42 protein-coding genes (2 of these 42 cut by a window edge) are annotated in these 57,671 nt (G+C 66.4%); 22 read left to right on the top strand and 20 right to left on the bottom strand.

Annotated elements, in window-relative coordinates:
• A protein-coding gene (locus tag ACQZF9_RS06265; RefSeq protein WP_428312396.1) for an alpha/beta fold hydrolase crosses the window boundary here: on the top strand, window positions 1-240 show its 3' portion. The gene continues 540 nt to the left of window position 1, outside the view; only the last 240 of its 780 coding nucleotides appear in the window; its start codon lies beyond the left edge, outside the window; it ends in the stop codon at window positions 238-240.
• A gap of 365 nt (window positions 241-605) precedes the next feature.
• Here ACQZF9_RS06265 and ACQZF9_RS06260 read toward each other — a convergent pair whose 3' ends face one another.
• Window positions 606-971, bottom strand: coding sequence for a DUF2784 domain-containing protein (locus tag ACQZF9_RS06260; protein WP_428312395.1), 366 nt, complete (start codon window positions 969-971; stop codon window positions 606-608).
• A 41-nt stretch (window positions 972-1,012) separates the two neighbouring features.
• Between ACQZF9_RS06260 and rluF the strand changes: the two genes are divergently transcribed.
• The 3 genes from rluF to ACQZF9_RS06245 all read left to right on the top strand — a co-directional run bounded on the left by rluF (window position 1,013) and on the right by ACQZF9_RS06245 (window position 3,175).
• Window positions 1,013-1,726, top strand: a complete 714-nt coding sequence (rluF, locus tag ACQZF9_RS06255; RefSeq protein WP_428312394.1) for a 23S rRNA pseudouridine(2604) synthase RluF — start codon at window positions 1,013-1,015, stop codon at window positions 1,724-1,726.
• 76 nt (window positions 1,727-1,802) lie between these two features.
• Window positions 1,803-2,228 carry an OsmC family protein gene (locus tag ACQZF9_RS06250; RefSeq protein ID WP_428312393.1) on the top strand — a complete coding sequence of 142 codons (426 nt, stop codon included), beginning with the start codon at window positions 1,803-1,805 and terminating at the stop codon, window positions 2,226-2,228.
• Window positions 2,225-3,175, top strand: a complete 951-nt coding sequence (locus ACQZF9_RS06245) for a pirin family protein (protein WP_428312392.1) — start codon at window positions 2,225-2,227, stop codon at window positions 3,173-3,175. Before ACQZF9_RS06250 ends, ACQZF9_RS06245 begins: the two co-directional genes overlap by 4 nt.
• A 135-nt stretch (window positions 3,176-3,310) precedes the next feature.
• Here ACQZF9_RS06245 and ACQZF9_RS06240 read toward each other — a convergent pair whose 3' ends face one another.
• On the bottom strand, window positions 3,311-4,309 hold the full coding sequence (locus ACQZF9_RS06240; RefSeq protein ID WP_428312391.1) for a 2-hydroxyacid dehydrogenase: 999 nt from the start codon (window positions 4,307-4,309) through the stop codon (window positions 3,311-3,313).
• 103 nt (window positions 4,310-4,412) lie between these two features.
• On the opposite strand from ACQZF9_RS06240, the gene ACQZF9_RS06235 reads away from it, so the two are divergent.
• From ACQZF9_RS06235 to ACQZF9_RS06225, 3 genes are all read left to right on the top strand, one after another.
• The gene (locus ACQZF9_RS06235) at window positions 4,413-4,835 is read left to right on the top strand and encodes an MAPEG family protein (RefSeq protein WP_428312390.1); all 423 of its coding nucleotides are present in this window, start codon (window positions 4,413-4,415) and stop codon (window positions 4,833-4,835) included.
• A gap of 85 nt (window positions 4,836-4,920) precedes the next feature.
• Window positions 4,921-6,342 carry an MFS transporter gene (locus ACQZF9_RS06230; RefSeq protein WP_428312389.1) on the top strand — a complete coding sequence of 474 codons (1,422 nt, stop codon included), beginning with the start codon at window positions 4,921-4,923 and terminating at the stop codon, window positions 6,340-6,342.
• A 218-nt stretch (window positions 6,343-6,560) separates the two neighbouring features.
• Entirely contained in the window at window positions 6,561-7,151 is a 591-nt protein-coding gene (locus ACQZF9_RS06225; RefSeq protein WP_428312388.1) for a DUF938 domain-containing protein, read from the top strand.
• 32 nt (window positions 7,152-7,183) lie between these two features.
• Here the strand turns inward: ACQZF9_RS06225 and ACQZF9_RS06220 are convergent, their stop codons facing one another.
• A complete protein-coding gene (locus ACQZF9_RS06220) occupies window positions 7,184-7,918 on the bottom strand; it encodes an EAL domain-containing protein (protein WP_428312387.1) in 735 nt (244 codons plus the stop codon).
• 266 nt (window positions 7,919-8,184) lie between these two features.
• Here ACQZF9_RS06220 and ACQZF9_RS06215 point away from each other — a divergent pair, with 266 nt between their 5' ends.
• A complete protein-coding gene (locus tag ACQZF9_RS06215; RefSeq protein WP_428312386.1) occupies window positions 8,185-8,592 on the top strand; it encodes a YchJ family protein in 408 nt (135 codons plus the stop codon).
• 62 nt (window positions 8,593-8,654) lie between these two features.
• Here ACQZF9_RS06215 and ACQZF9_RS06210 read toward each other — a convergent pair whose 3' ends face one another.
• Window positions 8,655-10,688 (bottom strand): DEAD/DEAH box helicase, encoded by a 2,034-nt coding sequence (locus ACQZF9_RS06210; protein WP_428312385.1) that lies wholly within the window; start codon window positions 10,686-10,688, stop codon window positions 8,655-8,657.
• Between the two features lie 176 nt (window positions 10,689-10,864).
• Here ACQZF9_RS06210 and ACQZF9_RS06205 point away from each other — a divergent pair, with 176 nt between their 5' ends.
• The 3 genes from ACQZF9_RS06205 to ACQZF9_RS06195 are packed head-to-tail and all read left to right on the top strand — an operon-like array spanning window position 10,865 to window position 15,206.
• On the top strand, window positions 10,865-12,802 hold the full coding sequence (locus tag ACQZF9_RS06205) for an ATP-binding protein (protein ID WP_428312384.1): 1,938 nt from the start codon (window positions 10,865-10,867) through the stop codon (window positions 12,800-12,802).
• Window positions 12,799-13,980, top strand: a complete 1,182-nt coding sequence (locus tag ACQZF9_RS06200) for an HDOD domain-containing protein (protein ID WP_428312383.1) — start codon at window positions 12,799-12,801, stop codon at window positions 13,978-13,980. The genes ACQZF9_RS06205 and ACQZF9_RS06200 overlap by 4 nt, the downstream gene beginning before the upstream one ends.
• Window positions 13,981-14,036: 56 nt before the next feature.
• A complete protein-coding gene (locus tag ACQZF9_RS06195; RefSeq protein WP_428312382.1) occupies window positions 14,037-15,206 on the top strand; it encodes a response regulator in 1,170 nt (389 codons plus the stop codon).
• A 66-nt stretch (window positions 15,207-15,272) separates the two neighbouring features.
• On the opposite strand, the gene ACQZF9_RS06190 is transcribed toward ACQZF9_RS06195, so the two are convergent.
• A complete protein-coding gene (locus ACQZF9_RS06190; RefSeq protein ID WP_428312381.1) occupies window positions 15,273-15,896 on the bottom strand; it encodes a TetR/AcrR family transcriptional regulator in 624 nt (207 codons plus the stop codon).
• Between the two features lie 235 nt (window positions 15,897-16,131).
• On the opposite strand from ACQZF9_RS06190, the gene ACQZF9_RS06185 reads away from it, so the two are divergent.
• The 3 genes from ACQZF9_RS06185 (at window position 16,132) to ACQZF9_RS06175 (ending at window position 22,964) form a co-directional block, all read left to right on the top strand.
• Window positions 16,132-18,393, top strand: coding sequence for an acyl-CoA dehydrogenase (locus tag ACQZF9_RS06185; protein WP_428312380.1), 2,262 nt, complete (start codon window positions 16,132-16,134; stop codon window positions 18,391-18,393).
• Window positions 18,394-18,524: 131 nt separating this feature from the next.
• Window positions 18,525-20,006 carry an FAD-dependent oxidoreductase gene (locus tag ACQZF9_RS06180; RefSeq protein ID WP_428312379.1) on the top strand — a complete coding sequence of 494 codons (1,482 nt, stop codon included), beginning with the start codon at window positions 18,525-18,527 and terminating at the stop codon, window positions 20,004-20,006.
• 114 nt (window positions 20,007-20,120) lie between these two features.
• A complete protein-coding gene (locus ACQZF9_RS06175; RefSeq protein ID WP_428312378.1) occupies window positions 20,121-22,964 on the top strand; it encodes a protein kinase domain-containing protein in 2,844 nt (947 codons plus the stop codon).
• A 3-nt stretch (window positions 22,965-22,967) separates the two neighbouring features.
• Here ACQZF9_RS06175 and ACQZF9_RS06170 read toward each other — a convergent pair whose 3' ends face one another.
• Window positions 22,968-24,644, bottom strand: coding sequence for a hypothetical protein (locus ACQZF9_RS06170; protein ID WP_428312377.1), 1,677 nt, complete (start codon window positions 24,642-24,644; stop codon window positions 22,968-22,970).
• Between the two features lie 105 nt (window positions 24,645-24,749).
• Here ACQZF9_RS06170 and ACQZF9_RS06165 point away from each other — a divergent pair, with 105 nt between their 5' ends.
• Window positions 24,750-25,292: a hypothetical protein gene (locus ACQZF9_RS06165; RefSeq protein ID WP_428312376.1), complete on the top strand. Its 543-nt coding sequence runs from the start codon at window positions 24,750-24,752 to the stop codon at window positions 25,290-25,292.
• Window positions 25,293-25,298: 6 nt separating this feature from the next.
• On the opposite strand, the gene ACQZF9_RS06160 is transcribed toward ACQZF9_RS06165, so the two are convergent.
• Together ACQZF9_RS06160 and ACQZF9_RS06155 are read right to left on the bottom strand one after the other, a co-directional pair.
• On the bottom strand, window positions 25,299-26,735 hold the full coding sequence (locus tag ACQZF9_RS06160) for an alkaline phosphatase family protein (protein WP_428312375.1): 1,437 nt from the start codon (window positions 26,733-26,735) through the stop codon (window positions 25,299-25,301).
• 173 nt (window positions 26,736-26,908) lie between these two features.
• Window positions 26,909-31,780 (bottom strand): NAD-glutamate dehydrogenase, encoded by a 4,872-nt coding sequence (locus ACQZF9_RS06155; RefSeq protein ID WP_428312374.1) that lies wholly within the window; start codon window positions 31,778-31,780, stop codon window positions 26,909-26,911.
• Window positions 31,781-31,974: 194 nt separating this feature from the next.
• Here ACQZF9_RS06155 and ACQZF9_RS06150 point away from each other — a divergent pair, with 194 nt between their 5' ends.
• The 7 genes from ACQZF9_RS06150 (at window position 31,975) to ACQZF9_RS06120 (ending at window position 42,295) form a co-directional block, all read left to right on the top strand.
• On the top strand, window positions 31,975-32,499 hold the full coding sequence (locus ACQZF9_RS06150; protein WP_428312373.1) for a hypothetical protein: 525 nt from the start codon (window positions 31,975-31,977) through the stop codon (window positions 32,497-32,499).
• Between the two features lie 303 nt (window positions 32,500-32,802).
• A complete protein-coding gene (locus tag ACQZF9_RS06145; RefSeq protein ID WP_428312372.1) occupies window positions 32,803-35,394 on the top strand; it encodes an efflux RND transporter permease subunit in 2,592 nt (863 codons plus the stop codon).
• A 13-nt stretch (window positions 35,395-35,407) separates the two neighbouring features.
• Complete coding sequence (locus ACQZF9_RS06140; RefSeq protein ID WP_428312371.1) at window positions 35,408-36,439, top strand: WD40/YVTN/BNR-like repeat-containing protein; 1,032 nt, start codon at window positions 35,408-35,410, stop codon at window positions 36,437-36,439.
• 138 nt (window positions 36,440-36,577) lie between these two features.
• Window positions 36,578-39,184, top strand: coding sequence for a DNA mismatch repair protein MutS (gene mutS / locus ACQZF9_RS06135; protein ID WP_428312370.1), 2,607 nt, complete (start codon window positions 36,578-36,580; stop codon window positions 39,182-39,184).
• Window positions 39,185-39,317: 133 nt separating this feature from the next.
• The gene (locus ACQZF9_RS06130; protein ID WP_428312369.1) at window positions 39,318-40,301 is read left to right on the top strand and encodes a sensor domain-containing diguanylate cyclase; all 984 of its coding nucleotides are present in this window, start codon (window positions 39,318-39,320) and stop codon (window positions 40,299-40,301) included.
• Between the two features lie 223 nt (window positions 40,302-40,524).
• Complete coding sequence (locus tag ACQZF9_RS06125; RefSeq protein WP_428312368.1) at window positions 40,525-41,808, top strand: EAL domain-containing protein; 1,284 nt, start codon at window positions 40,525-40,527, stop codon at window positions 41,806-41,808.
• A gap of 184 nt (window positions 41,809-41,992) precedes the next feature.
• A complete protein-coding gene (locus ACQZF9_RS06120; RefSeq protein WP_428312367.1) occupies window positions 41,993-42,295 on the top strand; it encodes a hypothetical protein in 303 nt (100 codons plus the stop codon).
• An 83-nt stretch (window positions 42,296-42,378) separates the two neighbouring features.
• Here the strand turns inward: ACQZF9_RS06120 and ACQZF9_RS06115 are convergent, their stop codons facing one another.
• From ACQZF9_RS06115 to ACQZF9_RS06060, 12 genes are all read right to left on the bottom strand, one after another.
• Window positions 42,379-45,552, bottom strand: coding sequence for a methyl-accepting chemotaxis protein (locus ACQZF9_RS06115; protein ID WP_428312366.1), 3,174 nt, complete (start codon window positions 45,550-45,552; stop codon window positions 42,379-42,381).
• A 25-nt stretch (window positions 45,553-45,577) separates the two neighbouring features.
• Entirely contained in the window at window positions 45,578-46,366 is a 789-nt protein-coding gene (locus ACQZF9_RS06110) for a transporter (protein WP_428313380.1), read from the bottom strand.
• Window positions 46,367-46,680: 314 nt separating this feature from the next.
• Window positions 46,681-47,169, bottom strand: coding sequence for a chemotaxis protein CheW (locus ACQZF9_RS06105; protein WP_428312365.1), 489 nt, complete (start codon window positions 47,167-47,169; stop codon window positions 46,681-46,683).
• A gap of 18 nt (window positions 47,170-47,187) precedes the next feature.
• Window positions 47,188-49,227: a chemotaxis protein CheA gene (locus ACQZF9_RS06100; protein ID WP_428312364.1), complete on the bottom strand. Its 2,040-nt coding sequence runs from the start codon at window positions 49,225-49,227 to the stop codon at window positions 47,188-47,190.
• A gap of 10 nt (window positions 49,228-49,237) precedes the next feature.
• Window positions 49,238-49,603, bottom strand: a complete 366-nt coding sequence (locus ACQZF9_RS06095) for a response regulator (RefSeq protein ID WP_428312363.1) — start codon at window positions 49,601-49,603, stop codon at window positions 49,238-49,240.
• Window positions 49,604-49,640: 37 nt separating this feature from the next.
• A complete protein-coding gene (locus ACQZF9_RS06090) occupies window positions 49,641-49,955 on the bottom strand; it encodes an STAS domain-containing protein (RefSeq protein ID WP_428312362.1) in 315 nt (104 codons plus the stop codon).
• 12 nt (window positions 49,956-49,967) lie between these two features.
• Complete coding sequence (locus ACQZF9_RS06085; protein ID WP_428312361.1) at window positions 49,968-51,170, bottom strand: methyl-accepting chemotaxis protein; 1,203 nt, start codon at window positions 51,168-51,170, stop codon at window positions 49,968-49,970.
• A gap of 165 nt (window positions 51,171-51,335) precedes the next feature.
• Window positions 51,336-52,388, bottom strand: coding sequence for a protein-glutamate methylesterase/protein-glutamine glutaminase (locus ACQZF9_RS06080; RefSeq protein WP_428312360.1), 1,053 nt, complete (start codon window positions 52,386-52,388; stop codon window positions 51,336-51,338).
• Between the two features lie 17 nt (window positions 52,389-52,405).
• A complete protein-coding gene (cheD, locus tag ACQZF9_RS06075; protein WP_428312359.1) occupies window positions 52,406-53,029 on the bottom strand; it encodes a chemoreceptor glutamine deamidase CheD in 624 nt (207 codons plus the stop codon).
• The gene (locus ACQZF9_RS06070; RefSeq protein WP_428312358.1) at window positions 53,026-53,913 is read right to left on the bottom strand and encodes a CheR family methyltransferase; all 888 of its coding nucleotides are present in this window, start codon (window positions 53,911-53,913) and stop codon (window positions 53,026-53,028) included. Before ACQZF9_RS06070 ends, cheD begins: the two co-directional genes overlap by 4 nt.
• Window positions 53,914-53,922: 9 nt before the next feature.
• Window positions 53,923-57,531, bottom strand: a complete 3,609-nt coding sequence (locus ACQZF9_RS06065; RefSeq protein WP_428312357.1) for a methyl-accepting chemotaxis protein — start codon at window positions 57,529-57,531, stop codon at window positions 53,923-53,925.
• A 59-nt stretch (window positions 57,532-57,590) separates the two neighbouring features.
• Window positions 57,591-57,671: the 3' end of a hypothetical protein gene (locus ACQZF9_RS06060; RefSeq protein WP_428312356.1), read on the bottom strand. It continues 120 nt past the right edge of the window; the window shows 81 of its 201 coding nt (coding positions 121-201); the start codon falls outside the window, past its right edge; it ends in the stop codon at window positions 57,591-57,593.

Genomic DNA, 57,671 nt, shown 5'->3' with positions numbered 1-57,671 from the left:
GCCGCGGCGACGCGCTTCGTCACGACACATGAAGCGCCGACAGTGCGCACGCTGGTGCTGGTCGGCGCACGGGATGGGCTGGTCAGCCCGGACTGCTCCCGCCAGCTGGCCGCGGCCTGGGGCTGCGAGATTCGCGAGCATCCCAGCGCCGGGCACGATCTGCCGTTCGATGATGCGGCATGGGTGGTGGCGCAGGTCGAGGACTGGTCGCGGATAGGATCCGCTCCTACAGCGGCATGAACCTGTAGGAGCGGATCCTATCCGCGACGGCGCCGCCAGCCGCTCGCATCCAAACCCAGATTCCACAACACCAGCAGAGGCGCCGGGCACGATCTGCCGTTCGATGATGCGGAGTGGGTGGTGGCGCAGGTCGAGGACTGGTCGCGGATAGGATCCGCTCCTACGGCGGCATGAACCTGTAGGAGCGGATCCTATCCGCGACAGCGCCGCCAGCCGCTCGCATCCAAACCCAGATTCCACAACACCAGCAGAGGCGCCGGGCACGATCTGCCGTTCGATGATGCGGCACGGGTGGTGGCGCAGGTCGAGGACTGGTCGCGGATAGGATCCGCTCCTACGGCGGCATGAACCTGTAGGAGCGGATCCTATCCGCGACGGCGCCGCCAGCCGATCGCATACAAGCCCAGATTCCATAGCACCAGCAGACAAGCCAGCAGCGTCTGCACCGACGCCGTCAGCCCCGGCGGATACAGCAGCGGCACCAGGTAATGATCAATGAAGCCGTCGTCGTAACCGGCCACACCGGCGTGCTCCAGCAGCGAGTTCTCCAACAGCGTCAGCGGGCACAGCCCGTGGCTGGCGACGATCCACACGCCCCAGACCAGCGCCGGCAGATGCAGCCAGACCCACTGGCGCGGACGCCACGCGACCAGCAGCCCGCCGAACACGACGAAGCCCAGAAAGGCCAAGTGGAGCGCGAACACGCTGCGGGCGGCGATCAGATCGGTCACGGGGCGACCATAATATGCAGACCGACCCAGCGGCTGAACCGATGCGCCTGAACAAGTACATCTCCGAAACCGGCGTCTGCTCGCGCCGCGAGGCCGACAGCTGGATCGAGGCCGGCCGCGTGATGGTCAACGGCAAGCGCGCCGAGCTGGGCACGCAGGTGAACGAGGGCGACGAGGTGATCGCCAACGGCAAGCGCGTCGGCGCGCGCGCCAAACAGCACGTGTACATCGCGCTGAACAAGCCGGTCGGAATCACCTGCACCACCGAGCGCCACATCGACGGCAACATCGTCGACTTCGTGCGTCACCCCGAGCGCATCTTCCCGATCGGCCGGCTCGACAAGGAATCCGAAGGCCTGATCCTGCTGACCAGCAACGGCGACATCGTCAACGAAATCCTGCGCTCGGAAAACAATCACGAGAAGGAGTACATCGTCACCGTCGACAAGCCGGTCAGCGATGCCTTCATCGACGGCATGATGCGCGGCGTGCGGCTTCCGGAGCTCGACGTGGTCACCAAGCGCTGCAAGGTCTGGCGCGATCCTGGGCGACCCGAGCGCAACTTCCGCATCGTGCTGACGCAGGGCCTGAATCGGCAGATCCGGCGCATGTGCGAGGTGTTCGGCTACGACGTGCGCCGTCTGCAACGCGTGCGCATCATCAACGTGCAGCTCGCCGGGCTCAAGGTCGGGCGCTGGCGCGATCTGTCGCCGGAGGAACTGCGCGGCCTGCTGCCGGAGCGCACGACTTGGTAGCCCGGGTGAAACCCGGGATTCATACTGCCGGACATCACCACCCCGGGTTGCACCCGGGATATGCAAGGAGCAATGGATGAGTCTTACCCAGGTGCAAGTCGTCAGCGGCGCCGCCGCCTTCGCCACCGACAACAGCAACGGCCGCAGCCACTGGATTGCCGACGAGCCGACCGATGTCGGTGGCGGCGACACCGGGCCGGCACCGACCGAGCTGCTGCTGTCGGCGCTCGGCAGCTGCACCTCGATCACGGTGCGCATGTACGCGCAGCGCAAGGGCTGGCCGCTGGAGGGCGTCGACGTCAGGCTGAGCCTGAATCCGCAGGGCAAGCCGGCCGACGGCAGCACCGAAATCAGCCGCGAGGTCACGCTGCGTGGCGCGCTCGACGGCGAGCAGCGCCAGCGCCTGCTGCAGATCGCCAACGCCTGCCCGGTGCACAAGATCCTGAGCGGCCCCATCCAAATATCGACCCAGATCGCCACCGACCCGGTGCCGGCGCCATGAGCGAGCGCCGCTACGACCCGCAGCTGTCCGCGGTCGGCGATGCGCCTGCGCCGTCCAGCGAGCCGGTGACGCAGCGTATCGAAGGCCACGCCGCACTGGTCGGCGACGGCATGCCGATCAATCGCGTGCTGCCTTCGCGGCTGCGCCGACTGGTCGGGCCCTGGTGTTTTCTCGATCACATCGGCCCGGCGATGATCGATAACGTCGGGCCTTTGCGCGTCGCGCCGCATCCGCATATCGGCCTGCAGACCGTGACCTGGCTGACCGCCGGCGAAATCCTGCATCGCGACAGCCTCGGCTCGTTGCAGATGATCCGCCCCGGCCAGCTCAACGTGATGACCAGCGGCCGCGCCATTTCGCATTCGGAGGAGTCGCCGGGCGCCGCTGCCGGTGAAATTCACGGCGTGCAGTTCTGGACCGTGCTGCCGGAATCGGCGCGCTTCATGGAGCCGATGTTCGATCACTACCCAGTGCTGCCGACGATCGCGCGCGACCAGCTGAGCATCACCGTGATCTCCGGCGAATACGGCGGCGAGCGCTCACCGGCACGGCATTTCTGGCCGATCGTCGGCCTGGAAATCAGCGCCGGCGTGGTCGATACGCAGCTGAGCCTGGATCCGGCTTTCGAGCACGCGCTGCTGGTGATCGATGGCACTGCGAACATCGACGGCGAAGCGCTGCTGCCGAACGTGATGCTGTATCTCGGCGCCGGCCGCAGCCGCATCCAGCTGGCCTGCGACGCGGGCTGCCGCATCATCCTGATCGGCGGCAAGCCGTTCGAGGAAGAAGTGCTGATGTGGTGGAACTTCGTCGGCCGTACGCGCGAGGAGCTGACCCGCGCCTGCGTCGAATGGAACGCCGGCCAGGGCGGTTTCGGCGACGTGAAGGGCTACGACGGCAGCCGGCTGATCGCGCCGATGCCGCCCTGGGCCAGCGCGCCGGGCTGATCCATCTGCTGCTGATCTTCGCGCTGATTTCGGCGGTGATGCATTTTGTGAAGGGCAAGTCGGCGGCGTAGTGACCTGTCGCGGATAGGATCCGCTCCTACAACGGAGCCTGTAGGAGCGGATCCTATCCGCGACTCACACTCGCAGCGGCCAGCAGTCCGAATTCACCATCGCCCGCGGCTTGCGGCCATTCAAAGCGTCGATCAGATTCGACGTCGCCAGCTGCGCCATCGCCAGCCGCGTCTGATGCGTCGCGCTGCCGATATGCGGCAGCAGCACGACGTTGCGCAGGCCGAGCAGGCCGCTGTCCGCCGGCAGCGGCTCGCGCTCGAACACGTCGAGCCCTGCACCGGCGATCTGCTCCGCTTTCAAGGCCGCGATCATCGCCTGCTCGTCGACGACCTTGCCGCGCGCGACGTTGATCAGAAATGCGCTGCGCTTCATCCGCGCGAACTGCGCGGCGCCGATCAGATGCTCGGTATCTGCCGACAACGGCACCAGCACGCAGACGAAATCCGACTGAGCCAGCAAATCGTCCAGCGCGCAATGCTGCGCGCCGAACTCGCGATCCGCATCCGGCTTGGCGTGGCGGCTGTGATACAGCACGCGCATGCCGAAGCCCAGATGGGCGCGGCGCGCGACCGACATGCCGATGCGACCCATACCGACGATACCCAGGGTTTTGCCGTATACGTCGCTGCCGAAATCGGCGCTGTCGACCGGCCGCTTCCAGTCGCCGGCGGCGACGCGTGAGCCCAGCTCGACAACGCGACGCGCGCTGGTCAGCATCAGCGCCAGGCTCAGGTCGGCGACGCTTTCGGTCAGCACGTCCGGCGTGTTGCACAGCAGGATGCCGCGCTCGCCGAGCGCGGCGATGTCGTAGTTGTCGTAGCCGACGGTGACGGTCGACACCACCTTGAGCTGCGGCGCGGACGCGATCAGCGCGCGATCAAAAGCCAGGCCGCTGCCGATCACGCCCTGCGCCTGGGCCAGCGCGGCGGCGAACGCCGGGTTCCTGCGCAGCCCCGACTGCCCGGTGAAATCCGCGACATCGAAGTGCTGCTGCAGCTGTTTCAGGCAGGAATCGGGCAGTGCCGCGTAGGCGACGACGCTGGCTTTCTTGTCGATATTCATCCGGGCACTGTAGCCTCGGCCGGCGGTTTACGACCAGCCGGCGTGCCTTCGATCGCCGCGATCGGCACAACCGATAACCAAAACCATCTTCAAGGGAGATCTCATGCTGCTCACCATCACGCCGCTGTATGCCGGCCTGCTCGGCCTGCTGTATTTCGTGCTGACCGTTCGCGTCGTCGGCGGCCGAACCGGCAAGGGCGCGCCGTCGCTGGGCGACGGCGGCAACAGCACCATGTTCCGCGTGATCCGCGGCCACGCCAACTTCAACGAATACGTGCCTTTCATCCTGCTGATGATGGCGATGCTGGAAGTCGGCGGCATCTATTCGCCCTGGGTGCTGCACACGCTCGGCCTGGCGCTGCTGATCGGTCGCATCGGCCACGGCATCGCGCTGAGCTTCACCGAGAACTGGGTGCTAGGCCGCGCCGGTGGCGCGCTGCTGACGTTCCTGGTGCTGCTGATCGTGTCGGTGCTGTGCGTGTGGCGCGGTATCGCGGTGCTGATGGTGCAGACCGCACCGCTGTAGTGTTGCTCCCGGCCTGCCGCCGGGAGGGAACGCAGCGGCGCGATCCGCTGTCCGTATCCGACATCGACGACCAAGGACGGTTGACGTGGACTCCGACACGATACGCAGCGACATCCCGTCACGGCTGGACCGCTTGCTGTGGTGCCGCTTCCACACCCTGGTCGTGGTCGCGCTCGGTATCACCTGGATCCTCGACGGCCTGGAAGTGACGCTCGCCGGCGCGGTGTCCGGCGCGCTGAAGGCCAGCCCCGCGCTGCAAATGACCGATGCGCAGGTCGGCATCAGCGCCAGCGCCTATGTACTCGGCGCGGTGCTCGGTTCGCTGGTGTTCGGCTGGATGGCCGACCGGCTCGGCCGCAAGAAACTGTTCTCGCTGACGCTGGCGGTCTATCTGGTGGCGACAGCGGCGACCGCGTTTTCACCGAATTTCGGCATGTTCCTGCTGTTCCGGTTTTTCACCGGCGCCGGCATCGGCGGCGAATATTCGGCGATCAATTCCGCGATACAGGAACTGGTGCCGGCGCGTTACCGTGGCCACACCGATCTGGTCATCAACGGCAGCTTCTGGATCGGCGCCGCGCTCGGCGCAGTCGGCTCCATCGTGCTGCTGCAGCCCGGCCTGTTGCCGGACGACATGGGCTGGCGTGTCGCCTTCGGCATCGGCGCCGTGCTGGGCTTGTCCATTCTGCTGCTGCGCCGTTTTCTGCCGGAAAGCCCGCGCTGGCTGATGACGCGCGGCCGCATTGCCGAGGCCGAGGCGATCGTCGCGCGGATCGAAGCCGTCGCCGGCGAACGCCGGGTCGACACGCCGCTCAAATCCATCGAGCTGCGCGTGCGCGCCGGCGGTCACGGCATCGCCGATCTGGCGCCCAGCCTGTTCAGGACCTATCCGCGACGCGCGACGGTGGCGATGGTGCTGATGAGTTCGCAGGCGTTCTTCTACAACGCGATCTTCTTCACCTACGCGCTGGTGCTGAGCACCTTCTTCGACATTCCGAGCGAAGACGTCGGCCTGTACATCCTGCCGTTCGCTGCCGGCAATTTTCTCGGCCCGCTGCTGCTCGGCCGGCTGTTCGACACCATCGGCCGGCGGCAGATGATCGCCTTCACCTACGCCGCGTCCGGCATCGCGCTGACGATCACCGCCTGGCTGTTCGTCGAAGGCGCGTTGACCGCGACCGGCCAGACCATCGCCTGGTCGGTGACGTTCTTCTTTGCCTCGGCCGCGGCGAGTTCGGCGTATCTGACCGTCGGCGAAAGCTTCCCGCTGGAAGTTCGCGCGCTGGCGATCGCGGTGTTCTACACGCTGGGCACCGGCGTCGGCGGCATCGCCGGGCCCTGGCTGTTCGGCACGCTGATCGGCACCGGCGAGCGCAGCGCGATCGCCGCCGGCTACGGCCTGGGCGCGGTGCTGATGATCATCGCCGCGGCGGTGATGTGGCGCTGGGGCCTGGCAGCGGAGCGGCGCTCGCTGGAGGATCTGGCACGGCCGATGTCGAGTGCGTGACGAGGTTCGCTGCAATCGCGACCCTGGTCCCTCGATACGCGGGCGAGCCCGCTACTCGGGACGAACGGAGATTGCGCCCAACCCCGTTCGTCCCGAGTAGCCGCTTGCGGCGTATCGAGGACATCGGCAGAGCCGCCGGAAACGCCATTGCGCGCCCGTTCGTCCCGAGTAGCCGCTTGCGGCGTATCGAGGGACCGGATCGTAGTATCGTCACGCGCATGATCAAACCCGACGCCCCCTCCTGCCATCGCAACCGCGACGTGATCCTGGCGCTGCTGCAGGATCATTTCGCCGATCGAAAGCGCGTGCTCGAAATCGGCAGCGGCACCGGCCAGCACGCAGTGTATTTCGGCGCGGCGATGCCGCAGCTGGTCTGGCAGACCTCGGAGCGCCGCGAGCATCACGAGGGCATCCGTGCCTGGCTGGACGAGGCGAAGCTAGGCAATGTGCTCGCGCCGATCGAGCTGGACGTGACCGGCGCCTGGCCGGCCTCGCACTACGATGCGTTCTTCACCGCCAACACCTTGCACATCATGGGTGCGCAAGCCGTCGAGCAGCTGTTCGCCGCACTGCCTGCGGTGATGGACAGCGGCGCCAAGCTCGCGGTCTACGGCCCGTTCAACTACGCCGGCGCCTACACCAGCGACAGCAACCGCGACTTCGACGCCTGGCTGAAAGCGCGCGATCCGCTCAGCGCTATTCGCGACTTCGAATGGGTGGACACACTGGCGCAGCGCGCCGGCCTGGCGCTGATCGAGGACCGCGCGATGCCGGCGAACAATCGCGGCCTGGTCTGGCAGGCGCGCTGAGCGCCGCGCCACCAGCGCGCCACCACCCCGATCTAAGGAAACGCGCGATCCGGCATGCGCACCGGCGGCATCGATTCGAAGCCGCCGGCCGCGAACAGGTGACCCTGCAGCAGGGTCACACCCTGCCCGGCCAGCCACTGGTATTCCTCTACCGTCTCGATGCCCTCGGCAATCACCGCGATGCCGAGGTCCGCGCAGACGCGGGCGATGCCGCGCACGATCGCCTGGCGCGGCGCGTGGCGATCGAGGCCGCGGCACAGCTGCATGTCGAGCTTGACGAAATCCGGCTGGAACTCGGCCAGCAGATTGAGACCGGAATGGCCGGCGCCGAAATCGTCGACCGCGAATTTCACGCCGGCTTCGCGATGCGGCTGCATCATCTGCGCGAACTGCGCCGGGTCGGCGAGCAACTCGGTTTCGGTGACTTCGAAGATCAGCCGGCTGATCGGAAAACCGGCCTGCTCGGCCGCGTGCAGGGTCGAGTGGATGCCGACGTCGGCCTGCGGCAGCGCGCCGGGCAGCGCGTTCAGGCTCAGGGCCGCCGGCATGTCCATCTGAGCGGCGAGTTGCACTGCGCGCCGGCGGAACTCGCAGTCGTAGCGATACAGGTCGTGGCGCTCGATGCGGTCGAACACCCAGGCCGCGGACTGGCGATCGCCGCCGCGCACCAGCGCCTCGTACGAGAACACGCTCGACGTCATCACATCGACGATAGGCTGGAACGCGAACGAGTAGGCAAAGTCGGCTGTCGCCTGCAAGCCCGGCATGGCATCGCGCCGCGGCGCGTCCGCTGATTCCGGGTTAGTCGAATGCGATTCGGTCCGACACTCTGCGGGCCGGGAAAAAGGTTTTTTCATCCGTCCTCCAGAGCGCTGCGATCAGAGTGACATTCGATGCATTTCGCCTGCCGGTTGCAGTGGCCGCAGACTTTTTGATCTGCCTAACGCTGATTTTACTAGTCGCCCCCGCCGCCGCGCTGCGCACACAACAGCGCGCTACCGCCAGAGCCGGGTTCCGGGTTTAAAGTGCGTCCATGCCGACCCGGATCGCGATCAAGCATTGCCCCTGCGACGAACAGCGCGCCTATGCGGACTGCTGCGCGCCGCTGCACGAAGGCGCGGCCGCGCGCAGCGCCGAGGCGCTGATGCGTTCGCGCTATTCCGCCTACGCGTTGCGGCTGGAGCCCTATCTGCTGGCGACCTGGCATGCGAGCACGCGGCCGGCGTCGCTTTCTTTCGGCGACGAGACCCTACAGGCGCCAAAGTGGCTGGGGCTGAAGATCCTGCGCCACGAGATGGCGCCGGACGGCGATGCCGCGATCGTCGAATTCGTCGCGCGTTTTCGCGTCGGCGGCGGCAGCGCGCAGCGCATGCGCGAAGTCAGCCGCTTTGCGCGGGTCGACGGGCGCTGGTTTTATCTGGACGGCGACGTCGCCGAATAAGCGGCGTCGCGGTCCCGGGTTTCACCCGGGCTACGGCGCTTGGCAGCCCGGGGCTGGCTACATCAAACCCGCGGTGGCTTGCGCTTGCCGCCGGGGCCGGGCCCGGGCGTGGCCGGCGGGATCGGGTCGCCGAGCTTGCTGATACGCAACTGGCGTCCGAGCACCCAGGCCTTCTGCAGATCGCGGAACACACCGCGCGGCATGCCGCTGGGCAGGTCAACCAGGCTGTGGTCGTCGTTGATTTCGATCTTGCCGATGTACTGGCTGTCGAGGCCGGCTTCGTTGGCGATCGCGCCGACGATGTTGGCCGGCTTGACGCCGTGCTGCTCGCCGACTTCGATGCGGAAGGTCTCGGTTTCGTCGTCGCTCTTCTTCTTCGGACGCTCCGGTCGCTCCAGACGCAACGGCCGGTCGATCGGACGCTCGGCGCGCTCCGGCGGCCGGCCCGGGCGGATTTCCGAACGCGGCGGCTCGGCCCTGGCCTCGGCGCGCGGCTCGACGCGATCCGGCTTGTCGCGCAGACGCGACGACATCGGGAACGACGAAGGCACCGGCGCGGCGGTCGGCAGCGGCTCGACCCGCGTCGGCCGCTCGCGGCGCTCGGGCCGTTCGCTGCTGCGGTCGTTGCTGCGCTCGGGGCGTTCGCTGCGCTCGAAGCGCTGCGGCGGACGCGGTGACGAGGTCCGGATTTCCGAGCGCGGCGCATCCGGCATCTGCGCTTCGTCGGTGGCCATCAGCAGCGGCCGGTCGCCCTGGGCCAGCGACGCCAGCGCGGCGGCGATGTCGACCAGCGGGGAACCGGTCTCGGTCTCGATGTCGGCGATCACGCTGCGGAAGGCCTCGAACTGGCTGGCGGCGCTGCGGTCGCCCTGCGCCTTGTTCAGCGCCTCGATCACGGTCTGCTTGAAGCGCTGCACGCGACGCTGGTTGATGGTGTCGCTGCTCGGCGCGGCGATCGCCTCGATCGGCTGGCGCGTGGCGCGCTCGATCGCTTTCAGCAGGTGGCGCTCGCGCGGGCTGACGAACAGGATCGCGTCGCCGCTGCGGCCGGCGCGGCCGGTGCGGCCGATGCGGTGCACGTAGCTTTCGGTGTCGGTCGGGATGTCGTAGTTGACGACGTGGCTGATGCGCTCCACGTCCAGGCCGCGCGCGGCGACGTCGGTGGCGACGACGATGTCGATCTGCCCGTCCTTCAGCTTGGCGATGGTGCGTTCGCGATCGTTCTGCTGCATGTCGCCATTGAGCGCGGACGCGGAGAAGCCGCGCGCCAGCAGCCGATCGGCGAGCTCGGTGGTCGCGGCCTTGGTACGCGCGAACACGATCATCGCATCGAAGGTTTCGGCTTCGAGGAAACGGGTCAGCGCCTCCAGCTTGTTCATGCCGCTGACCAGCCAGTAGCGCTGGCGGATGTTGGTCGCGGTCGAGGTCTTGGACTTGATCGAGATTTCGACCGGATCGCGCAGATAGGTCTGGGCGACGCGGCGGATCACCGACGGCATCGTCGCCGAGAACAGCGCCACCTGGCGCTCGGGCGGGGTCTGCTGCAGCACCCATTCGACGTCGTCGATGAAGCCCATGCGCAGCATCTCGTCGGCTTCGTCGAGCACCAGCTGGCGCAGGTTGTCGAGCTTCAGCGAGCCGCGCTTGATGTGGTCGACGACGCGCCCCGGCGTGCCGACGACGACGTGCGCGCCGCGCTTCAGGCCGCGCAGCTGCGGCTCGTAGCTCTGGCCGCCGTAGATCGGCAGCACGTGGAAGCCGGGGATCGCGGAAGCGTAGTTCTGGAGCGCCTCGGCGACCTGGATCGCCAGCTCGCGGGTCGGCGCCAGCACCAGCGCCTGGGTGACGCTGCGCGCGGTGTCGATCATCGACAGGATCGGCAGCGCGAACGCGGCGGTCTTGCCGGTGCCGGTCTGGGCCTGGCCGAGCACGTCGCGGCCTTCGAGCAGCGGCGGGATGGTACGGGCCTGAATCGGGCTGGGCGACTCGTAGCCGATACGGGTCAGCGCCTCTAGTACCGGTGCAGCCAACCGTAGGTCGGCGAAGCGAACGGCGGTTGCCGTGGAAGAGGCATCGTCGTTAGGCACGGAAGCCATGGGAATCCTGGTGGAACGCGGCGGGCGATTGTACACCGCCGCGCCGCCCGACCCCGGCAGGGAGTTTCACATCCACGCCCGGATTCGCTGTGGCGGCGCTTCAGAAGCCCCCGCCGCAGCCGATACCCGAAAGACGGCAGCGACGGCCCATCCGGCTGCCCGCCACAGGGAAGAAAGTGATAGGACTGGCCTTCAATCTCGTCGAGCGATACCTGCTGGAGCGCCACGAGCCCGAGGCGCTGGCCGCGGCGCTGCAGGCCGGCGGCTTCGCCGACGCCGAGCCCTGGCTGGATGCGCTGAAGTACCCCGACGCCGACTTCCTGCGCTGGGCCGGCGCCGCCGCGGTGCTCGACGGCGCGGTTTTCGACGAATTCCTGCGCCGTCTCGGCTTCTGGGCAATGCCCAACCTGGTGCGCCGCTACACCCTGCTGACCCTGGCCGGACGCAGCGCCGGGCAGCGCCGGGCCGACCTGTCGGGCGTGGTGCTGCCGCAGCTGCGGCGGGTGCTGGCCGGGCTCACCGGCAGCGACTTCACACTGAGCAGCGATGCCGGCGGCGCCGATCTGGTCTACCCGTCCAGCGGCCTGCTGTGCCCGGCGTTCGACGGCGCGCTGAACGGCCTGGCTGACTATCTGGGAACGCCGCTGCGGGTACGGCACACGCGCTGCGCGCGCGAGGTGGGCGGCGATCACTGCGAGTTCCGCCTGGATTTCGGTAGCCCCGGTGAAACCCGGGAATCCGCTGCCTCGTCCGGCGAACCGCAATCCCGGGTTTCACCCGGGCTACGGCTCGCACAGGTTTCCCCCGCCGATCGCGCGGAGCGCCGCGTCGAACTGATGTCGCGGCTGATCGAGGAGCGCAATCTCGATCTGGGCATCACCCAGGCGCAGGCCTCGGCCGCGCAGACCTACCTGATGGGCCTCAACGACGCGCTGCCCGGCGCGCTGATCGGCGCCAGCCCCGACGGCCTCATCACCAGCGGCAACGCCGGCGTGCAGGAACTGCTCGGCTACAAGGTCGGCGAACTGATCGAGGCGCCGCTGAGCCGCATCTGGCCGAGCGCGCCGGATTTCATCGCGCGTTGCCTGATCGCCGGCGCCGGCCTGTTGCGCGACGAAGCCGACTGGATCGCAAGCGATGGACGCGTGGTGCCGGTGCTGATTTCGGCCTCGGTGCACCGCGACCGCAGGAACCAGCCGGTGTCGCTGGTGTTCGTCGCGCTGGACCTGTCCGAGCGCCGCCGGCTCGAAGTCGAGCTGCGCCATGCGCAGAAAATGGAATCGCTGGGCCAGCTGTCGGCCGGCGTTGCCCATGAAATCAATACGCCGATGCAGTTCATCGGCGACAACCTGCACTTCATCCGCGAGGCGGTGACCCACCTGCAGCCGCTGCTCGACGCACTGCCGCAGCTGCGCGGCGCGCTCACCGGCGGCGAAGCAGCGCACTACGCCCGGCTGGAAGCGGCGGCCGATCTGGACTTCGTCCGCAGCCGTCTGCCGCGCGCGCTGGACCGCGCACTCGAGGGCGTACGCCGCGTCAGCCATATCGTCGAGGCGATGCGCGCATTCAGCCATCCGCAGACCGACATGGCGGCGGTGGACCTGAACAAGGGCCTGCGCGACACGCTGACCGTCGCCAACAACGAATACAAATACATCGCCGACCTGGCCTGCGATTTCGGCGCGCTGCCCGACGTGATCTGCAACGGTGGCGACATGAACCAGGTCTTCCTCAACCTGATCGTCAACGCCGCGCATGCGATCGCCGAGCGCCGGCAGCGCGACGGCGCCGCCGATGTGCGCGGCCGAATTCGCGTGGCGACGCGCTGCGAAAGCGAGCAGGCGGTGATCGAAATCGCCGACGACGGCTGCGGCATACCGCAGGCGATCCGCCACCGCGTGTTCGACCCGTTCTTCACCACCAAGCAGGTCGGCAAAGGCACTGGCCAGGGCCTGGCGATATCGCGCAACGTCGTCGTCGAGCAACATGGCGGCACGCTGGATTTCAGCACGCAGTGTGGCATCGGCACCACGTTCACGATCCGCATTCCGCTATCCGGTCGCCGCCGCGACGACAGCCGCATCCCGCCGCCGGTCGAGGAGTCCGCCGCATGATCAAGGTGCTCTTCGTCGACGACGAGGTCGACGTGCTGGAAGGCCTGGAGAACCGGCTGCGCAAGTACGTCGGCCGCTGGCAGATGCGCTTTGCGCTCGGCGCCGACGCGGCGATCAAGGAGCTGCGCCGCGACAGCGCCGATGTCGTCGTCTCCGACATGCGCATGCCCGGCATGGACGGTGGCCAGTTGCTGGACTGGGTGCGCGAGCGCCATCCGGAGACGGTTCGCATTCTGCTGTCCGGCCAGACCGGAGCCGACGGCGCGATGAAGCTGATGCCGGTCGCGCACCAGCTGCTGACCAAGCCCTGCGACATCGAACTGCTGGAGCGCGCGATCGACTGCGGCGCCGGCCTGCAAGGCAGCCGTGAACGGCCCGAAGTGTCACAGGTGCTCGGCCTGCTGCAGGGCCTTCCGGCGCTGCCGCGGCTGTACTGGGATCTGGTGCGCGAGCTGGACAAGCCCAGCGCCGATTCGACCTCGGTGTCGAAGATCATCGAGCAGGACATGGCGATGACCGCGCGCGTGCTGCAGATGGCGAACTCGGCTTTCTTCGCATCGGCTCGCAGCGTGCGCAGCGTGCGCGATGCGATCACCGCGCTCGGCCTGCAGGCGATCCGCGCCGCGGTATTGCAGCTGCATCTGTTCCGCGCGATGGGCGACATCGCCATGCCGCGCGGGTTTTCGCTGGAAAAGCTGCAGACGCGCTCGCTGCATGCGGCCTGGCTGACCAACCAGATGCTGGCCAATCCCGAGGACCGCAAGACCGCCTACTCCGCCGCGATGCTGCACGACGTCGGCTACCTGGTGCTGGCGGTCGGCCTGCCGGAAGCCTCGGCGCGAATTCGCGAACGCGCGCGCAGCAGCGGCGAGCCGCTGCACAAGCTGGAGACCGAGGAACTCGGCTGCGACCACGCGCAGATCGGCGCGCGCATGCTCGCGCTATGGGGCCTGCCGGTGGCGCTGGTCGAGGCGGTGGCGTTCCACAACGAGCCGATGCGCTCCGGCGACACGCGCTTCGGCGCCACCGCCGCGGTGCATGTCGCCAGCGTGCTGAGCTACGACAAGAACGACCCGCAAAGCCTGCCCGAAGCATTCGATCTCGAATATCTGCGCCATCTCGGCGTCGAAGAAACCGTGCTCGGCTGGCAAAGCGGCCAGCCGTTTTCGCGCATTTGAAAAACCCGTCATTGGCGCACACGCGGCAACGACAAACCAAAACCCCGGAGGCCCGAATGGGCATGGACGAATACGGTTTCGACACGCGCCTGCGCGTACTCTGCGTCGACGACGAGCCGGCAGTGCTGGAGGGCCTGGAGTTGTCGCTGCGCAGGCACTACGAGGTCGACACCGCCGCCAGCGGCGAGCAGGCCCTGCAATTGATGCGCAACGGCGACTACGCGGTGTTGCTGTCGGACATGCGCATGCCCGGCATCAACGGCGCGGCGCTGCTGGCGACCGCGCGCAAGTATTTTCCGGACACGGTGCGCGTGCTGCTGACCGGCTACGCCGACGTCAGCGCCGCGGCTTCGGCGATCAACGACGGTCACATCTTCCGCTTCCTGATCAAACCCTGTCCGCCACCGGTGGTGCAGCGCGCGATCGCCGACGCGGTCGCGCAACACCGCTTGCAGACGGTGGAACGCAGCCTGCTCGAACGCACCTTGCGCGGCGCAGTGCAGGCGCTGACCGAGGTGCTGTCGCTGACCGATCCCGACGCTTTTGCGCGCGCCACGCAGGTGCAGAAATTGTCGCTGGCGATGGCCAGCAAACTCGATCTGCAGCCGACCTGGGCGCTGGAACTGGCGGCGATGCTGGCGCCGCTGGGCCGCGTCAGCCTGCCGCCGGAACTGATGCAACGCGAAGCCAGCGGTGAAGCGCTGCGTCACGAGGCGGATCGCGAGGCCCTGAGCCGCGTGGCGGAAGTCACGCAGCGTCTGCTGGCACCGATCCCGCGGCTGGAACCGGTGCGCGACATCCTGCGCGAGGCCGAGCGCGAAAGCGGCGCGCGCGCGTTGTTCAACAATCCTTCGGCGGTGCCGGTGGCGCGGCTGGCGCGCGTGCTGAAGCTGGCCTCGCGCTTCGTCGACCAGCAGGCACGCGGCGACTCGGTGACGATCGCCATCGGCGATCTGCGCGCGAACTACGGCGACCGCGATCTGATCGAGGCGATCGAGGCGATAAAGGGCGCGCAAAGCGAAGAACTGGAAGTACGCACCGTGCCGATCCGCCTGCTGCGCGCCGGCATGACCTTGTGCGACGACCTGCTGACGCAAAGCGGTCAGCGCCTGGTGCCGCGAGGTTACGAAGTCAATGCGAGCCTGGTGGAACGCATCCGCAATCTGCGCACGGACGCCTTGCGCGGCCCGGTGCGCGTTGTAGTGCAGCGCGAGGCGACGGCGTAGCGATAAATCCCGGGTTCCACCCGGGCTACTTCGTCGTTGTAGCCCGGGTAAACCCCGGGAACGCACTCAGTGCCGCGCCGCAATCGCCTGCCACAGCATCTCGAACAGCGTATCGGCCTGCGGCGTCAGCGGCTCGTTCATGCCGCGCGAGATATAGCCCTGCACCAGACGCACGATGATGCCGATGCAGTAATCCAGCAGCACTTCCTCGCTGACCTGGCGGTTCAACACGCCTTGCGCCTGACCCTGGGCGAGCATGCGCGTGATCGCGGTGTAGAACTCGCGATTCTGGCTGCCGGCGCTGCGCCGCCAGGTATTCAGATACACCGAGCTCATGACGATCTGCATGACTTTCGGGTTGCGCTCGAAGAAATTCAGCGCGACGTCGAACAGGCTGCGCAGACGCTGCTTCATGTCCGCATTGTCCAGGCCGTTGGCCTGCAGATACGGCCCCATCTGCGTGACCAGTTGGCCGAGCCAGCTGTCCAGACCGGAGAACAGCAGGGCTTCCTTGCTGCCGTAGTACTTGTAGATGGTCTGCAGGCTGACGTTGGCGCCGCGGGCGATTTCGATCAGGCCGATACGGTGGAATTCGCGCTCCGAAAAAATATCCAGCACGGCGGCCTCGATCCGCGAGCGGGTGTCGGGGTCGAGCTTCTTCAAATCGGGCAAAGCAATGGAAGTTTGCATGGGCTCTTTGTGCTTCTAGTAGTAGGTAACTCCTCTGTCACGCACTATGAAACGGCGCTGCGCAAACGACAAGCCCTATTTCCGTGCTGTCTACGCGCATCCGACAGCCGGGGCTTGTCGCATGGCGATGATGCGGCGCAACATCGCGCCGCTCGGATCGGCCGGACCCGGCCCTGATTCAGCCAGCAGACAAGCGCCCGGGCTGAGGCTTACCAATCAATAAGGAGATTCGGCGATGTTCGGACTGATCATGAAAACGATGAAGGCGCAGAAGATCCTGCCTTCGATTTCCGACACCGAGCGCCAGGCGCTGGAAGCGGGATCGGTGTGGATCGACGGTGATTTCTTCCGCGGCAATCCCGACTTCAAGAAGATGCTGGCCGAGCCTTACTCGCTGCTGCCGCCGGAAGAACAGGCCTTTCTCGACGGGCCGGTGGAAGAGCTGCTGCGCATGACCGACCGCTTCGAGATCGGCCGCACCAAGCGCATCCCCGATGAGGTGATCGACTTCGTCAAGCGTGAAGGCTTCATGAGCTTTCTGATCCCCAAGCAGTACGGCGGCAAACAGTTCTCGACGCTTGGCGTGTCGACGATCCTGTCCAAGCTCAACACCTGGAACTCCGCGGTCGCGACGCTGGTGACGATTCCCAACTCGCTCGGCGCCGCCGAGCTGATCATCCACTACGGCACGCAACAGCAGAAGGACGAGTATCTGCCCAAGCTCGCCAGCGGCGAATACACGCCCTGCTTCGGCCTGACCGAGCCCACGGCCGGTTCGGATGCCGCCAGCATCAAGGCCGAGGGCCGCGTGTTCCGCGATACCGACGGCACACTCAAAATCAGGCTCAATTTCCGCAAGCGCTACATCACGCTGGCGCCGATCGCGAATCTCGCGACGCTGGCCTGCAAGCTCAGCGATCCGGACAACCTGCTCGGCAAGGGCGAGCAGATCGGCATCACCTGCGTGATGATCCACAAGGGCACACCGGGCTTCGTCAGCGGCGACCATCACGACCCGATCGGCGATCCGTTCTACAACGGCCCGCTGTACGGCAAGGACGTGATCGTGCCCGTGGACAACATCATCGGTGGCGCCGAATACGCCGGAAAAGGCTGGCTGCAGCTGATGCAGCAGCTCGCCGGCGGCCGCGCGATTTCGCTGCCGGCCGGCGCCGTCGGCAACGCCAAGGCCGCGGCGATCGCCACCGGCGCCTACTCGATGGTGCGCCAGCAGTTCGGCATCCCAATCGGCCGCATGGAAGGCGTCGAGGAGCGTATCGGCCGCATGGCCGGCCTCGCCTACATGATCGAAGCCGCGCGCATCTACGGCTGCAGCGCGATCGACAACGGTGAGCATCCGCCGGTGACCTCCGGCGTGCTCAAGGCCTACACCACGCGCATCAGCCAGGAAATCATCATCGACGGCATGGACGTGTTCAGCGGCGCCGGCGTGATGCAGGGCCCGAACAACATCCTCGGCATGGCCTACAAGAGCGCGCCGGTCGGCATCACCGTCGAAGGCGCGAACATCCTGACGCGCACGCTGATGATCTTCGGCCAGGGCGCGACGCGTTGCCATCCGTATGCGCTGAACGTGGTCAACGCCGTGCAGAACGACGACGTGAAGGCGTTCCGCAAGAATCTGGTCGGCTGGATCTTCCACTTCATTGCCGGGATATTTCGCGCGGGTTTGCGCGGCCTCACGCGCGGCATCACCGTCAGCGTGCCGGACGTCGAGCCGGCGACTCGCAAGTTCTATCGCCGCATCGGCTGGGCCGGTGCGCGCTTCGGCCTGATGACCGACCTGGCGATGTTCTCGATCGGCGGCAAGCTCAAGGTGCGAGGCAAGCTCACCGGGCGTTACAGCGACGCGCTCGCCTGGATGATTCTCGGCGTGTCGGCCCTGCGCCGCTTCGAGGCCGAGGGCCGGCGCAAGGAAGATCTGCCGATGGTCGACTATGCGCTGACCCATGCGCTGCACCAGGTGCAGGAGGCTTATCTCGGCATCTACGACAATTTTGGCGGCGTGGTCGGCTGGTTCCTGCGCGTATTCGGCGGTTTCTGGCTGCGCCTCAACCCGCTGGGGCGCGCGCCGAACGACGAGCAGAGCCGCCGGGCCGCGCTGTGCCTCCAGAACAGCGGCGAGCAGTTCCAGCGCCTCGGCTACGCGGTGTTCCAGCCGCTCGATGAAAGCAAGGCGCTCGGCCGCTTGCTGAAGACCTTCCGCCTGGTCAGCGCCGCGCATCCGGCTGCCGAGAAGATCATCAGGGCGCAAAAGGCACGCAAGCTGCCGCGCGGCTACCTGCCCGCCGACATCGCCGACGAGGCCGCCAAGGCGGGCATCGTCACCATCGCCGATGCGGAACTGCTGAAGCAGGCGCTGAAGGCGCGGCTCGAGGCGATCGAAGTCGACGAGTTCAAGCCGGAGCAGTACTTCGGCGTGGTCAAGGGCGACGGCGGGCTGCAGTTGGGCGGCGAGGATCGCGCAGCAGCTTGAGCATGGTCGCGGATAGGATCCGCTCCTACGGGACTCATGTTGTAGGAGCGGATCCTATCCGCGACTGAGACTTCGCCGCCCTACTCAGTTCTGAGTAAGCGCCGCGGTCATCGCACTGGCAGGCTCCCCCCATGAGCCAGCCCACCTACAGCCGCACCCGCCCCTGCCGCCTCAACGACGTGCCGCACTGGGACTTTGAAGCCGACGTCATCATCGTCGGCTTCGGCGCCGCCGGCGCTTCGGCGGCGATCGAAGCCTCTCGCGCCGGCGCCAGCGTGCTGTTGTTTGAAGTCACCGCCGCGCCCGGCGGCACCTCGGCGCTGTCCGGCGGCGAAATCTATATGGGCGGCCACGGCGGCACGCCGATACAGCGCAGCGCCGGCTTCACCGACGATACCGAAGACTTCTATCGCTACCTGGTCATGGCCAGCGGCCCCAACGCCGACGAGGCCAAGTGCCGAGCCTATGCCGACGGCTGTGCCGAGCACTATCAATGGCTGATCGCGCAGGGCGTGCAGTACAAGAACAGCTTCATCAGCGAACGCATCGTCGAGCCGGTTACCGACGACTGCCTGCTGTGGAGCGGCAGCGAAGAAGCCTGGCCTTTCAGCGAGCACGCCAAGCCCTGCCCGCGCGGCCACACGCCGCAATGGATGGGCATGGGCGGCGGAAAATACCTGATGGATGTGCTCGCCAAACAGGTACTCAAAGCCGGCGTGCAGGTGCAGTACGGGGCGCGCGCGATGTCCCTGGTCGCCGAGAGCGACAACACGGTGCGCGGCCTGGTGGTGAAGATCGATGGTGTCGATCGCTACGCGCGCGCACGCCGCGGCGTGATCCTCTGCGCCGGCGGCTTCATCATGAATCGCGACATGGTCAAGCGAAATGCGCCGATGCTGCTGCGTGCGAACTATCCGCTGGGCACCGTCGACGACGGCTCGGGCGTGCAACTCGGCCAGAGCGTCGGCGGCGCCGCGATCAACATGAGCGAAGGCTTCGTCACGCTGCCCTGGTATCCGCCGGAAAGCCTGATACGCGGCATCTTCGTCAACCAGCGCGGCCAGCGTTTCATCAACGAGGACTGCTATCACGGCCGCGTCTCGCATCACTGCCTGCAGCAAGGCGGCAATCACATCTACATCCTGCTCGACAAGAACAGCTACGCCGAGCCGGCGTTCGGCGAGTTCTTCAAGATCGGCATCGCCGCGACCGGCGACACCTGGGCCGAGGTCGAACGCGAACTCGATCTGCCCCTGAACGCGCTGACATCGACGGTCGAGCTGTACAACCAGCACGCCGCGCGCGGCGAAGACCCGCTGTATCGCAAGGCGACGAAGTGGGTGCAGCCGCTGATCGAGCCGCCGTTCGTGGCGCTGGATTGCCGCATCGATCACGCGCTATATACGACATTCACGATGGGCGGGCTCGACACCGCGGTGACCGGCGAAGTCCTCGACGAATCCCGCGCCGCCATCCCCGGCCTCTACGCCGCCGGCCGCACCACCTGCGGCCTGCCGCGCTGGGGCGAGGGCTACAGCTCCGGCCTGTCGCTGGCGGATGCAACCTACTTCGGCCGCCAGGCAGGGAAAACCGCGGCGCGAACCGTCGCCTGAAACCCGTGCCCCGCGAGTAGCGCGTCGGGAGGAACGCAGTGGCCTTGTCCGGCCACCCTACGATTGCCGCTATCATCGGATCGTCTGATTGCCGTCGCGTTCTGGGGAAGGCGCTTGGGGACGATCTCGGGGGAGAGCGAAGGCACGGCCGACAACGCGGGCGAGACCACGATCGCGGTCGATCGCGCTGCGATCGCTGCGCCCGAGCGCATCGCCGGCCTGCAGCCCGGCGACCAGCTCGGCGTCTACAGGTTGGAGCGTGCGATCGGCAACGGCGGCATGGGCGAAGTCTGGCTCGCCCGGCGCGCCGATGGCCTGTTCGACGCGCCGGTCGCGCTGAAGCTGATGCACATGCATCTGGCGCGCTCGTCCGCACGCGAGCGCTTCGTCCGCGAAGGCCGCTTTCTCGGCGAGCTGACCCATGCCAATGTCGCCCGCCTGCTCGACGCCGGCGTGCTGCCGCAGGGGCAGCTGTATCTGGCACTGGAATACGTCGACGGCCAGCGCATCGACCGCTGGTGCGACGAGCGACGCCTGGATCTTCGCGCGCGCCTGCGGCTGTTTCTGCAGGTCTGCGACGCGGTCGCGCACGCGCATGCGCACCTGGTCGTGCATCGCGATCTGAAGCCGCCCAACATTCTGGTCAACGCCGATGGCGCGGTGAAGCTGCTCGACTTCGGCATCGCCAAACTGGTGGAGGACGAAGGCCTGCAAGCCGAAGAAACCGAACTGACGCGGCTCGACGGACGCGCTCTGACGCCGGAGTTCGCCGCGCCGGAGCAGATCCTCGGCACGGCGATCACGGTCGCGACCGACGTCTATGCGCTCGGCATCATTCTGTACGCGCTGCTCAGCGGTCGCCGGCCTTACGGCGAGGCGCTCAGTCAACGCCAGACCGAGCGCGCGGTGCTGGAGACCGAGCCGCTGCGGCCGAGCCGCGCGCTCACCGTCAGCGGCCTCAAGCCGGATGCCGAAGCGCTCGCGGTGCTGCGACGCGTCAGGCCGCAGCAGTTGCGCAGCGCGCTGCGCGGCGACCTCGACATCATCATCGGCCGCGCGATCAAGAAAGCGCCGGTCGAGCGCTACGCCTCGGTGCTCGATCTGCGCGCCGACCTGCAGCGCTATCTGGATCACCAGCCGATCGCGGCGAGACCCGATCGGCTGCGTTATCGCGCCGGCAAATTCGTCCGGCGCAATCGCGTCGCCGTCGCCGCCGCGCTGCTGGTGTCGCTGGCCGGCGTCGCCGGCCTGGTCGGCACCCTGTGGCAGGCACGCGCCGCGATCAAGGCCGAACGCGCCGAGCGCGCGCAGAAAGAGCTGGTGCAGGCGCGCGAAGCCGAGTTGTCGCAGCTGGTGCAATTCCAGAGCGAAATGCTGAAAGGCATCGACGTGCAGCAGTTCGGTTATGGCTGGCTGGACGGAATGCGCCGCAACATCGAAAGCGAGCTGCAGCAGGACGCGCAGCTCAAGCCGGCCGATCGCGTTGCGATGCTGGCGAGTTTCGACCAGCTGCGCCTGCGCTCCAAACCCTCGGAGCTGGCACGCCAGACCTTGAGCCGCTACATGCTGGCGCCGGCGGATCGCGAAGTCGAAAAAATGCGCGCCGGCAGCGGCAGCCAGAGTGCATTGCGGCTGAGCCTGGCCGAGGCTTACGAAGCACTTGGCCTGTATGCCGACGCCTCACGCGAAGCCGAGCGCGCCGCTGCTTCCAGCCGTGCCGAATTCGGCGCCGTCGACGCGCGCACGCTGCGCGCCGATCTGGTTCGCGCGCGTCTGAAACTGCGTTTGGGCAACTACGCCGCGGCTAGCAGCATCGCGCAATCGGTGATCGACGGATGGCGCAGCAACAACGGTGACAGCGCGAGCACGGACAGTATCGCAGCCGATCTGATCATCGCCGAATCGCTGGCCGATCAGAGCCGCTTCGCCGAAGCGGAAACCCGGCTGCGCAGCATGTTGCGCCACAGCGGCGCACTCGGCGCCGACCAGGCGCGGCTGAGCCTGTCGATACAGTCGATGCTCGGCTCGGTGCTGAACTCTCAGGGCCGTTATGCGGAAGCCGAGCGACAACTGCACGCGGTATATCTGAAGCAGCAAGCGCAGTTCGGTAACGACGACCAGGACACCATGAGAACCGAGGTGCTGCTGTCGGACGCGCTGCGCAATCAAAGCCGCAACGAGGACTCGGCGGTCTATCTCGAGCAACTGCTGGACAGCGCCTATCGTCGCTACGGCGACGAGCATCCGGAAACGCTGACCTATCTGTCGAACATGGCCAACAACCTCGCCGACCGCGGCCAGATGGAAGCCGCCGGCAAGCTCGAGGAACGCATTCTGAGTGCGCAGCAGGCGCAGCTGGGGCAAGATCATCCCGAGACGCTGCGCACGATGAACAATCATGCGGTCACGCTGCAGTCGCTGGGCAAACTCGACGAAGCCTTGCAACTGCGCCGGCAGGTGCTGGCGGCGCGCGAGCGCGTGCTCGGCCCGGACAACCTCGCGACGCTCTACGCACGCAACAACCTCGGCGTGACGGAGCGCGAAGCCGGCGATTATCCAGCCTCGCTGCGCGAACTGCGGCGCGCCTACGCCGATCATCTGCGCGCGGTGGGCGCCGATCATCCGCGCAGCGCGGAAGTGCATCTCGAGCTGGCGATGACGCTGCTGAAGATGGGACAGCTGGCCGAAGGCCGCGAGCAGGGACTGGCCGCGCTGGCGGACTATCGCCGCGCGATCGGCGCCGATGCGCCGATGACGCTGGCCTCCAGCGACGACCTGGCCAACCAGCTCTACGACAGCGGCGACGCGCCGACCGCGCGTCGGCTCATTGCGCAGGCAGTGACACTGGCGAGGAAAAGCCTGGCCGGATCGAATGACGAAGTGCTGGCGCAGCTCGAAGCCAGCGCCACGAGACTGTCCGCGCCTCGGGAAAAGCCGATAAAACCGGCGCCGCCGTAGGCCTCAACCTTGCGGCGCCGGATCATCCTTCGCCGCCAGATAGGCAGCTGCCGCATCGCCCCGCGACACCGCGTCGGTGCGCGCACGATCGCCCATCGCATTCATCGCCGCCAGCCGCTGCGCTGATTCGATGTCGCGCGAACTGCCAGGCGCGAGCAAAGCGCTCTGGCTCTCGGCGAATTCGCGCAGGTGCTTGGCCAGGCGCTCGGCCTCGGCCTGCTCGCCGGACATCGACAGCAGAAAGCGCGGCTGATCCGGGCCGAAGGCGACCGAATAGAAATCCGCGACCCAGACTCTCAGCGTCATGTCGTCGATGTTGACGACTTGCTTGCGCGTCTTCACCGCATCTTCGAGCACGCGACCGTAGTCGACGTTGGAGGTCTGGTAGTTGCCGCTGATTTCCAGCCACCAGGCGCGCGAGCTGAACTCGAAGCGCCGCCACAGGAACGTGGTCGTGCGAAAGCCATACCAGCTGACCGCGACCAGCTGCGCGCCGAGCACCAGCGGATCGATCGCGGCGATGCTCTTGCTCGACGCGGCATACGCCAGCAACCCGCAGCCGACCAGCGCCGCGATCAGCGCGAACAGGTCGACGATCACCAGGTAGCGGTATTCGCGCATCTGCAGCGCGCTGCCGAAGTTCAGTGCCGCCGCGTCGCGCGGCACTGGCTGCGATTCTTCCAGCAACTCGCCGGTGAACGCGCCGGTGCCGGCCTCGATCTGCGGCGACACGCGCGAGTAGGCGCGGTTCGGAATTTTCTCGGTCCACATGCCCTGCAGCTGACGATCCAGCTCCAGCAGCAGCTGGCGCGGGTGCGCGTTCATCGACAGCGTTTCGAGATGATTCGCCATCGAGATGCGATCCGGCCGCAGGGTCTGGCCGAGCAGCGCGAACAGGAACAGCAGGTTCGCGGCCAGTGCCAGCAGCAGAAACACCGTCGTCAGCATGCCCAGGTGAATCTTGTCGGCATACAACAGCGGCCGCGTCGCCGTCATGCTCAGCAGCACCGGCACGATGATCGACAGCAGCAACAGCACGACGAAGGGCTTGATGCCGAGAGACAGCTTGCCGGCCCGCGCGCGCAGCGGCTTCAGGACCACCAGCGCGGTCAGCAGCAGAAAGCCCAGATGGATCCAGCTTTTCGCCGCCGCGTTGATCACGCCGAAGCTGGCGATCGCGAAGCACAGGAAAATCGCCAGCAGCACCGCGGCGTTGTAGAACTGCACCCGCGCACGCCCTTGCACCGGCGGCGGCGAGAACACCAGGTCGGGGATCATCTTGTACAACAGCTGATCGAAACCGCCGACCGGCGTCTCGAAGCTGATCGCATTCTGGCGAATGGTTTCGCGCAGACCCAGGCCGCTTTCGGTGACGCCGTCTTTCTGCGGGCTGAGCACGTCGGCCAGCGGCGCCGGCTGGTTGCGGCCGAAGTAGAACACCAGCTGGCGCATCACCATGCCGACCGTCAGCAGGCCGGAAATCAGCAGCGCCACGCCGATCGCCAGCGGCCGTATCGCGACCTGCCCGGCATGCTGCACCAGCCATTCGCGGCCGATCCACAGCGCAAATGCCGCGACCGCGAGCTGGGCGACGCCGGCGACGATCAGCAGCAGATTCTCGACCCGGTGCGGATTCGGCAGGTTGAATCGCGAGGATTCGGGATTGTATTCGTAGGCCATGCCGCGTCCTTGTGGATACCTGACGTCGCGATGCTACCGGAGCAGGGCCTTCGTCGCGCAGCGTTAAGCTTTATGCTGATGGCCCGATTGCCGGTGATCGCTTACATGAATGCCATGCTGTTGAAGAACGCCTTCGCCGCGCTGACGCTGGCGAGCCTGGCCGGCTGTGTGTCCTACGCCCAGACCGACCTGGCCTCGGCCGGCTATGCCGATAACCACTCCGGCGCCTATGTCAGCGTCGGCATCTTCGTCGACGCGCAGACGCGCGGTGAAATCAAGCCCTCGTTCCGCGACGAACCGAACCGGCTGGCGATCCGTGCCAACCATCCGTTGATGGCACAGCTCAACTGCGGCGAAAAGGACAGAGGCGTCAGCTACGCACTGGTCAGCAAGTACTACAAGCTGACCGTCGAGAAAAACGCGCACATGAGCTATGCGCCGCTGATCACCGAGGAAAGCGGCAGCAAGACCTGCCGCATCCTGATGAACATCGTCGGCGCCGACGGCCAGTACATCAAGCACGAGTTCGACACCGAGGTGCACAACACCAGCGACGGCGTGCGCGTCTACGAGTTCAAGCCGGTCGAAGCCGCGGCAGACGCCGGCTCCTCGCGCACCACCACCGAAGAGATTCCGAAACCGCGTTAGGCGGCGCTACCAGCTGAAGCCGTTGCGCTTGGCGATCATGCGCAGCGTCTCCAGATCGAGGAAATGCTCGGCGGCGCTGCGCTGCGCGGATGCCAGCGACGACAACGAGGTGCTTTGCGGCAGGATCGTCGCCAGCTGGCAAGCCGAGCCGAACGGCCCGGCGCCGACGTCGAATGCCGGCTTGTCGCTGCGCGGGCTGCTGCTGAAATCCAGCACGTAGGCCAGGTTCTTCGAGGTCTGCGACCGCACGCCCAGGCCGTCGAGACCGAAGCGCCAGCTGATCAGGTTCAGGATCGAATTCGGATCGTACTGGTTGCTGTCGATGTGGCCTTTCCTGACGCGCGGGCCGGCCAGCACGCAGGGCACGCGAAAACCGAGACGGCCGTCGTTGCCGACGACGCTGTTCTCCGCCGTCGACACCGGCGCCAGCGGCGGCGGCACATGGTCGTAGAAGCCGCCCCACTCGTCGTAGTTGATGATCAGCAGTGTCTTTTCCCAGTTCGGGCTGTTGCGCAACGCGTTGTAGACCTGGTTGAGAAACGCTTGGCCGTTGCGCACGTCGGCCAGCGGATGGTCGTCGTTGCTGGTGCCGAAAGTTTCGCCACCGAAACTCGGATCGACATACGACACGGCCGGCAAGCTGCCCAGCGCGGCCGCCGCCAGGAACGCGGCATAAGGCTGGCTGATCGTCAGAAAGCGCGTGCCGAACAGCGCCGTCAGCGGCAGATCGTTGAAGTAGTAGGTGCCGGTCAGGCCCTTGGCCGCGAGCTGGTCCCAGATCGCCGGCAGGGTCGAGGCAGTCGTGGTGTTGCTGTTGCGGTCGGTCTGGCCGGTGTGCATGTAAATGCGGTTCGGATAGGTCGACGACAGGATGCCGCTGAAATAGCGGTCGCAGACCGTCCACTGCTCGGCCACGCCCTTGAAGAACGGCAGATCATCGGCTCCGAAGTAGCCGACCGGAAAGTGATCGCCGTCGGCCGACACGGTCTGCAGGAAGCCGTCCATCCTGCCGTCGTTGTAATGCAGGCGGCCGCCGTCGTAGCTGTGGTTCGGGTCTTCCTGGCCGCAGCTCTGGTAGCCGTAGCCGTCGGTGCTGGCCAGCGGAAAGCTGGCGACATTGGCACCGGCCTTGTCCTTGAAATTCAGCCCGGCCTGCCTGCCGTTGGCGCCGGGCAACCAGCCGAAATAATGATCGAAGGAGCGGTTCTCCATCATCACGACGACGATGTGGTCGATGCCGGAATCCTCGGGCGCCGGCAGGCCCTTCATCTCCGGCAGCGGCGCCGGCGAGCCGTCGCCACCGATCAGGCTGCCGCCGTCATCGTCGCCGCCGCCCCCGGACGATCCGCCACAGGCCGCGAGCACGCTGGCCCCGGCAGTGGACGCGGCAATGCCGGCAAGCAGACGACGGCGGGCGGGATTGGACGGCGGAAGCTGGGACATGGCGGCACAGGCAGGCGAGAGAAGCCGCGCACGCTAGGTTTGGCTCGTGACAGCGCCGTGAAAAAAGCCAGGTGAGTAAGGATCTACTAGCGCGGCCACCCAGGCGACGATTCACGCCGCTGGGGTAGCCCGGGTGCAACCCGGGTTTCACCCGGGGACACGACTACACAGCGTTACAAGGCGCGCAGCTTACGCACCTCGCGCACTGCCACCGCCAGCGCCTGGAAGTCGGCGCCATTGCTGGCCTGCAGCTCGGCAACGCGATTCATCGCGAAGCGCACCTCACGCTCGTGCGCGGCGGTCCAGGCGTCGATCCGCGCTTCCGCGTTCGCACCCTCTTGCGTCAGCACGCGCGCGGTGATGCGGCGGTGAATCTTGTAGGCGTCGTCGCGCAGGTTGTTGCGTGCCAGCGCCTGCCACTGATCGCTGACTTTCAGCGCCAGGATCGCCGAATGCAGCCAGGGCATGCGCAGGCGCTCGCCGACGGCGAAATACACCGCCGCCGTTTCCGCCAGCGGCATGGCCGCCTGCTCGGCGAGATCGGCGATGTCGAGCGCGCAGCCCAGCACCAGCGTATTGGCCAGCGAATGCGCCAGCGGCTCGTCGACCTTGTCGGCGACGATGGCGTTGTAGCTGCGATCCCATTCCTCGCGATACGCCGGCGACAGGATCGACGGCAGGCTCGCTTCGAGTTGTGCAACCGGCTCGCGATAGCATGCGATCAGATCGCTGACGGCGCGCTCGGACAACCGCGAGCGCACCAGCCAGCCAGTGGCGTGCTTCAGCAGGCCGGTGGCACGCTGCATCAAACGATACTGCAGCGGCGCCGGAACCTGGTTGTCCAGCGCCTCGATGCCGCGCCAGTAATGGTCACCGCGGAAGATTTCGTGCGCGGTCGCATAGGCCTTCAGCACTTCGGCGCGCAGCACGCCGTGATCGGCGGCCATGCGATGCGCAAACGCGATGCCCATGCGATTGACGATCGCATTGCTCAGGATCGTCGCGATGATTTCGCGCTTCAGGCGATGCGCCAGCAGATCGCTGCGATAACGCTCGACCAGCAGCGGCGGGAAGTTCGCCAGCAGATCACGCTCGAAGAACGGATCATCGGGGATGTCCGACATCAGCGCCGCATCGTTCAGGGAAATCTTGGAGTAGGCCACCAGTACCGCCAGTTCCGGGCGGGTCAGGCCGCGACCTTCGCCGCGCCGCTCCTTCAAGGTCTCCTCGTCCGGCAAGACTTCGATCACGCGATTGAGCAGGCCGTCGCGCTCCAGCTGGCGCATCAGGCCGGCGTGCTCGTCGAGCCGCGTCGCCGCCTCGCGTTCCATCAGGCTGACGCAGGCGGACTGCACGTAGTTGTCGCGCAGCACCAGCCTGGCCACATCGTCGGTCATCGCCGCGAGCAGCGGATCGCGCTGCTCGCGCGTCAGCTGACCTTCGGCCATCAGCCGGTTCAACGGGATCTTGATGTTGACCTCGCGATCCGAGCAATGCACGCCGGCACTGTTGTCGATCGCGTCGGTGTTGAGTCGGCCGCCGTTCAAAGCGTATTCGATGCGGCCCGCCTGGGTGAAGCCGAGATTGCCACCCTCGCCCACGACTTTCACCCGCAGGTCACGGCCGTTGACGCGGATGTTGTCGTTGGCACGATCACGCACTTCGGCATGGCTCTGATGCTGGCTCTTCACATAGGTGCCGATGCCGCCGTTCCAGAACAGATCGACCGGTGCTTTCAGGATCGCGTTCATCAGCTCCGGCGGCGTCAGCGCGGCGCTCGCGATGCCCAGCACGCTCTGCGCCTGCGGCGACAGCTTGATCAGCTTGGCCGTACGCGGATAAATGCCGCCGCCTTCGGAAATAAGGCTCGCGTCGTAATCCATCCACGAGCTGCGCGGCAGCGCGAACAGGCGCTCGCGCTCATTGAAGCTTTTCTCCTCGTCCGGATTCGGGTCGATGAAGATGTGGCGATGATCGAAGGCGGCAACCACGCGCGTCTTGCGCGACAGCAGCATGCCGTTGCCGAACACGTCGCCGCTCATGTCGCCGATGCCGATGACGGTGAACGGCTCGCTCTGAATGTCGCGATCCAGCTCGCGGAAATGGCGCTTGACGCTCTCCCACGCGCCCTTGGCGGTGATGCCCATCTTCTTGTGGTCGTAGCCGACGCTGCCACCGGAGGCGAAGGCATCGCCGAGCCAGAAGCCGTAATCGTGGGCGATGCCGTTGGCGATGTCGCTGAAGGTCGCCGTACCCTTATCGGCGGCAACCACCAGATAAGGATCATCCTCGTCAAGCCGCACCACGTCGCGTGGCGCCTGGATCGCGTCGCCGACGCGGTTGTCGGTAATGTCGAGCAGGCCGCGCAAAAAAGTTTGATAGCAAGATATGCCCTGCGCCATCCAGGCTTCGCGATTGCTCGCGTCGACCGGCTTCTTGACGACGAAACCGCCCTTGGCGCCGACCGGCACGATCACCGCATTCTTGACCATCTGCGCCTTCATCAGGCCCAGCACTTCGGTGCGGAAATCCTCGCGCCGGTCGCTCCAGCGCAGGCCACCGCGCGCCACTCGGCCACCACGCAGATGCACGCCTTCGACTTCCGGCGAATAAACCCAGATTTCGAACATCGGCCGCGGGAACGGCAGCTCCGGAATCTTGCTCGGATCGAGCTTGATGCTGATGTACGGTTTCTGCGAGCCGTCGGCGGCGCTTTGATAGAAGTTGGTGCGCAGGCTCGCGTGCACCACGGACAGAAACGCGCGCAGCACGCGATCGGCGTCGAGGCTGGTCACCGCGTCGAGCGCGGCGTCGATCTCCTGCGCAAAGCGGATTTCATCGCTCCTGCGCCTGGCCGCTTCCATCCGCGGATCGAAGCGCGACTCGAACAGCCGCACCAGCAAGCGCGCGATATCCGGATGCGTGCCGAGCTGATGCTCGATGTCGACGCGGCCGAAAGGCAGGCCGACCTGGTTGATGTACTTGGCCAGCGCGCGCACGCAGGCGACCTGGCGATAGTCGAGCCCCGATGCCAGCACCAGCTTGTTGAGGCCGTCGTTTTCGGTTGCGCCGGTGAAGGTCTTGAGCAGCGCGGCCTCGAAGTAGGTCTTCTGCTGCTCGGCCGACAACCTCGACTCCGGTGCCTCGATCGAGAACTCCTGTATCCACAGTGCCGGGCCGTCTTTGGGCGTGATTTGGGTCGGCTCCTGGCTGAGCACGCGCAGGCCGAAGTTCTCCAGCGTCGGCAGCACGTCGGACAAGGCGACCTGCGATTGGCGAGCGTAGAGCTTCAGGCTGGTCGCGCGCACCGGCGTCGCCGTCGCATCCATGATCAGGCGCGGCAACAGGGGCTCGGCCTCCGACAGGCGCAACAGATAATGCAGATCGGCTTCGGCGTCGCTGGGTGAAACGCTTTCGGTATACGACAGCGGGAACGCATCGGCGTAGCGCGCCAGGATCTGCGTGCTGCGGCCGCCGACGGTGCGTTGCAGCAGTTCGCGCAACTGCTCACGCCAGTTGCGCGTCGCCGCGATCAGCTTCTGCTCGATCTGCTCGGCGCTCAGATCGATCTGCGTGCCCGGCGGCGTGCGCACGATGAAGCGCACTCGCGCCATCGAGCCGCGCAGCGAATCGACCTGGCGATCCACCGCGGTCGCATTGAAGATTTTCAGCAGCTCGCCGGCCAGGCGATCGCGCAGCTCGCGCGAATAACGATCGCGCGGCAGATAAATCAGGCAGCTGTAGAAGCGGCCGTAACGGTCGCGACGCAGGAACAGCTTGAGCTGATGGCGGTCGCGCAGCGCACGGATGCCCATCGCGGTGCGATACAGCTCCTGCTCGGACGACTGGAACAGCTCGTCGCGCGGCAGCAGGTGCAGAATCTCGCGCAGCAGCTTGCCGCTGTGCGTGTCCTCGCCGATGCGCGAGCGGCGCATGACGTAATCGGCTTTCTTGCGGATCAGCGGAATCGTGCGCGGACGGTCGACGTAAACATCCGAGGCAAACAGGCCGACGAAGCGGCAGGTTCCGGCGACGCTGCCATCCTCGCGGTATTGCTTGACCGAAATCACGTCCATGTAATCGGCCAGATGCACGTGCGCGCGTCGGTTGGCCTTGGTGACGACGATCAGTCGCGGCGACTCGGCGTACTTGTCCAGCTCTTCCTTGGGCGCGATCAGCTCGGCGGTGTCGGCGTAGCGCTCGCCGGGCCGCGACAGACCGAGCGCGGCCTCGCTGGCGTTGAACAGCTGCTGGCGGCCGTCGGCACCGGTGGCGGCGCGGGTCTCGGTGTAACCGAGAAACGTGAAATGACCATCGGCCAGCCACTGCAGGAACGCGCGGCCTTCGGCGAACTCGGCCGGGTCGGCATTCGGCGGCGTCTGCGCCAGGCCTTCGGCCAGCGCCAGCGCGCGCTCGACCATGGCCGGCGCGTCGCCGACCGCACGGCGCAGATCGGCAAGCGAGTCGTTCAGCTCCTGCTCCAGCGCGGCATAAGCGGCCTCGTTCGGCAGCGGCTCGAACTCCATGTGGATCCAGGATTCGAGCCCGGCGCCGGCATCGGCCGCGGCCGCGTCGCCGATCGCGACGATCTGGCCGCCAGCGTCGCGGCGCAGCTTCAGGATCGGGTGCACCGCCCAGTCGATCGACACGCCGGCCTCGCGCACCGCGATGGCGACCGTGTCGACCAGGTAGGGCATGTCGTCGACGCAGGTTTCCACCAGCGCCAGACCGGCCAGCGCGTCGGCGCTCTCGCCCGGCCGCAGCAGCCGCAGCTTCAGCTCGCCGGTCTGGCGGCCCTGGGTCCAGCGCAGCTGGTTGAAGGCCAGCGCCAGCAACTCGTCCTCGCTGCGCAGGCGCAGCGCGTCGATGCTGGACGTGTCGTAGAACGCGCGGATGAAGCCCGCGCTGTGCGGCGGCGCATCGGCCCGGTTCTGGCTGGCGCCCTCCAGCTGCGCCAGCAGGCTCTCCTGCTCCTTGCCGGAATCCTGTGCCTCGCTGGCCGTGACGGCCGGGCGGCTCAGGGTCTCACTCCTGGGATCGTTCATTTTTCCTCCGCGACGGTGACGCGCGAGGGCCGCGCGCCGGCGGTTTGTTTTTTGTGCCGGGCAGTATGCCAGAGCCACTGTCGGCGCCTCGCTGCCGATGGCAGTCTGCCGGCCAAGGGCGGCAATGCCCGGCATCAACGGCGCGGCCGACAGCGCGCCGTCTATAATTAGAGACGAATGCAGGTGGCGGGATGATGAACGCAGAACAGTCAGCAACAGCCGTCAACGCCCGCCGGCGCAGCCGCGGCTTCGCGCTGGGACGGCTGCTGTTCTGGCTGCTGCTGGCGGCCTGGGCGGCAATCAGCTGGAAAGTCTCCGGCCCGCTGTCCGACGGCATGCGCTCGCGCATCAACGACCTGTCGGTGATCCCCGGCGCCGGTGTCGTCATGCGCGACCCGACCGGCGTGTTCTACCACGTCAACAATGCCGGCCGCGCCCGTGCGATCTTCCCGGAGCTGGCGCCGCCGGTGTACCAGGAGGTCTGCCTGGACTGCACCCTGGTCACCGGCGAGCAGCTCAGCCAGACCAACGACTTCTGCATCGCCGGCACCAAGAAGAATCTGCCCAACCTGCAGTTCGAGATTCCCTGCCGCACCTGGGCGCCGCTGGGCGAGGGCCACAACGTGCTCGCCTTCGGCATCTTCCTGGGGCCGCTGCTGCTGTTCTGGATCCTGCGCGCAGTGCTGCAGCGGGCGGTCGCGGGCAAGCAGCCCGCCTGAGCTCACGGCCGTGCCCTCTCCCTTCGGGAGAGGGTGGCGCGAAGCGCCGGGTGAGGGACTCGCAGCCCGAACCCGGGTCGGCTATCGCGGAGGGTCCCTCACCCCTACCCCTCTCCCGGAGGTAGAGGGGTTCTTAATGCCGCGGATGACGAACTCACGATGAAACACTGTCCGACAGGCCAAGCCCGAGCGTTCACGAATCCGTTACGCTAGACGATCGGCGCGTCAGTCCCGGTGCGGCAGACGGCGCAGCCAGAATAATTCGAATCAGGCCCGCCAGGCCGGCGGACAGAGGAGCTATTGATGCACGGCGAAGCGCAAGGCAAGTTCTCCAAGGCATTCGTGCGGGTCACGGAGCCGATCGTCTTCGGCAACCGCCCCCGCACCCTGCTCGCCATCTTCCTGACGACCCTGTTCATGATCTGGCAGGCCTCGCACCTGCAGCTGGACACCGGTTACGAGAAACAGCTGCCGCTCGGCCACCCGTACATGAAGGTGTTCAAGCAGTACCAGCAGGAATTCGGCGGCGGCAACATCATCCTGTTCTCGGTACAGCAGAAGAAGGGCGACATCTACACGCCCGAGTTCATGGAGACGCTGCGCAAGCTCACGCAGGGCGTGTTCTTCACCAAGGGTGTCGATCGTGCGCGCGTCAGCTCGCTGTTCACGCCGGACGTGCGTTACCTCGAAACCGTGGAGGAAGGCTTTCGCGGCGGCAACGTGATCCCGGCCGAATACGCGCCCACGGCCGAGATGGTCGAGATCATCAAGAGCAACACCGCCAAGGCCAAGGCGGTCGGCCGTTACGTCACCAATGACCAGACCGGCGCGATGGTGTTCAGCGAGCTGCTCGAACACGATCCGATGACCGGCAAGCGCCTGGACTACCTGGCCACCGCCAAGCTGATCGAAGACGTGCGCCAGCACTTCGTCAACCCCAAGGTCTACGACTACAAGCTCAAGGCGGATAAAGACGGCCTGAAAGCCGGCACGGTGATCAACAGCGTCTACACCGACCCGCGCAAGTTCACGTTCCGCTTCCACAAGATCGAGGTCGCCGATCCGGCCGACGCGGCCAAGACCGTCAGCCTGCGCGGCAGCGACGTCGACGTGATCGAGCGCGCCAACCCGGACTACAACCCGAATGTCGACATCCACATCGTCGGCTTCGCCAAGGTCGTCGGCGACGTCGGCGACGCCACCTTCGAAGTGGTCGGCTTCTTCGGCCTGGCGCTGCTGCTGACCTGGGTCGTGCTGTGGTGGTACACCGGCTCGGCGCTGATCGCGCTGCTGCCGCTGTCCTGCGGCCTGCTGGCGGTGCTGTGGGAACTGGGCATGCTGCACATGGCCGGCTTCGGCCTCGACCCGTTCGCGATCCTGGTGCCGTTCCTGGTGCTGGCGATCTCGGTATCGCACGGCATCCAGATCACCAGCTTCTGGCTGCTGGAAGTCGCCGAACGCGGCAGCAATTCCTTCGATGCCTCGCGCAATACCTACAAGCGCCTAGTCACCCCCGGCATCACCGCGCTGGTCACCAACGTGGTCGGCTTCGGCACCATCCTGCTGATCCCGGTCGGCGTGATCCGCGAGATGGCGATCAACGCGATGTTCGGCCTGCTGGCGGTGATCATCTGCAAGAAGGTGCTGCTGCCCTGCCTGCTGTCCTATGCGCATCTCGGCGATCCGGCCAAGTTCCGCGACTACCAGCGCAAGCGTGACAAGAGCTTCGAGCCGCTGTGGCGCCTGCTGTCGGCGATCACGCTGAAGCCGGTCGCGATCGTCGTGCTGATCATCGCCGGCCTGGGCTGGGGCGGCGCCGAGTACATCAGCAAGCAGCTGAAGATCGGCGAGCTGCACGACGGCGTGCCGGAGCTGCGTCCGGACTCGCGCTACAACAAGGATTCGGCGGCGATCGCGGCGAACTACACCATCGGTGTCGAGCTGATCAAGGTCATCGCCGAGAACAAGGCCGACGGCTGCATCGAATACCCGATCATGGAAGAGATCGACCGCTTCGCCTACCGCATGCAGAACACGCCGGGCGTGGTATCGACGATCTCGCTGCCGCAGCTGGGCAAGATCGTCTACAACCAGTTCAACGAGGGCAACCCGAAATACCTGGTGCTGCCGCGCAGCTCCGACGGCCTGGTGCTGGCCAACCAGCAGTTCCCGACCTCGACCGGCTTCCTGAACAACGACTGCAGCGCAATCCCGATCCTGATCTTCATGACCGACCACAAGGCCGAGACCATCAACACGGTCATCGCCGCGGTCAACGGTTTCATCAAGGAACAGGGCGACAAGCCGCAGGTGCAGTTCAAGCTCGCCACCGGCAACGTCGGCGTGATGGCGGCGACCAACGACGTCATCCGCGACACCGAGCACACCGTGCTGTTCTGGCTGTTCCTGTGCATCGGCATCTGCGTGTGGCTGAGCTTCCGCAGTATCGCCAGCCTGATCTGCGTGCTGCTGCCGCTGTGGATGGTGTCGGTGATCACCTATGCGGTGATGGTGTTCCTGGATATCGGCCTGAAGGTGTCGACCTTGCCGGTGGCCGCGTTCGCCGCCGGTATCGGCGTCGACTACGGCATCTACATCTACAGCGTGCTGGAGGAGTGCATCAATCGCGGCATGACCCTGCGCCAGTCCTATGAGACGACGCTGAAGCAGACCGGCAAGGCGGTGGTGGTGACGGCCCTGGCGCTGGCGGCTTCGGTCTGCACCTGGCTGCTGTCGGGCCTGCAGTTCCAGATCGACATGGGCATTTTGCTGACGATCATGTTCCTGGCCAACGCCGCCGCCGCGGTGCTGCTGCTGCCGGCGTTCGCGGCGTTCCTGATCAAACAGAAACCCGTGCCCGCCGACGCCGATCATCACGATGCGGCCAGCGCCTGAGGACGAGATCGCCATGAAGACGACCATCAGATTCAAACTCTCAGCGCTGGCCCTGGCCGTCGCCGCCGCTTCGCTGAGCGCCATCGCCCAGGACGAACCGAGCAATCCGCCGGGCGATCCGACCGAGGCCGCTGCGGCGCCCAAGCCCGAGATCAAGCCGCGCGCCGCCGAGATCATGCCGCGTGTGACGCGCGGCCTGCTGCTCGGCGTCACCAATGCCGGCGACAAGACCGTCGTCGTCGGCGAGCGCGGCAACATCCTGGTCTCGACAGACGGACAGAAGTGGACGCAGTCGCCGTCACCGGTCAATGCGACCCTGACCGCGGTCGGTTTCGCCGACAGCGACAACGGCTGGGCCGTCGGCCACGACGCGACCATCCTGCACACCACCGACGGCGGCAAGACCTGGGCCCTGCAGCACTTCGATCCGGCGCTGGAAAAGCCGCTGCTGAACCTGCTGGTGATCGACGCCCAGTACGCCTACGCGCTCGGCGCCTACGGCCTGTTCCTGCAGACCACCGACGGCGGCACCACCTGGAGCGACGTCGACGCACCGCCGGTGCGCGCCGACGAGCTGCACCTGAGCAGCATGATCCGCCTCAACACCGGCGAGCTGTTCATCGCCGGCGAACAGGGCACGCTCGCGGTGCGCGGCCTGCAAGGCCCGTGGACCAAGCTGCAATCACCGTACGAAGGCAGCTTTTACGGTGCGCTGCCCTGGGGCCCCAAAGGCGTGCTGGTGTTCGGCCAGCGCGGCAATGTCTACGTCAGCGACGACGTGCACGGCAAGAAGTGGACGCAGGTCCAGACCGACACCAAGCAGTCGCTGTTCGGCGGCACGCTGGCCAAGGACCGCGGCGCGGTGCTGGTCGGCGCCGACGATCTGTCGCTGCTGATCAAGCCCGACGCCAGCGTGCAGATCCTGACCGCACCCAAGGCCGCCGGCGCCACCGCCGGCGGCACGCTGTCCGGCGTGGTGCCGCTGAAAGACGGCCTGGTGGTGGTCGGCGAAGCCGGCGTGAAGACGCTGCCGCTGCCGAACTAGCGGCGCTCACCGCCCCACCTGTAGGAGCGGGCTTGCCCGCGACTGAGCCCTTCAAGAGCACAGTCGCGGGCAAGCCCGCTCCTACATGGCGATCAGAAACCTGCAGCGATCGCCAGCGCAGCTTAAAATCCGCGGCTCATGGAAAAGCCCAACCTGTCCGCGCACACGCCGTTGATGCAGCAGTATTTCGGCATCAAGGCCCAGCATCCGAATACGCTGGTGCTGTTCCGGATGGGCGATTTCTACGAGCTGTTTTTCGACGACGCGCGCAAGGCCGCGCGGCTGCTCAACATCACGCTGACGCGGCGCGGTGAATCCGCCGGACAGCCCGTGGTCATGGCCGGCGTGCCGGTGCATGCGATGGAGACCTATCTCGCGCGGCTGATCAAGGCCGGCGAGTCGGCGGTGATTGCCGAGCAGGTCGGCGTGGCAGCGTCTGGCGCAAGCGCGGGCGTCGAAAAACTGGTGCGCCGCGAAGTGGTGCGCATCGTCACGCCGGGCACCGCCACCGACGACAGCCTGCTCGATCCGCGTTCGCAGAACCTGCTCGCGGCGGTGTGCCAGTTCAAGGATCGCTACGGTCTGGCTTGGATGGAGCTGTCATCGGGGCGCTTCAGCCTGCTGGAAACCGCCAGCGAATCGGATCTGCGTGCCGAGCTGCATCGGCTGCGGCCCAGCGAATTGCTGGTCGCCGACGGTGACGGCTCGCTGCCCGAACTCGGCCTGACGGCGCTGAATCGCCCGGTCTGGCATTTCGATCCCGCGTCGGCGTATCGGCTGCTGCTGACGCAGTTCGGCACGCGCGATCTGCGCGGTTTCGGCTGCGAGGATCTGAGCGCGGCGATCGGTGCCGCCGGCGCGCTGCTGCAGTACGTGCAGGAGACGCAGAAGTCGCTGATGCCGCATCTGAGCGGCATCAAGCTGGAGCAGCCCGAAGAGACGCTGATTCTCGATCCGGCGACACGGCGCAATCTGGAAATCGACCGGCGCCTGTCCGGCGAACTCGAATACAGCCTGCTGCACGTGCTCGACAGCTGCATCACCGCGATGGGCAGCCGCGCCCTCGCCCGCTGGCTGCTGCGGCCGCTGCGCGACCGCGTCGAACTCGATGCGCGCTACGGTGCGATCGCCAACCTGCTCGATCACGAGCGCGACCATCAGCGGCTGACCGCGCTGCGCGAGCGGCTGCGCAATGTCGCCGACGTCGAGCGAATTCTCGCGCGCTGCGCGCTGCGCTCGGCGCGTCCGCGCGATCTGGCCGGGCTGCGCGACACGCTGGCCATGCTGCCGGAACTCGCACGGCTGACACAGCCGCTGGAGGCGCCGCGGCTGGCGGCATTGACCGCCGCGCTGCAGCCGCATCAGGCGCTCGCCGACACCCTGCTGCGCGCCTTGCACGAGCAGCCGCCGCTGACCGTGCGCGACGGCGCCATCTTCAAGAGCGGCTTCGATGCCGATCTGGATCATCTGCGCGAGCTCTCCGAGAACGCCGACAGCTTCCTGATGGAAATGGAAGTGCGCGAACGCGCCGCGTCCGGCATCGACACGCTCAAGGTCGGCTACAACCGCGTGCACGGTTTCTATATAGAAATCGGCAAGACCCATGCGGCGAAAGTGCCCACGCATTACACGCGCCGGCAGACCCTGACGCATTACGAGCGCTACATCACCGAGGAACTCAAGCGTTTCGAGGACCAGGTGCTGTCGGCGCGCGATCGCGCGCTGGCGCGCGAAAAGCAGCTCTTTGAGGCGCTGCTCGACCAGCTCGCCGCCGAACTCAAACCGCTGCAGGCGACCGCGCAGGCGCTGGCCGAACTCGACGTGCTCGGCTGCCTGGCCGAGCGCGCGAGCACGCTGAACCTGAGCCGCCCGCAGCTGGTCATTGAGGATCGCCTCGACATCCAGCTCGGCCGTCATCCGGTGGTCGAGCACATGATCGGTTCGGCCTTCGTGCCCAACAGCCTGTGCCTGGACACGGACACGCGCCTGCTGGTGATCACCGGTCCGAACATGGGCGGCAAGTCCACCTACATGCGCCAGACCGCGGTGATCGTGCTGCTGGCGCATGCCGGCTGCTTCGTGCCGGCGCAGAGCGCGTGCATCGGTCCGGTGGATCGCATCTTCACGCGCATCGGCGCGGCCGACGATCTGGCCAGCGGCCAGTCGACTTTCATGGTCGAGATGAGCGAGACCGCCAACATTTTGCACAACGCGACGCGGCGCTCGCTGGTGCTGATGGACGAAATCGGCCGCGGCACCTCGACCTACGACGGCCTGTCGCTGGCGCGCGCCTGCGCCGAACACCTGGCGACGCAGGTCGGCGCCTACACGCTTTTTGCCACGCATTACTTCGAGCTGACCCAGCTTGCCGACCGCCTCGCCGGCATCGCCAACGTCCATCTGGACGCAGTGGAGTTCGGTGGCGACGTGCCCAAGCTGGTGTTCCTGCACCAGGTCAAGGCCGGGCCGGCGAATCGCAGCTACGGCCTGCAGGTCGCCGCGCTGGCCGGCCTGCCGGCCAGCGTGGTCGCGCGCGCGCGGGGCTATCTGGCCGAGCTGGAACGCACGCCGGTGGCGCAGGCGCCGCTGAGCGAGCCGGCCGCGCAGCTGCCGCTGCTGTTGCAGCCGGCGCCGGGCGCGCCGCCGGAAGTGCTGCGCCTGCTGCGCCAGATCGACCCCGACGGCCTGAGCCCGCGCGACGCGCTGGACTGGCTGTACCGGCTGAAGAACGTGCTGGGTCCCTAGCCGCCAAGCGCGCCGCCTACGGAATCTCATTGCCGGCGGATGCATCGGCTTTGTGGTTTTTTTGTCCCCAAGGACCCCATTCGCGACGCGGCGTCGCTAGCATGGGGCTACGGGACAAGACCGATACGCAGCAATGAACGAAAGGGGTAAGGCGGCGCGGCGCGACTCGAAAAAGCTGCGGCGCATCGCGCAGAGCAACGAGTACTTCGAATGTATTGCGCGCATCGCCAGCCGCGCGCTGCAGCTGCCGGCGGCGGCGGTGGTCACGGCGGGGCCTGCGCGGATCGAGCTGCGCGGCAGCGTCGGCATCGAAGAGCTCGGCATCGCCGATCACACCGCGTTCCTGACGTCGGCAACCACCCCGGGCGAGCCGCTGATCGTCGCCGATCTTTCTGCAGATCCGCGCTTCAGCTCGCTGGCGATCGTCAGCGGCGCGCCGAGGCTGCGCTTCTATGCCGGCGTCGCGCTGGCCGATCCGGGTGGCGCTTACGGCGGCGCGCTGAGCCTGGTCAACACGCGCGCGCGTCGCCTCGGCGCCGCAGAGCAGGCCAGCATCGCCAGCACCTTGCTCGACCTCGGCGGGCTGATCGAACACGAGCTGCTGATGCGCTCGATGATCGGCAGCGATCCGCTGACCGGCCTCGACACGGCCGGCCACGCGATGCAGGAAATCGAGCGCGAATGGCGACGCAGCCAGCGCACGCATCAGCCGATCTCGGCGCTGGTGATCGACGTCGACCAGCTCGGCCGCTACAACGATGTGTTCGGCTATCCGGCCGGCGACCGCTCGCTGCGCCTGATCGCCGGGAAGCTGGAGACGCTCTTCCGCCGCAGCGGCGACATGCTGGTGCGGCTGGGCGGCGACCGCATCCTGGCGCTGCTGGTCGGCACCGACCTCGACGACGCGCTGAAGATCGGCGAATCCAGCCGTCAGCAGATCGAGGCGATGCAGCTGGGCGATCGCGAGCAGATGATCCGGCTGACGATCTCGATCGGCGCGGCCAGCGTCGACGGCGATTTCTCCGGCGACTGGCAGCAGCTGCTGCGCCGTGCCAGCACCGCGCTGCGCCGCGCCAAGACGCTCGGCGGCAACCGGCTGGAGAGCGAGACGCCGTAGGTCGCGTCGGGCGCTTGCGTTATCGGCTGTAGGAACCATGCCATTACAGGTTTGCCCGCTGTGGTCGATAGCTATTGCAACCAGTCCCGCAATGGCGTCCGCAGCGCGGCGCCGGCGCTGCGGACAGCACCCTCAATCGAAGCCGCGCCGGCGACCGGCGCAGGCCGCCCAGGAGACAAGCAATGCGACGTCCACCGCACGACAGCCGGACGCCGGAGTCGGCATGAAGCGTTCGGGTTACACCAGGCTGATGGCCGAACTGCAGGGCTGGAAATCGGAGACACCGGCCGCGATGTTCTATGTCGACCTGTGCCATCTGAGCGCGGTCAATCGCCTGGCTTCTCCGCTGGTCGCCGACCAGCTGGTCGAGGCGGTGATGCAGCGGCTCAAGAGCTGGGCCGGCAACGACGGCCTGTCCGCCCGGTTGTGGAGCGACGAGTTCGTCGCGATCAAGACCATGGATCACGCGCAGCAGGCGGCCGAAGAAGCCAAGAGCCTGCGCGACGCGATGACCTCGCTCACCTACACCGGCAGCCACGGCGCAAGCTCGCTGGCGGTGTCGATCGGCGTGATGCCGCTGCGCGCGGCCAACGATTGGCCGTCCGTGGTCGCACAGGCCGAAGAAGCCTGCGACAGCGCCAAGCTGCGCGGCCTCAACCAGATCTGCTTTCACAACACCGCCAATCGCGTGCGCCGCGCGCATGGCGGATCGGACGCGGTCACCGAGTTCCGGCGCTATCTCGACACCGGCGCGCTGACGCTGCAGCCGCAGCCGATCATGGACATCCGCGCGCGTGAACCGCGCATCGCCAAGGCCGAATTCCTGTTGCGCATCGAGCGCGAACCCGGCGTCTATTCGCCGCCGCCGCCGGGCATGATCGAAGCGCTGGAGCTGCACGGCCTGTCCACCGAACTCGACCAGTTTTCCTCGCAGCATCTGCTCGCCTGGCTGGACGAACATCGCTCGCTGCTGGATCGCCTCGACAATGTCTCGCTGAACCTGTCGGCGCCATCGTTCGTGGACGGCCTGTTCATGGGCAAGCTGTTCGACGAGGTGCGCCACGCGCGCCTGCCGCGCAACAAGCTGTGCATCGAAATCACCGAAACCGCGGCGATCCAGCATTTGAACGTCGCCGCCGAAATGATCCTCGACTTCAAGACACTGGGCTGCCGCTTCAGCCTCGACGACTTCGGCTCCGGCCTGTGCTCGTTCGGCTACCTGCATTCGCTGCCGGTGGACGAGGTCAAGATCGACGGCACCTTCATCCGCGAACTCGCGCAGAGTTCGGTGTCGGAGAAAATCGTCCGCGCGATCTACCAGGTCGCCCGCGCCACCAACAAGACCACGGTCGCCGAATTCGTCGACGAGCCGCGCAAGCTGGCGATACTGCAGGAAATCGGCTTCGACTATGCGCAAGGCTGGCTGTTCTATCCGAGCGTCCCGGCGGAAAAACTGATCGAGCTGGTGATGGTCGACCGTCGCGCGCCGATCCGCGTCGACAGCTAGCCGCGCCAACGCCGCAATCCACCCGCAGGCCAAGGGGCTGCGCTCGCCACTGCGCGAGCGCCGCGGCGAGCGTTACTATCCAACGCAATACCGCGCGATCGGCGAAGACAACGCCGACCGCTTCCGCTTGCGTCCCAAACGTCGGCGAGCCCCGCGTCACTGCCGCGCCGACCGGAGAGTAGCGATGAACGACTATCTGCTGCTGATGCACAACGATGCGCGTCAGCAGGATCCCGCCGACAGCGCGCCGGCCTGGGATGCCTACCTTGCCATGCTGCGCGCGACGGGCCGCTTCGACGGTGGCAGCTCGATCGGTCCCGGCCTGTGCGTCAACAAAAGCGGAACCGCCGGCGAGATCAGCACCCGGCTTGTCGGCTATTTGCGCGTACAGGCCGAGGACATCGTGGCGGCAAGGGCCTTGATCAAGGGCAACCCGGTGTTCGAATCCGGGGGCACCGTCGAGATTCGTCTGCTGCCCCGCGACTGAAAGCACGTCGACGCCGCAAAAAAAACCCGGTTCATCGCGAACCGGGCTTTGACATCGACAGCATCAAACTACAACGGCCTCGATCAGAACTCCTTCCACTGATCGCTCGCCGCGCCGGAGCCCGCCGCCATGCGACGCGGCTCGATCGATGCCGCTGCGGATTGCGCGCGTTTGAAGGCGACCGGCCTGGCCGGCGCGGGCTTGCTCGCCGGCTTGCTCGCCGGCTTGCTGCCCGTGGGGTGTACCAACACCGGCCGTGATGCGAAGACCGGCGCCGCGGCTTCCTGCGCCGAATCGTCGAGCCTGAAGCGGGCCACCGAGTGCGCCAGGCCGTTGGCCTGTTCTTCCAGCGAGCGCGCCGCAGCCGATGCTTCTTCCACCAGCGCCGCGTTCTGCTGCGTCACTTCGTCCATCTGCGTGATGGTCTGGTTGACCTGCTCGATGCCCTGGCTCTGCTCCTGCGAGGCCGCCGTGATTTCGGCCATGATGTCGGTCACTCGCTTCACGCTCGTCACGATCTCGTCCATCGTGCGGCCGGCCTGCTCCACCAGCTTGCTGCCGCTTTCGGCCTTGTCGACCGAGTCGCCGATCAGCGTCTTGATCTCCTTGGCCGCCGCGGCGCTGCGCTGCGCCAGGCTGCGCACTTCGGCCGCCACCACCGCAAAGCCGCGGCCCTGTTCGCCGGCACGCGCCGCTTCCACCGCAGCATTCAGCGCCAGGATGTTGGTCTGGAACGCGATGCCGTCGATGACGCTGATGATGTCGACGACTTTCCTCGACGACTCATTGATCGCCGCCATCGTCGTGACCACCTGGCCGACGACGGTGCCGCCCTTGACCGCGATGTCACTGGCGCCGATCGCCAGCTGGTTGGCCTGCTTGGCGTTCTCGGCGTTCTGCTTGACCGTCGAGGTCAGCTCTTCCATCGACGAAGCGGTTTCTTCCAGCGACGCGGCCTGTTGCTCGGTGCGCCCGGACAGGTCGTTGTTGCCGGTGGCGATTTCGCGTGAGGCGGAATTGATGGTGTTCGTCGCCGCCTTGATCTGGTTGATGCTGTCCGCCAGCTGCTTGATGCTGCGGTTGCTGTCCTCCTTGATCTTCTGGAACGCGCCCTGGTACTCGGCATCGATGCTCTGGGTCAGATCGCCTTCGGCCAGCGCGCCGAACACGCGGCCGATATCGCCGATCACATCGCTCATGTTCGCGACCAGGCTGTTGACGTCCTCGCACAGGTCACGCACCGCGCCGGTCTTGCCTTCCAGCGAGATACGGCGATCGAGATCGCCGGCGCGGGCCGCGCCGACCACTTCCTTGGTCTGCTCCACCGCCTGCTGCAAGACGCGCGACGCGAGTACCTGCTCGGTCACGTCGCTGGCGTATTTGACCACCTTGAACGGCTTGCCTTCGGCGTCGATGATCGGGTTGTACGAGGCCTGCAGCCAGATTTCCCGGCCGTCCTTGCCGATGCGCTTGTACTGGCCCGCGTCATACTCGCCGCGACGCAGGGTCTCCCAAAACTGCTTGTAGGCGGCACTCTGACGATCGGACGGATCGACGAACAGGCTGTGATGGCGCCCCTTGATGTCGGACAGCGTATAGCCGACCGCGCTGAGGAAGTTTTCGTTGGCGTTCTGGATCATGCCGTCCATCGAAAACTCGATGACCGCCTGAGCCTTGCCGATCGCGGCGATCTGGCCCTGGTAGTCGGCGTTGCGCAGACGATCGACCGTGATGTCGGTTGCGTACTTGACCACTTTGAACGGCTTGCCGTTGACGTCCATGATCGGGTTGTAGCTCGCCTCCAGCCAGAGCGTCTGGCCGTCCTTGCCGATGCGCTTGTACTGGCCGCGATCGTAGCGGCCGTTGCCGAGACGCTCCCAGAAATGCTTGTAGTCGGCGCTGTCGCGGTAAGCCGGCTCGACGAACAGGCTGTGGTGCCGGCCCTTGACCTCATCGAGCGTATAACCGACCGCCTTCAGGAAGTTTTCGTTGGCATCGAGGACGACGCCGTCGAGACCGAACTCGATCACCGCCTGCGCCTTGCCGATCGCCGCGATCTGGCCCCTGAAATCGGCATCACGCTCGCTCTGCCGCAGCTCGACGGTGATGTCGCGCCACTCGACGATGAAGCCCAGGCGAGCACCGGCAGCGTTGATGATGGGATTGACCACCAGCGAAAAGCTGCTGGTGCCGAAGTTCAGGCGCGTGGTGAAGGTCTTGTCGAGCCTGGCCAGCATGCCGCGCTGGTGCGAGGGGTGCTTGTGGAAGCGGTCGATGTTGATACCGACAACTTCCGTGGCCCTGAAATCCGGCAGATCCTTGCGGATTTCCGGCTCGGCCTCGACCAGCATTTTCTTGATCGATTCGTTGACGTAGACGACGTTGAGATCGCCGTCGGAAATCATCACGTTGGTGCCCACGGCGTTGAGGCCCTGTTCGATCCGCGTCAGGCGATCGGTTACGAGCTTGTCGGCGCCGTGTTGTTCCTGCAGCGTCGCTTGCATGCGCTGCAGCGCGGCCATCAGGCTGCCCTGGCCGCGCGGGCCGATTTCGATTTTTATGTCGAGCTCGCCGGCGGCGATGCGCTCGGCCGCAATCTTGGCGTCGATGGGGTCGGCTCCGAGCTGGTCGAGGATGCGACGGCTGAGCAATACACCCAGCAGCGTCAGCAGCACCGACAGCAGCACCAGCGAGACGACCTGGAACACCAACACATTGTGCGCGCTGCGATCGGCTGTCGTGCCGACCGCAGTGGCATAGGCTTCGATGTCGTTGCCGAATTCGGACAGCGTGCCTTCGAGTTCGGTGAACCGTCGCTCCAGCTCGGGCATGGCGCGCCGCGCCGCTGCGACATCGTGCCCGGACAACGCGATGATCTCCGCCGCCTGGCGCCCGTAGGCTTCGAGCTGCGGTTGCACTTGCTGCAGCTTGCCCTCGATCTTGGCATCGCCGTGCAGCCTGGCCAGCGCGGCCAGCATGGCGTTGACGTTGCCGATATGCCGCTGCAGGTCGTCGGCCTTGGCCTGGGCTACGGTCGCGTCGGCGGTGCCGGATGCCAGGCTGCTGAGCACGTCGGAGTGGATCGCGTCGTGCATCATGTCGACCTGCATCTGCTCGCGGACCGCCTTCGCCAGATTGCGTTCGGCATCGGTCTGGGCCAGCAGCCGGCTCTGGCCATACCATCCCACCAGTCCCAAAGTAAGCGCGGCCGCGATGCCGGCGACGCTGAGCAGCATCAGTTTTTGCTTGATTTTCATGAGATCCTCGAGTTCTGCTTTTTGTTTACCAGCGGCTTGATATGCCGACAGCGATGACGAAATCAGGTGTGTAGCGGTTGAGCCCGACGTAGGCAGCGGTGTCGAGCTGGATATCCCTGCTCAGCAGCCAGGCCAGGCCGGTGTCGAAGCTCAGCTGGGTATCGGCGTGATCGTCAGCGGCGATGTTCTCGGCGGCGAGTTCGACGAAACTGCGCAGCTGCGGCGTCCAGCTGTGGCCGAGCGTGATGCCGGCGAGTGCCGCGACATAGCGCTCGTGCTGATCGTCGCTGTCGAGCACGATGCCGGGCATCACGCCGAGGCCGCTGTCGTAGGGCAACTCCCATTCGGCGACGTAACGCAGCGATGGACGCGCGCCATGGCCGCGATAGGCGCTGCTGCCGCTGGGCAGATCGACGTGCAGCAGCACCGCGCTGGATGCCGCGGCCGGGCCGGGTTGCGGGATGTGGTACTTAAGCCCCAGCGACAGGTCGGCGATGCCGTCGCGGCTGCCGCCGTCATCGTCGCCGCTCTGGTGCAAAAGGCCATCGGTCTCCAGCCGCAGTTCGGTCACCGCGCCCAGACCCACGCGCAGCAGCGTCGGCGTCAGCAGCAGCTGCGCGCCGCCGTCAAAGCCCTGGTCGCGCTCGATGGCGACGCTGGTTTCGAGCTGGATCGCGGCCGCGCCGACGGTCAGGCTGGACTCGACGAAATCCGGGCGATCGGTGCTGATCGTCTCGGGTGCATCGTCGGTCGCCGACGCGGCTGCGGGTAGCGCCAGCAAGGCGAAACCTGCAAAGCCGAACAGGGTTCGGATCGCAGCTTGCCTCGTGTTGACGCGCTCACCCCTTCGGGCGGCACGCCTGGGCGCGCTGCTGCGCGGCTCCCTGCCTAGCCGTGCGGCGCGGACGAGCGCTTCACGCGAACGTGGATGGAACATGGTGCAGCTCCTATCGTTTTAGGACATCGCATTGGCATTTACTCAGGTGAAAAGCGGGAATTTCCCGAAGTGCATCAACTAAAAATGGAGCTGCAAGGTTTACTTATGAAATAGCTGGCACCGTGGTGCCGATGACTCTCTGATGTCGCTGCGTCGGTCTCACTTTCCTGGCGCCCGGACCGGCGCTTGAATCACGCTGCCAGCGCGGGCGCAACCGGCGCATACAAGGCCATGTCCGCACTGCCGAGCAGCTTTTCGATGTCGACCAGGATCAACATGCGCTCGTTGAGACTGGCCAGGCCCTGCAGGTAGGACGAGTCGAACGTCGAGCCGAACGCCGGCGGCGGCGCGATCTGATCGGCGCTCAGCGGCACCACGTCGCAAACGCTGTCGACGACGACGCCGACGATGCGGTCGGCGACGTTGAGCACGATCATCACCGTCAGGTGATCGTAGTCGGCGCGGCCGAGCTTGAAGCGCAGCCGCAGGTCCACCACCGGCGCGATCGTGCCGCGCAGGTTGACCAGGCCCTTGATGTATTCCGGCGCGTCCGGGATGCGCGTCACCGCGTCGTAGCCGCGGATTTCCTGCACCGCCAGGATGTCAATGCCATATTCTTCAGCGCCGAGCGTGAAGCTCAGATATTCGCGTGGCGCCTGCTGCTTTTCGTTGGGTTTCATGAAAGGGGTCCGTTTGTATCAGGCGGCCTGCGCACGGCCGGAATTGCGCACGATTTCGGTGACATCGACGATCAGCGCAACGCGCCCGTCGCCGAGGATGGTGGCGCCGGCAACACCGAAGACGCGGCGGTAATGGGCCTCCAGGCTCTTGATCACCGCCTGCTGCTGGCCGAGCAGGTCGTCCACCAGGATCGCCAGCTTCTGGTTCTCGGCCTCGACGACCACGGCGATCTGCTGATGCGCCTCGCGCGAGGTACCGGGAACATGGTAGAGATCGCGCGCCGAAATCATCGGGATGTATTCGTCGCGCAGTTTCAGCACCATGCCCTGGCCGGAGACGCGCTTGACCTGCTCGGGCAGCGGCAGCAGCGACTCGATGACGCCGTTGAGCGGCACGATGAAGGTCTCGCCACCGACGTCGACGAACATGCCGTCGATGATCGCCAGCGTCAGCGGCAGGCGGATGCGCACCGTGGTGCCCGAGCCTTCGTTGGATTTGAGCTCGACTTCGCCGCCGAGCGACTCGATGTTGCGCCGGACCACGTCCATGCCGACACCGCGGCCGGAGACATCGGTGACTTCGGCGGCGGTGGAAAAGCCCGGCGCAAAAATCAGGTTCCAGACCTCGCTGTCGCTGGCGTTGTCGGCGATGACCAGGCCATTGCCGCGTGCCTTGTCGATGATGCGCTGGCGGTTGAGGCCGCGGCCGTCGTCGATCACCTCGATCACGATCTGGCCGCCCTGATGCGCGGCGGTCAGCGTCATCGTGCCCTGAGCCGGCTTGCCGGCGCGGATGCGCTCCTCGGGCTTTTCGATGCCGTGATCGATGCAGTTGCGCACCAGGTGCGTCAGCGGATCGCCGATCTTCTCGATCACGCTCTTGTCGAGCTCGGTGCCCTCGCCGACCGTCTGCAGGCGCACCTGCTTGTCGAGACGCGCGGCCAGGTCATGCACCATGCGCGGGAAGCGGCTGAACACCGAGTCGATCGGCAGCATGCGCGTCGACATCACCGATTCCTGCAACAGGCGCGCGGTCTGTTCGAGCTGTTGCACCGAGGCCAGCAGGCGCTCGTGCACCAGCGGATCCAGGCCCTGCGTGTACTGCGTCAGGCTCGCCTGCGTAATCACCAGCTCGCCGACCAGATTGATCAGACCGTCGATCTTGTCGGTCGATACGCGGATCGAGCTGTCGGCCTGTGGGCGCGACCGGCCGGCGGACGGCGCAGCGGCCGGAGCCGCAGGCACCGCGGCGGCGGCCGCACGGGAGGTGGCCGCCGCCGCGACGCCGATCGGCACGACTTTGCTGGTGTTCACCGAGACGTCCGCGACGGCGGCGAGCGGCAGCGGCGTGATCGCCAGCTCGCACTCGTCCTCGACCCAGGCGAACATCTCGCGCACCTGGTCTTCACTGGCATCGCTTTCCAGCCGCAGCGTCCACCACAGATGGCAGCTCAAGGGATCAGCTTCGGCGAACGCCGGCACGCCCGACGCCACATGCAGTTCGGCATGCAGCCGGCCCAGTGACTCGACGCCGCGCAGGATACGCAGCGGATCGTTGCCGCTGGAAAACAGGTCGGTATTGGGTTTGAACACGATATGCCAGCCGCCGGCGGCGGCAGCCGGCGCTGCGGCGACTACGGGTGCCGGTGCGGCCGCGTGCTCGGCGGTGCCGCCGCTCAAGGCGGCCTGCAGCTCTGCCTGCAATTGCAGGCTCAGCGCCGCGTCGGCCACGCCGTTGTCGCGGGCCGCCACGAGCAAGGCACGCACCTGGTCGGCGGCACGCAGCAGCAGCGTCACCAGCGCCGCGTCGACGCCGCGGCTGCCGTCGCGCACCGAATCCAGCAGCGTTTCCACATGATGAGTGAAGCCGGCTACGGCCGCGAAACCGAAAGTCGCGGCACCGCCCTTGATCGAATGCGCGGCGCGAAAGATATCGTTGACAGTCTCGGCGTTGTCGATGCCAACCTCGAGTTGCAGCAGACCCTGCTCCATCGAGTCGATCCGCTCGAAGCTTTCTTCGAAAAACGCCTGGTGAAACCGGGCAAGATCAATGGACATGGTGAATGCCTTAGGTCAACACGCGCTTGATCGTGTTGATCAGCTGCTCGGGCACAAAAGGCTTGACCATCCAGCCGGTCGCGCCAGCCGCCTTGCCTTCCGCCTTCTTTTCCGGCGTGGACTCGGTGGTCAGCATCAGCAGCGGCGTGAACTTGTAGTCGGCCAGCCCGCGCAGCGCGCGCACCAGCGACAGGCCGTCCATATTCGGCATGTTGACGTCGGCCAGTACCAGGTCGAACTTCTGATTGCGCGCGATTTCCAGAGCGACCGCACCGTCTTCGGCCTCGGTCACGTCGAAGCCCGCGGAGCTCAAGGTGAAGGACACCATCTGGCGCATCGAGGTGGAATCGTCGACTGCGAGAATCCGGTTGGACATAGCGTGGTTACTCTGGGAAGGACTACAAAAGGGAAACTCAGGCGGCCTGCTGCGAAATCTGCAGCAGTGTGCTTGCACCGAGCAGCGAGGCTGCCTGGCGCAGGCTTTCGGACGGCATCAGGAATTCGACGGCCCTGCCGGCTTCACGCCGGTCGCGACAGAAAAGGCAGAACAGCTGCAACGCGGCGGTGTGCACGCGGCGCACTTCCGAGGCGTTGATCTGCACCGGCTCGCGCTGCTCCAGTCGCTGGGCGAGTTCGGCCTGCAGCGCCGGCGCCAGTTCGATGCCGAGATCGGCGCCGAGGCTGATCGGCGTTGCCGGCTGCTGCTTGCTGCTACGGGTTCTGGGCATGAGGTTCTCCGATCAAAACAGTTCGACGGCGCCGGAATCCATGCTCACCTGCGCCACCGGCTTGTGCTGCGGCAGGCGCCAATCGGACACGGTCAGCGCGGAATTGATCGCCGCGTTCGCTGGTGCCGGAACACGAAGCGCGGCAGCCGGCGCCGGTGCATGCACCTGGTCGTTGCCGCGAACCAGCGGCAGCAGCGCCGCCTCGTCGTTGATCGACACCAGGCGCGACACATGCGCGTCGGCCGCGGCGAGCGCCTGCGTGGCGATGTCCTCGAACTGCAGCGAGCGCACCGCTTCGGATACCGCGACGCCGATGCGTTCTCCGCTGCTGGAGACTTCCTTCATGCCGTCGCCGAGCACGCGGTTGATCTCGTCGATGCGCGTCAGCATGTGGTCGACTTCGCCGCGCGCCTGGGTGCTGCGCTGCTGGTGGCGCGAGGCCATGCCGCCGACGGTTTCGCGAACCTTGGCGATCGCGTCCTTGGAACTGGCGACGCGCTTGCGGATCTGTTCGTTGAAATTATTGGAGCGTTCGCTGAGATTGCGCACTTCTTCGGCGACCACGGCGAAGCCGCGGCCGGCTTCACCGGCGCGCGCCGCTTCGATGGCGGCATTGAGCGCCAGCAGGTTGGTCTGATCGGCGATCGAGCGCACGTCACCGAGCAGCTCGAAGATCGCGTCCAGGTGCGACACCATCGTGTCGATCTGCTGGATGCTGGCGATGCTCTGGTTGCTGACTTCGGACAGGGTGTCGACCAGCTCGCCGGTCAGGCGGCCCGCCATCTCGGCGAAGTGACGCACGCCGGCGCGCTGGGCCTCGGCGCCATCGGTCTGATCGAGAATCCGCGTGACCACCTTGTCCTGGTGGCGTGCGTGCTGGTTCATCGCCTCGAAGCTCGCCGTCAGCTGACGGATCGCACCCTGCACCAGGCTGCGAACCCGCGAAATTTCGTGGCGCAGGCCGTCGACCTCGTTGGCCAGGCCGTTGCGGATTTCCGCCAGGCTGCGATCGTGATTCTCGCGCTGCACGCTCGTCTGGCCGTCGGCACGCGCACGCTCGGCTTGCTCGCGGCGCTGGGTCCGGAAATGCCAGGCCCAGGCGGCGGCCAGCGGCAGCGCGAGCGTGGCAACGACGAGCGGCGATGGCTGCGTGAAAGCCAGCAGCAGGCTGCCAACCGATACGACTGCCGCGACTCCATCAGCTCTTGGTTTCATCATGTGCCCATCGTCCGTCGAGGCACACAGGCGTGCCGTCTCTCGTTGTTATCGGCTGCAGTCCGGCGGGCTTGAGGCCTCGGCGGGCAGTTTTTTCGTCGGTTTGCAGCTTTGCTACCGGCCACGCGCGCGCGTCGCGGGCAGCGTCGCGCCTGCGGCGCTCGATCACGCGGCCAGCGCGTCGCAGTGCGCCAGCAGCCGGCCGGCGATGTCCTGCAGGTCGCAGATCTGCTCGGCGCCGCCGAGTTTGAACGCGGCGCCGGGCATGCCCCAGACCACGCTGCTGGCCTCGTCCTGCACCAGAGTGCGGGCGCCGGCTTCGCGCATCGCGAGCAGGCCGCGGGCGCCGTCGTCACCCATGCCGGTCAGCACCGCCGCGACCGCGTTGGCGCCGGCGTGGCGCGCCACCGACTTGAACAGCACGTCGACGCTCGGACGATGACGGTTCTCCGGCGGCGCCTGATCCAGCCGGCAGACATAGCGCGCGCCGTCGCGCGCCAGGCTCAGATGCCAGTCGCCGGGCGCGATATAAACGTGGCCGGGGATGATCAGCTGGCCGTCGCGCGCCTCGCAGACGCTCATCGCCGAGCTGCGGTCCATGCGCGCCGCGAACGGCGCCGAGAACGCGGCCGGGATGTGCTGCGTGATCAGGATCGCCGGCGCGTTGGCCGGCATCATCGCCAGCACGTCCTTGATCGCCTCGGTGCCGCCGGTGGAGGCGCCGATGGCGATGATGCGGTCGGTGGTGCGGAACAGCTTGCTCGGCCGCGGTTGCGGCGTAGGGCGCGTCATTCCCAGGCCGCGTACTCGCGCGTTCGCCGCCGCCTTGATCTTCATGATCAGATCCTGCGCGTACTGGCGCACGCCAGCCTCGAGATCGATCTTTGGCTTGGTGACGAAATCCACCGCGCCCAGCTCCAGCGCCTGCAAGGTGACCTCGGCGCCGCGCTCGGTCAGCGACGACACCATCACCACCGGCATCGGCCGCAGCCGCATCAGGTTTTCGAGGAAGGTCAGGCCGTCCATGCGCGGCATTTCGACGTCGAGCGTCAGCACGTCGGGATTCAGTGCCTTGATCTTGTCGCGCGCCACCAGCGGATCCGGCGCGGTGCCGATGACGTCGATCTGCGCGTCCTGCGAAAGAAACTCGACGAGCAGCTTGCGCATCAACGCGGAGTCGTCGATCACCAGCACGCGGATTTTCTTGTTGGGTGTCATTGTCGTCATCGGTTTGGTTAGAACAATTCCACCGAACCCGCGGCGGGCTGGCGGCGCACGCGCTTGCGATAGCGCTCTTCGCTGATCGCCACTTCACGGGAGGCCACCGGCGGCAGGCGCTTGACGAGCATGCGGCCGGTCGCCGGAAAGTAGTGGACGCGGCGTGGGCAACTGTCGAACAGGTCGCGCGCGGTGAGTTGGATACGCTCGGCCTGCAGGTACGCCAGCGCGAACTGGCCGTTGCGGTCGCCGACCGGATTGAGCGTCATCCCCGGTAGCACGGCGCCGCCGCCGACCAGCTTGGCTTCGAGCCGCTCGCGCCGCGCGCCGCGCTTGAACAGCTCGTTGATCAGCACTTCCATCGCGTAGTTGCCGTAACGCGCCGACTCGCCGCTGGGGCCGCCGGTCATCGAGTCCGGCAGCATGAAATGATTCATGCCGCCGACACCGGCCACCGGATCGCGCAGGCAGGCCGAGACGCAGGAGCCGAGCACCGTGACCAGCATCAGGTCCTCGCTGGTGACGCGGAACTCGCCGGGCAGCAGCTTGATCGCCTGCGCCGAAAAGCGCGGATCGTAGTAACCGGTGTCGGTATTGGCGCCACTGGATATCCAGTCGCCCGCGGGCGCGCTGGCGCTCATGTGCCAACCCGCTTGTAAACCGTGCTGCCACAGGACTCGATCAGATCGCCGGCGTGGAAGAAGCTCTCCGAATGCCCGGCGAACAGGCGCCCGTCCTGGCCGAGCAGCGGCGTCATCCGTGCCAGCACCTGGTACTGCGTCGGCTTGTCGAAATAGATCATCACATTGCGGCAGAAGATCGCCCGGAAAGGTCCACGCATCGGGTAGCTGGAGTCGAGCAGGTTCAGCTGACGGAACGTGATCATGCTGCGCAGATCGTCGACGACGCGGCACAGGCCATCGTTCTCGCCGCTACCCCGGCGGAAGAACTGGCGCCGTCGCGCTTCGCTGACTTTCTCCAGCCGATCCATCGTGTAAACACCGTCGGCCGCGGTCTGCAGCACCTGCGTGTCGATATCCGTCGCCAGGATCGACAACGGCGGCTTCAGCGTGCCGAACACTTCGGCTGCCACCATCGCCATCGAGTAAGGCTCTTCGCCGGTGCTCGCCGCCGAACACCACAGCGTCAGGTGCTCGCCGGGCGCGCGCTGCGACAGCAGCTGCGCCAGCAAGACGAAGTGATGCTCCTCGCGAAAGAACGAGGTCAGGTTGGTGGTCAGCGCGTTGGTGAAAGACTCCCATTCCGGCGAGCCGGCATCGCCTTCGAGCAGGTCCAGGTAGGCGCGGAACGATTGCAGGTTGTGGGCGCGCAGCCGCCGTCCCAGACGGCTGTAGACCAGATCGCTCTTGCTGTCGTTGAGCGCGATGCCGGCACGGGCGCGAATCATCGCGCTGACGCGCCGAAAATCAGCCGGAGTGAACACGAACTCGCGCTCGTTCGGCTCCGCGGCCGGCGTCGCTTCAGGCGCCGCCGCGGTCCTTGATATCCTGCGTGCTTCAGACACGGCAGCTCCCTAGAACACGTTCCACTGGTCGGGGGTTTTGGCGGAGTTACCGCCGGATGAGGCCTTGGCTGCGGCGGCCGTCTTGCCGGCCGACGAGCCGCGACGCGGCGGGTTGGCGGCGCTGCTCTTGCCACTGGTGGCTCGCAGCATCGACACCTTGGGTGCCGGCCGATCGGCCGGATGCGCGCCGTTGGCGGCGTGCAGCGACTCGGTCTGCTCGGAGTCGAGCCGGAACTGCGCCACCGAGCGCGCCAGGCCGCCGGCCTGCTCTTCCAGCGAGCGTGCCGCAGCCGAGGCTTCTTCCACCAGCGCCGCGTTCTGCTGCGTCACTTCGTCCATCTGCGTGATGGTCTGGTTGACCTGCTCGATGCCCTGGCTCTGCTCCTGCGAGGCCGCCGTGATTTCGGCCATGATGTCGGTCACGCGCTTCACGCTGGTCACGATCTCGTCCATCGTGCGGCCGGCCTGCTCGACCAGCTTGCTGCCGGTGTCGACCTTGTCGACCGAGTCGCCGATCAGCGTCTTGATCTCCTTGGCCGCCGCGGCGCTGCGCTGCGCCAGGCTGCGCACTTCGGCCGCCACCACCGCGAAGCCGCGGCCCTGTTCGCCGGCGCGCGCCGCCTCCACCGCGGCATTCAGCGCCAGGATGTTGGTCTGGAACGCGATACCGTCGATGACGCTGATGATGTCGACGACTTTCCTCGACGACTCGTTGATCGCCGCCATCGTCGTGACCACCTGGCCGACCACGCTGCCGCCCTTGACCGCGATGTCGCTGGCGCCGATCGCCAGCTGGTTGGCCTGCTTGGCGTTCTCGGCGTTCTGCTTGACCGTCGAGGTCAGCTCTTCCATCGACGAGGCGGTTTCTTCCAGCGACGCGGCCTGCTGCTCGGTGCGCGCCGACAGGTCGTTGTTGCCGGTGGCGATTTCGCGTGAGGCCGAATTGATCATGTCGGTCGCGGCCTTGATCTGGGTTACGCTCTGGGCGAGCTGCCGCACGCTGCGGTTGCTGTCGTCCTTGATCTTCTGGAACGCGCCCTGGTATTCGGCGTCGATCGACTGAGTCAGGTCGCCTTCGGCTAGCGCGCCGAACACGCGGCCGACATCGCCGATCACGTCGCTCATGTTGGAAACCAGCGAGTTCACGTCCTCACACAGGTCGCGCACCGCGCCGGTCTTGCCGTCCAGCGGGATGCGCTGATCCAGATCGCCGACGCGCGCCGCGCCGACCACTTGCTTGGTCTGCTCCACCGCCTGCGCCAGCACTCGCGCGGCAAGCACCTGCTCGGTCACATCGCTGGCGTACTTGACCACCTTGAACGGCTTGCCTTCGGCATCCATGATCGGGTTGTAGATCGCCTGCAGCCAGATCTCGCGGCCGCCCTTGGCGATACGCTTGTACTGGCCGGTTTCGAACTCGCCGCGATTGAGTTTCTCCCAGAACTGCCGGTACTCGATGCTCTGTCGATAAGCGTCGTCGACGAACATGCCGTGGTGACGCCCCTTGATCTCGGCCAGGCTGTAACCCGTCGCTTGCTCGAATTTGTCGTTGGCTTCGCGAACCATGCCGTCCATGCTGAATTCGATGATCGCCTGTGCCTTGCCGATCGCCGCCATCTTGCCCTGGTTCTCCGCATCGGTCTGCCGCTGCAGCAGCTCGGCGGTGATATCACGCCACTCGACGACGAAGCCGAGACGCTCGCCGGCGGCGCCCACGATCGGGTTCACGATCAGCGAGAAACTGCGGCCGCCGAGATTGAGACGCGTGCTGAAAGCCTGGCTGAGCTGCGCCAGCATGCCGCGCTGGCGAGCCGGATTCTTGTGGAAGCGGTCGATGTTGGTGCCGACCACGCTGGCGGCGGAGAAGCTCGGCACGTCCTTGCGGATGTCCGCTTCGGCTTCGCTCAGCATCTGCTTGATCGAGTGGTTGACGTAGACCACGTTGAGATCTGCGTCGGCGACCATGACATTGGTCGCCACCACGTCCAGACCCTGCCTGATGCGCGCGGTTTCGGCGGCGTGCACTTTCTCGCGCGCTTCGGCGGCGAGTTCCAGCGTCTGGTCCTTCCATTCGACGACGTAGCCGAGACGCTCGCCCGCGGCCCCGTCGATCGGGTTGACGATCAGCGAGAAACTGCGGCCACCGAGCACCAGCCTGGTCTTGTGCGTGCTGGTCATCTTCGCCAGCAGGCCGCGCTGGAACGCCGGGTTCTTGTGGAACACGTCGATGTTGGTGCCGACCACGGTACTGGCGTTGAACGCCGGCACATCCTTCTTGATGTCGCTTTCAGCGGTGACCAGCATCTGCTTGATCGAGTCGTTGACGTAGACCACATTCAGATCCGCATCCGCCACCATGACATTGGTCGCGACCACGTCCAGGCCCTGCTTGATGCGTGCGGTTTCGGCGGCCTGTAGCTTCTCGCGCGCTTCTGCGGCGAGTTCCAGCGTCTGGTCCTTCCATTCGACGGCGTAGCCGAGACGCTCGCCCGCGGCGCCGTCGATCGGGTTGACGATCAGCGAGAAACTGCGGCCACCGAGCACCAGCCTGGTCTTGTGCGTGCTGGTCATCTTCGCCAGCAGGCCGCGCTGGAACGCCGGGTTCTTGTGGAACACGTCGATGTTGGTGCCGACCACGGTACTGGCGTTGAACGCCGCCACATCTTTCTTGATATCGCTTTCAGCGGTGACCAGCATCTGCTTGATCGAGTCGTTGACGTAGACCACGTTCAGATCCGCATCGGCCACCATGACATTGGTCGCAACCACGTCCAGGCCCTGCTTGATGCGTGCGGTTTCCATCGACTTGAGCTGATCGGCCCTGCTGCGCTCGCGCAGCAGGGTCTGCATGCGGTCGAGCGTGCGCAACAGCGAACCGGTCTCGTCGCGACTGGCATCGCCGATCGGATTGTCGAGGCGACCAGCGGCGATGCCTTCGGCCACCGCTACCGCCCGCGCCAGCGGGCGCTTGATGCTACGGGCAACCAAGGTACCGATCAGCACCGAGAGGATGCTGAGCAACAGGGTCGCGATGCCGATGGTCCACACCGACGTCGTGAAATGCTGTTTGAGGCGCTGCGACAGGACAACGTCGTCGCTGGCTTCGACCTCGAGCACGCCGTCGATCGCCTTGGCGGCAGCGCGACGCCATTCGCGCGAAGACGAGGCCAGCTCGCCGAGCTGTTCCCTGCGATTCGTGCTGACGGCGGCGACGATCTGGTCGCCGATCGAATAGTAATGTTTGGAGGTCTCGTCCATCGCCACCATGCGGTTGGCGAGTTCGCCGCCTCGGCTGCCGACCAGGGTCGCGTAGCGCTGGGCTTGCGCCTCGAAGTCGGCCCGGTCTTTCTGCAGGCGCTGGATGTAGTCGGCGCGCTCGTCGGCGTCGGTCTGATGCATCAGCTGCAGTTCGTCGATGCGCGTCTGCAGCAGCAGCGCCCGCATCGTCGTCAGCGCCTGGGTGCGCGGCAAGGAGTTCTCGTGCAGCTCGACGGCGAAGGCGCGAGCGGTGTCCAGGCGCGACAACCCGTAGGCGCCCAGAACGGCGGTCAGCACGCAGGCAATGGAAAACGCGAACAGCAATCGCCGCGCAATCGGCAGGTCGTCGAGGAATTTCATGAGTGGGGGAACTCCGTTTTACTGATATAGGAATAGATGAAACGAGAAACGAAAAAGCACTAGGCGTCGTCGCGCGCGCCCGACAGGGGCAATAGCGCGGCGGCCGGATTGGACCAGCACGGGCACATCAGCAGCGCCGC

The sequence above is a fragment of the Hydrocarboniphaga sp. genome (assembly GCF_965279055.1).
Lineage (GTDB): Bacteria > Pseudomonadota > Gammaproteobacteria > Nevskiales > Nevskiaceae > Hydrocarboniphaga.
The sequence above is the reverse complement of the archived record's forward strand: the minus strand, read 5'-3'. Positions and strand labels throughout refer to the sequence as shown.

Coding starts and splice junctions, on each gene's coding strand:
- ACQZF9_RS06115 (WP_428312366.1), bottom strand. CDS start 45,552: ATGAAAATCAAGCAAAAACTGATGCTGCTCAGCGTCGCCGGCATCGCG.
- ACQZF9_RS06250 (WP_428312393.1), top strand. CDS start 1,803: ATGAGTCTTACCCAGGTGCAAGTCGTCAGCGGCGCCGCCGCCTTCGCC.
- ACQZF9_RS06195 (WP_428312382.1), top strand. CDS start 14,037: ATGGGCATGGACGAATACGGTTTCGACACGCGCCTGCGCGTACTCTGC.
- ACQZF9_RS06180 (WP_428312379.1), top strand. CDS start 18,525: ATGAGCCAGCCCACCTACAGCCGCACCCGCCCCTGCCGCCTCAACGAC.
- ACQZF9_RS06210 (WP_428312385.1), bottom strand. CDS start 10,688: ATGGCTTCCGTGCCTAACGACGATGCCTCTTCCACGGCAACCGCCGTT.
- ACQZF9_RS06190 (WP_428312381.1), bottom strand. CDS start 15,896: ATGCAAACTTCCATTGCTTTGCCCGATTTGAAGAAGCTCGACCCCGAC.
- ACQZF9_RS06120 (WP_428312367.1), top strand. CDS start 41,993: ATGAACGACTATCTGCTGCTGATGCACAACGATGCGCGTCAGCAGGAT.
- ACQZF9_RS06185 (WP_428312380.1), top strand. CDS start 16,132: ATGTTCGGACTGATCATGAAAACGATGAAGGCGCAGAAGATCCTGCCT.
- rluF (WP_428312394.1), top strand. CDS start 1,013: ATGCGCCTGAACAAGTACATCTCCGAAACCGGCGTCTGCTCGCGCCGC.
- ACQZF9_RS06235 (WP_428312390.1), top strand. CDS start 4,413: ATGCTGCTCACCATCACGCCGCTGTATGCCGGCCTGCTCGGCCTGCTG.
- ACQZF9_RS06145 (WP_428312372.1), top strand. CDS start 32,803: ATGCACGGCGAAGCGCAAGGCAAGTTCTCCAAGGCATTCGTGCGGGTC.
- ACQZF9_RS06240 (WP_428312391.1), bottom strand. CDS start 4,309: ATGAATATCGACAAGAAAGCCAGCGTCGTCGCCTACGCGGCACTGCCC.
- ACQZF9_RS06165 (WP_428312376.1), top strand. CDS start 24,750: ATGAATGCCATGCTGTTGAAGAACGCCTTCGCCGCGCTGACGCTGGCG.
- ACQZF9_RS06245 (WP_428312392.1), top strand. CDS start 2,225: ATGAGCGAGCGCCGCTACGACCCGCAGCTGTCCGCGGTCGGCGATGCG.
- ACQZF9_RS06200 (WP_428312383.1), top strand. CDS start 12,799: ATGATCAAGGTGCTCTTCGTCGACGACGAGGTCGACGTGCTGGAAGGC.
- mutS (WP_428312370.1), top strand. CDS start 36,578: ATGGAAAAGCCCAACCTGTCCGCGCACACGCCGTTGATGCAGCAGTAT.
- cheD (WP_428312359.1), bottom strand. CDS start 53,029: ATGAGCGCCAGCGCGCCCGCGGGCGACTGGATATCCAGTGGCGCCAAT.
- ACQZF9_RS06130 (WP_428312369.1), top strand. CDS start 39,318: ATGAACGAAAGGGGTAAGGCGGCGCGGCGCGACTCGAAAAAGCTGCGG.
- ACQZF9_RS06160 (WP_428312375.1), bottom strand. CDS start 26,735: ATGTCCCAGCTTCCGCCGTCCAATCCCGCCCGCCGTCGTCTGCTTGCC.
- ACQZF9_RS06140 (WP_428312371.1), top strand. CDS start 35,408: ATGAAGACGACCATCAGATTCAAACTCTCAGCGCTGGCCCTGGCCGTC.
- ACQZF9_RS06085 (WP_428312361.1), bottom strand. CDS start 51,170: ATGAAACCAAGAGCTGATGGAGTCGCGGCAGTCGTATCGGTTGGCAGC.
- ACQZF9_RS06125 (WP_428312368.1), top strand. CDS start 40,525: ATGAAGCGTTCGGGTTACACCAGGCTGATGGCCGAACTGCAGGGCTGG.
- ACQZF9_RS06155 (WP_428312374.1), bottom strand. CDS start 31,780: ATGAACGATCCCAGGAGTGAGACCCTGAGCCGCCCGGCCGTCACGGCC.
- ACQZF9_RS06100 (WP_428312364.1), bottom strand. CDS start 49,227: ATGTCCATTGATCTTGCCCGGTTTCACCAGGCGTTTTTCGAAGAAAGC.
- ACQZF9_RS06220 (WP_428312387.1), bottom strand. CDS start 7,918: ATGCCGGGCTTGCAGGCGACAGCCGACTTTGCCTACTCGTTCGCGTTC.
- ACQZF9_RS06225 (WP_428312388.1), top strand. CDS start 6,561: ATGATCAAACCCGACGCCCCCTCCTGCCATCGCAACCGCGACGTGATC.
- ACQZF9_RS06065 (WP_428312357.1), bottom strand. CDS start 57,531: ATGAAATTCCTCGACGACCTGCCGATTGCGCGGCGATTGCTGTTCGCG.
- ACQZF9_RS06080 (WP_428312360.1), bottom strand. CDS start 52,388: ATGACACCCAACAAGAAAATCCGCGTGCTGGTGATCGACGACTCCGCG.
- ACQZF9_RS06090 (WP_428312362.1), bottom strand. CDS start 49,955: ATGCCCAGAACCCGTAGCAGCAAGCAGCAGCCGGCAACGCCGATCAGC.
- ACQZF9_RS06170 (WP_428312377.1), bottom strand. CDS start 24,644: ATGGCCTACGAATACAATCCCGAATCCTCGCGATTCAACCTGCCGAAT.
- ACQZF9_RS06105 (WP_428312365.1), bottom strand. CDS start 47,169: ATGAAACCCAACGAAAAGCAGCAGGCGCCACGCGAATATCTGAGCTTC.
- ACQZF9_RS06215 (WP_428312386.1), top strand. CDS start 8,185: ATGCCGACCCGGATCGCGATCAAGCATTGCCCCTGCGACGAACAGCGC.
- ACQZF9_RS06095 (WP_428312363.1), bottom strand. CDS start 49,603: ATGTCCAACCGGATTCTCGCAGTCGACGATTCCACCTCGATGCGCCAG.
- ACQZF9_RS06150 (WP_428312373.1), top strand. CDS start 31,975: ATGAACGCAGAACAGTCAGCAACAGCCGTCAACGCCCGCCGGCGCAGC.